General features: G+C 72.4%; 50 protein-coding genes (2 of these 50 running past the window's edge). 18 read left to right on the top strand and 32 right to left on the bottom strand.

The annotated features are described in order from the left end of the window. Positions 1-338: the 3' end of a ricin-type beta-trefoil lectin domain protein gene (locus tag Cs7R123_RS40270; RefSeq protein WP_244872056.1), read on the top strand. The gene continues 1,489 nt to the left of window position 1, outside the view; only the last 338 of its 1,827 coding nucleotides appear in the window; the start codon falls outside the window, past its left edge; the stop codon is at positions 336-338. Positions 339-428: 90 nt separating this feature from the next. Here Cs7R123_RS40270 and Cs7R123_RS21145 read toward each other — a convergent pair whose 3' ends face one another. After that, complete coding sequence (locus tag Cs7R123_RS21145) at positions 429-1,409, bottom strand: DUF5937 family protein (RefSeq protein ID WP_212829444.1); 981 nt, start codon at positions 1,407-1,409, stop codon at positions 429-431. A gap of 65 nt (positions 1,410-1,474) precedes the next feature. On the opposite strand from Cs7R123_RS21145, the gene Cs7R123_RS21140 reads away from it, so the two are divergent. Both Cs7R123_RS21140 and Cs7R123_RS21135 read left to right on the top strand, forming a co-directional pair. Then, the gene (locus tag Cs7R123_RS21140; protein WP_212829443.1) at positions 1,475-2,704 is read left to right on the top strand and encodes an MFS transporter; all 1,230 of its coding nucleotides are present in this window, start codon (positions 1,475-1,477) and stop codon (positions 2,702-2,704) included. A 115-nt stretch (positions 2,705-2,819) separates the two neighbouring features. Then, the gene (locus Cs7R123_RS21135) at positions 2,820-3,578 is read left to right on the top strand and encodes a class I SAM-dependent methyltransferase (RefSeq protein ID WP_212829442.1); all 759 of its coding nucleotides are present in this window, start codon (positions 2,820-2,822) and stop codon (positions 3,576-3,578) included. Here the strand turns inward: Cs7R123_RS21135 and Cs7R123_RS21130 are convergent. The 10 genes from Cs7R123_RS21130 to Cs7R123_RS21085 form a co-directional block, all read right to left on the bottom strand. Then, positions 3,575-4,630 carry an ABC transporter ATP-binding protein gene (locus Cs7R123_RS21130; protein ID WP_212829441.1) on the bottom strand — a complete coding sequence of 352 codons (1,056 nt, stop codon included), beginning with the start codon at positions 4,628-4,630 and terminating at the stop codon, positions 3,575-3,577. The two genes, Cs7R123_RS21135 and Cs7R123_RS21130, sit on opposite strands and share 4 nt — an antisense overlap. Positions 4,631-4,632: 2 nt before the next feature. After that, positions 4,633-5,454, bottom strand: coding sequence for an ABC transporter permease (locus Cs7R123_RS21125; protein WP_212829440.1), 822 nt, complete (start codon positions 5,452-5,454; stop codon positions 4,633-4,635). Beyond that, entirely contained in the window at positions 5,442-6,371 is a 930-nt protein-coding gene (locus tag Cs7R123_RS21120) for an ABC transporter permease subunit (protein ID WP_244872055.1), read from the bottom strand. Before Cs7R123_RS21120 ends, Cs7R123_RS21125 begins: the two co-directional genes overlap by 13 nt. 4 nt (positions 6,372-6,375) lie before the next feature. Then, positions 6,376-7,539, bottom strand: coding sequence for an ABC transporter substrate-binding protein (locus Cs7R123_RS21115; protein WP_212829439.1), 1,164 nt, complete (start codon positions 7,537-7,539; stop codon positions 6,376-6,378). Positions 7,540-7,723: 184 nt separating this feature from the next. Beyond that, positions 7,724-8,929 carry a NarK/NasA family nitrate transporter gene (locus Cs7R123_RS21110; RefSeq protein ID WP_244872054.1) on the bottom strand — a complete coding sequence of 402 codons (1,206 nt, stop codon included), beginning with the start codon at positions 8,927-8,929 and terminating at the stop codon, positions 7,724-7,726. Then, the gene (locus tag Cs7R123_RS21105) at positions 8,926-9,228 is read right to left on the bottom strand and encodes a hypothetical protein (RefSeq protein ID WP_212829438.1); all 303 of its coding nucleotides are present in this window, start codon (positions 9,226-9,228) and stop codon (positions 8,926-8,928) included. The genes Cs7R123_RS21110 and Cs7R123_RS21105 overlap by 4 nt, the downstream gene beginning before the upstream one ends. Then, the gene (locus Cs7R123_RS21100; RefSeq protein ID WP_212829437.1) at positions 9,225-9,746 is read right to left on the bottom strand and encodes a ubiquinol-cytochrome c reductase iron-sulfur subunit; all 522 of its coding nucleotides are present in this window, start codon (positions 9,744-9,746) and stop codon (positions 9,225-9,227) included. Before Cs7R123_RS21100 ends, Cs7R123_RS21105 begins: the two co-directional genes overlap by 4 nt. Beyond that, the gene (locus Cs7R123_RS21095) at positions 9,743-10,390 is read right to left on the bottom strand and encodes a 4Fe-4S dicluster domain-containing protein (RefSeq protein ID WP_212829436.1); all 648 of its coding nucleotides are present in this window, start codon (positions 10,388-10,390) and stop codon (positions 9,743-9,745) included. The genes Cs7R123_RS21100 and Cs7R123_RS21095 overlap by 4 nt, the downstream gene beginning before the upstream one ends. Next, the gene (locus Cs7R123_RS21090) at positions 10,390-12,675 is read right to left on the bottom strand and encodes a molybdopterin oxidoreductase family protein (RefSeq protein ID WP_212829435.1); all 2,286 of its coding nucleotides are present in this window, start codon (positions 12,673-12,675) and stop codon (positions 10,390-10,392) included. The genes Cs7R123_RS21095 and Cs7R123_RS21090 overlap by 1 nt, the downstream gene beginning before the upstream one ends. Further along, complete coding sequence (locus Cs7R123_RS21085) at positions 12,676-13,677, bottom strand: hypothetical protein (RefSeq protein ID WP_212829434.1); 1,002 nt, start codon at positions 13,675-13,677, stop codon at positions 12,676-12,678. It abuts the gene before it with no gap. Positions 13,678-13,824: 147 nt separating this feature from the next. On the opposite strand from Cs7R123_RS21085, the gene Cs7R123_RS21080 reads away from it, so the two are divergent. Then, positions 13,825-15,948 carry a diguanylate cyclase gene (locus Cs7R123_RS21080; RefSeq protein ID WP_212829433.1) on the top strand — a complete coding sequence of 708 codons (2,124 nt, stop codon included), beginning with the start codon at positions 13,825-13,827 and terminating at the stop codon, positions 15,946-15,948. 169 nt (positions 15,949-16,117) lie between these two features. On the opposite strand, the gene Cs7R123_RS21075 is transcribed toward Cs7R123_RS21080, so the two are convergent. Then, on the bottom strand, positions 16,118-17,530 hold the full coding sequence (locus Cs7R123_RS21075) for a hypothetical protein (RefSeq protein ID WP_212829432.1): 1,413 nt from the start codon (positions 17,528-17,530) through the stop codon (positions 16,118-16,120). Positions 17,531-17,898: 368 nt separating this feature from the next. On the opposite strand from Cs7R123_RS21075, the gene Cs7R123_RS21070 reads away from it, so the two are divergent. Next, entirely contained in the window at positions 17,899-18,693 is a 795-nt protein-coding gene (locus Cs7R123_RS21070; RefSeq protein ID WP_212829431.1) for a hypothetical protein, read from the top strand. A gap of 43 nt (positions 18,694-18,736) precedes the next feature. On the opposite strand, the gene Cs7R123_RS21065 is transcribed toward Cs7R123_RS21070, so the two are convergent. The 6 genes from Cs7R123_RS21065 to Cs7R123_RS21040 all read right to left on the bottom strand — a co-directional run bounded on the left by Cs7R123_RS21065 (position 18,737) and on the right by Cs7R123_RS21040 (position 24,789). Further along, positions 18,737-19,297, bottom strand: coding sequence for a GerMN domain-containing protein (locus tag Cs7R123_RS21065; RefSeq protein ID WP_212829430.1), 561 nt, complete (start codon positions 19,295-19,297; stop codon positions 18,737-18,739). Continuing rightward, entirely contained in the window at positions 19,294-20,622 is a 1,329-nt protein-coding gene (locus Cs7R123_RS21060) for a HAMP domain-containing sensor histidine kinase (RefSeq protein WP_212834382.1), read from the bottom strand. Before Cs7R123_RS21060 ends, Cs7R123_RS21065 begins: the two co-directional genes overlap by 4 nt. A 41-nt stretch (positions 20,623-20,663) precedes the next feature. Beyond that, entirely contained in the window at positions 20,664-21,341 is a 678-nt protein-coding gene (locus Cs7R123_RS21055; protein ID WP_212829429.1) for a response regulator transcription factor, read from the bottom strand. A gap of 398 nt (positions 21,342-21,739) precedes the next feature. After that, positions 21,740-22,048 (bottom strand): hypothetical protein, encoded by a 309-nt coding sequence (locus tag Cs7R123_RS21050; protein WP_212829428.1) that lies wholly within the window; start codon positions 22,046-22,048, stop codon positions 21,740-21,742. Further along, positions 22,045-22,362, bottom strand: coding sequence for a peptidyl-tRNA hydrolase (locus Cs7R123_RS21045; protein ID WP_212829427.1), 318 nt, complete (start codon positions 22,360-22,362; stop codon positions 22,045-22,047). The genes Cs7R123_RS21050 and Cs7R123_RS21045 overlap by 4 nt, the downstream gene beginning before the upstream one ends. Before the next feature lie 126 nt (positions 22,363-22,488). Next, positions 22,489-24,789 (bottom strand): isoamylase, encoded by a 2,301-nt coding sequence (locus Cs7R123_RS21040; RefSeq protein WP_212829426.1) that lies wholly within the window; start codon positions 24,787-24,789, stop codon positions 22,489-22,491. Between the two features lie 158 nt (positions 24,790-24,947). On the opposite strand from Cs7R123_RS21040, the gene Cs7R123_RS21035 reads away from it, so the two are divergent. Further along, positions 24,948-25,598, top strand: coding sequence for a dienelactone hydrolase family protein (locus Cs7R123_RS21035; RefSeq protein WP_244872053.1), 651 nt, complete (start codon positions 24,948-24,950; stop codon positions 25,596-25,598). Here Cs7R123_RS21035 and Cs7R123_RS21030 read toward each other — a convergent pair. Beyond that, positions 25,582-26,535 carry a GAF domain-containing protein gene (locus tag Cs7R123_RS21030; RefSeq protein ID WP_212829425.1) on the bottom strand — a complete coding sequence of 318 codons (954 nt, stop codon included), beginning with the start codon at positions 26,533-26,535 and terminating at the stop codon, positions 25,582-25,584. The genes Cs7R123_RS21035 and Cs7R123_RS21030 overlap by 17 nt on opposite strands. A 98-nt stretch (positions 26,536-26,633) precedes the next feature. On the opposite strand from Cs7R123_RS21030, the gene Cs7R123_RS21025 reads away from it, so the two are divergent. Next, entirely contained in the window at positions 26,634-27,461 is an 828-nt protein-coding gene (locus Cs7R123_RS21025) for an MOSC domain-containing protein (protein ID WP_212829424.1), read from the top strand. 42 nt (positions 27,462-27,503) lie between these two features. Here the strand turns inward: Cs7R123_RS21025 and Cs7R123_RS21020 are convergent, their stop codons facing one another. Then, positions 27,504-27,710: an RNA-binding S4 domain-containing protein gene (locus Cs7R123_RS21020; RefSeq protein ID WP_212829423.1), complete on the bottom strand. Its 207-nt coding sequence runs from the start codon at positions 27,708-27,710 to the stop codon at positions 27,504-27,506. Positions 27,711-27,724: 14 nt separating this feature from the next. After that, complete coding sequence (locus Cs7R123_RS21015) at positions 27,725-28,834, bottom strand: M20 family metallopeptidase (RefSeq protein ID WP_244872052.1); 1,110 nt, start codon at positions 28,832-28,834, stop codon at positions 27,725-27,727. A gap of 77 nt (positions 28,835-28,911) precedes the next feature. On the opposite strand from Cs7R123_RS21015, the gene Cs7R123_RS21010 reads away from it, so the two are divergent. Beyond that, positions 28,912-29,997, top strand: a complete 1,086-nt coding sequence (locus tag Cs7R123_RS21010; RefSeq protein ID WP_212829422.1) for a winged helix DNA-binding domain-containing protein — start codon at positions 28,912-28,914, stop codon at positions 29,995-29,997. Between the two features lie 3 nt (positions 29,998-30,000). On the opposite strand, the gene Cs7R123_RS21005 is transcribed toward Cs7R123_RS21010, so the two are convergent. After that, on the bottom strand, positions 30,001-31,044 hold the full coding sequence (locus tag Cs7R123_RS21005; RefSeq protein WP_212829421.1) for a hypothetical protein: 1,044 nt from the start codon (positions 31,042-31,044) through the stop codon (positions 30,001-30,003). A 99-nt stretch (positions 31,045-31,143) separates the two neighbouring features. Between Cs7R123_RS21005 and Cs7R123_RS21000 the strand changes: the two genes are divergently transcribed. Then, positions 31,144-32,238 carry a calcium:proton antiporter gene (locus tag Cs7R123_RS21000; protein WP_212829420.1) on the top strand — a complete coding sequence of 365 codons (1,095 nt, stop codon included), beginning with the start codon at positions 31,144-31,146 and terminating at the stop codon, positions 32,236-32,238. Positions 32,239-32,365: 127 nt separating this feature from the next. Further along, the gene (locus Cs7R123_RS20995) at positions 32,366-33,715 is read left to right on the top strand and encodes a hypothetical protein (protein ID WP_212829419.1); all 1,350 of its coding nucleotides are present in this window, start codon (positions 32,366-32,368) and stop codon (positions 33,713-33,715) included. Positions 33,716-33,754: 39 nt separating this feature from the next. On the opposite strand, the gene Cs7R123_RS20990 is transcribed toward Cs7R123_RS20995, so the two are convergent. The 4 genes from Cs7R123_RS20990 to Cs7R123_RS20975 form a co-directional block, all read right to left on the bottom strand. Then, positions 33,755-34,318, bottom strand: coding sequence for a GNAT family N-acetyltransferase (locus Cs7R123_RS20990; RefSeq protein ID WP_212829418.1), 564 nt, complete (start codon positions 34,316-34,318; stop codon positions 33,755-33,757). Between the two features lie 9 nt (positions 34,319-34,327). Then, on the bottom strand, positions 34,328-35,509 hold the full coding sequence (locus Cs7R123_RS20985; protein ID WP_212829417.1) for a pyridoxal phosphate-dependent aminotransferase: 1,182 nt from the start codon (positions 35,507-35,509) through the stop codon (positions 34,328-34,330). Between the two features lie 43 nt (positions 35,510-35,552). Then, positions 35,553-36,788 carry an MFS transporter gene (locus Cs7R123_RS20980; protein WP_212829416.1) on the bottom strand — a complete coding sequence of 412 codons (1,236 nt, stop codon included), beginning with the start codon at positions 36,786-36,788 and terminating at the stop codon, positions 35,553-35,555. A gap of 140 nt (positions 36,789-36,928) precedes the next feature. After that, a complete protein-coding gene (locus tag Cs7R123_RS20975) occupies positions 36,929-39,526 on the bottom strand; it encodes a M4 family metallopeptidase (RefSeq protein WP_212829415.1) in 2,598 nt (865 codons plus the stop codon). 290 nt (positions 39,527-39,816) lie between these two features. Here Cs7R123_RS20975 and Cs7R123_RS20970 point away from each other — a divergent pair, with 290 nt between their 5' ends. The 3 genes from Cs7R123_RS20970 to Cs7R123_RS20960 are packed head-to-tail and all read left to right on the top strand — an operon-like array spanning position 39,817 to position 42,198. After that, positions 39,817-40,404, top strand: a complete 588-nt coding sequence (locus Cs7R123_RS20970) for a helix-turn-helix domain-containing protein (protein WP_244872051.1) — start codon at positions 39,817-39,819, stop codon at positions 40,402-40,404. Next, entirely contained in the window at positions 40,401-41,654 is a 1,254-nt protein-coding gene (locus tag Cs7R123_RS20965) for an MFS transporter (protein WP_212829414.1), read from the top strand. The genes Cs7R123_RS20970 and Cs7R123_RS20965 overlap by 4 nt, the downstream gene beginning before the upstream one ends. 16 nt (positions 41,655-41,670) lie before the next feature. Next, a complete protein-coding gene (locus tag Cs7R123_RS20960) occupies positions 41,671-42,198 on the top strand; it encodes a DUF4126 family protein (protein ID WP_212829413.1) in 528 nt (175 codons plus the stop codon). A gap of 4 nt (positions 42,199-42,202) precedes the next feature. Here the strand turns inward: Cs7R123_RS20960 and Cs7R123_RS20955 are convergent, their stop codons facing one another. Then, positions 42,203-43,297, bottom strand: a complete 1,095-nt coding sequence (locus tag Cs7R123_RS20955) for a DUF3103 family protein (protein WP_244872050.1) — start codon at positions 43,295-43,297, stop codon at positions 42,203-42,205. Positions 43,298-43,572: 275 nt separating this feature from the next. Here Cs7R123_RS20955 and Cs7R123_RS20950 point away from each other — a divergent pair, with 275 nt between their 5' ends. The 3 genes from Cs7R123_RS20950 to Cs7R123_RS20940 all read left to right on the top strand — a co-directional run bounded on the left by Cs7R123_RS20950 (position 43,573) and on the right by Cs7R123_RS20940 (position 46,704). Next, positions 43,573-44,847, top strand: coding sequence for an ABC transporter substrate-binding protein (locus Cs7R123_RS20950; protein ID WP_212829411.1), 1,275 nt, complete (start codon positions 43,573-43,575; stop codon positions 44,845-44,847). A gap of 76 nt (positions 44,848-44,923) precedes the next feature. Next, positions 44,924-45,820, top strand: coding sequence for a carbohydrate ABC transporter permease (locus Cs7R123_RS20945; RefSeq protein ID WP_212829410.1), 897 nt, complete (start codon positions 44,924-44,926; stop codon positions 45,818-45,820). Next, positions 45,817-46,704, top strand: coding sequence for a carbohydrate ABC transporter permease (locus Cs7R123_RS20940; RefSeq protein WP_212829409.1), 888 nt, complete (start codon positions 45,817-45,819; stop codon positions 46,702-46,704). Before Cs7R123_RS20945 ends, Cs7R123_RS20940 begins: the two co-directional genes overlap by 4 nt. A gap of 115 nt (positions 46,705-46,819) precedes the next feature. Here Cs7R123_RS20940 and Cs7R123_RS20935 read toward each other — a convergent pair whose 3' ends face one another. From Cs7R123_RS20935 to Cs7R123_RS20925, 3 genes are all read right to left on the bottom strand, one after another. Then, positions 46,820-49,132: an Hsp70 family protein gene (locus Cs7R123_RS20935; RefSeq protein ID WP_212829408.1), complete on the bottom strand. Its 2,313-nt coding sequence runs from the start codon at positions 49,130-49,132 to the stop codon at positions 46,820-46,822. After that, entirely contained in the window at positions 49,129-49,455 is a 327-nt protein-coding gene (locus tag Cs7R123_RS20930) for a hypothetical protein (RefSeq protein ID WP_212829407.1), read from the bottom strand. The genes Cs7R123_RS20935 and Cs7R123_RS20930 overlap by 4 nt, the downstream gene beginning before the upstream one ends. A 92-nt stretch (positions 49,456-49,547) precedes the next feature. Next, positions 49,548-49,793: a hypothetical protein gene (locus Cs7R123_RS20925; protein WP_212829406.1), complete on the bottom strand. Its 246-nt coding sequence runs from the start codon at positions 49,791-49,793 to the stop codon at positions 49,548-49,550. Positions 49,794-50,004: 211 nt separating this feature from the next. Here Cs7R123_RS20925 and Cs7R123_RS20920 point away from each other — a divergent pair, with 211 nt between their 5' ends. Next, positions 50,005-51,411 (top strand): aminopeptidase P family protein, encoded by a 1,407-nt coding sequence (locus tag Cs7R123_RS20920; RefSeq protein ID WP_212829405.1) that lies wholly within the window; start codon positions 50,005-50,007, stop codon positions 51,409-51,411. 80 nt (positions 51,412-51,491) lie between these two features. On the opposite strand, the gene Cs7R123_RS20915 is transcribed toward Cs7R123_RS20920, so the two are convergent. Next, positions 51,492-55,055, bottom strand: a complete 3,564-nt coding sequence (locus Cs7R123_RS20915) for a choice-of-anchor D domain-containing protein (protein WP_212829404.1) — start codon at positions 55,053-55,055, stop codon at positions 51,492-51,494. A gap of 318 nt (positions 55,056-55,373) precedes the next feature. Here Cs7R123_RS20915 and Cs7R123_RS20910 point away from each other — a divergent pair, with 318 nt between their 5' ends. Continuing rightward, positions 55,374-56,246: an ATP-grasp domain-containing protein gene (locus Cs7R123_RS20910; protein ID WP_244872049.1), complete on the top strand. Its 873-nt coding sequence runs from the start codon at positions 55,374-55,376 to the stop codon at positions 56,244-56,246. A gap of 48 nt (positions 56,247-56,294) precedes the next feature. On the opposite strand, the gene Cs7R123_RS20905 is transcribed toward Cs7R123_RS20910, so the two are convergent. Beyond that, on the bottom strand, positions 56,295-56,511 hold the 3' end of the coding sequence (locus tag Cs7R123_RS20905) for a LacI family DNA-binding transcriptional regulator (protein ID WP_212829403.1). 839 nt of this gene lie beyond the right edge of the window; 217 of the gene's 1,056 nt are visible here — the last part of the coding sequence; the start codon falls outside the window, past its right edge; the stop codon is at positions 56,295-56,297.

The following is a 56,511-nucleotide window of genomic DNA, read 5'->3' as shown; positions in this document are numbered from 1 at the left end:
CCGGCGGCAACCAGGCCAACGGCACCCGCCCGGCCCTGTGGGACTGCAACGGCGGCGCCAACCAGAGCTGGACCTACACCACAACCGACCAGCTGACCGTGTACGGCACCAGGTGCCTGGACGCCGCCGCCAACGGCACCGCCGACGGCACCGCCGTGCAGCTCTACGACTGCAACGGCTCGTCCGCCCAGCAGTGGCGGGTGCGCTCCGACGGCACCGTGGTCGGCGTCGGCTCCGGCAAGTGCCTGGACGCCTACGGCCACGGCACCGCGAACGGCTCCCAGCTGGTGCTGTGGACCTGCAACGGCGCGGCCAACCAGAAGTGGTCACGCAGCTAGAAGATCGACAAAGTTGCCGGGCAGTCGGGCGTATCGCCAGGCCGGATACGCCCGACTGCCCGGCAACTTGCGCAGGGGTCACGGGGGGGGTCACAGCGAGGCGGTGGCCACGAGCGCGTCGCCGAGCGGGGTGCGGCGGTACAGCACCGACCGCCCCGACCGGGCCCGGTCCAGCAGCCCCGCCCGCAGCAGCACCGCCAGGTGGTCGCCGACCGCCCCCGGTGCGGCGCCCAGCGTCCGGGCCAGCTGGGTCGTGCTCGCGGGCTCGTCCAGCGCCTCCAGCAGCCGCGCCCGAGCCCGGCCGACCAGCGCCGCCAGCGCCTCGGCGGGCGGCGGGGCGGGCTCCCACAGCGCGCCGACCCCGCGCGCGGCATAGATGATCGTCGCGGGCCACGGCGGCTCCGAGTACGCGGCCACGCCAGGCCACACGAACACCGACGGCACCAGCAGCAGCCCGGCCCCGTCGACGGTCACCGTGCCCACCGCCAGCCGGGGGATCTCGATGCCGCCGTCGCGCCACCGCACGTGCGGCAGGCCCTCGAACGCCGCCGCCCAGCCGCCCCGCCCCAGCCCGGCGGTGCGGTGCAGCACGTCGCGCTCGCAGATCACCCGTAGCCGGGGCCAGTCGGCGGCCAGCAGCGCGTGCCAGGCCCGCTCCAGCCCGGCGGCCAGCAGCGCGCAGACGTCGGGGTCGCGCAGCACCGCCAGCGCCCCGGCGTCGGTGCACGGCCGCCGGGCCAGGCAGGTGTCGATCTCGCGGCGGGCCAGCGCGAGCGGGGTGGCGCGGACGGCGGCGAGGTCGTCGGCGATGGTCTGGGTCAGGCCCGCCGGGGGAGGGGCGAGGAAGTCCGGGCCGTGGCGGGGGGAGTGCAGCGCCAGCGCCGCCCGGATCGCCGGGTCGGCGGCCAGCGGCCGGTACGCCGTACGCAGCCGGCCGGCCCACGCCTCGGGCAGGTGCTTGTGCCGCGACTGCCCGGCCAGGATCCGCACCAGGCTGTCGAGCTCGAACAGCGGCGACAGCGCGAACCGGCTGTGCAGCAGGTCGGCGGCGGTGACCTCGAACCTCAGCATCGCCCGACCTTACGTCCCTGCCCGAAACCTTCGACACCCGCGCACCGGGCGGCCAGGCTCGGCACATGATCGACACCACCAGGGCCACCTACCGCGACGTGCTGCGCGAACCGGTGTTCCGCACCCTGTTCCTCACCCGGACCCTGGGCACCGCCGCCAGCTCGCTGCGCATCCTGGCCCTGTCCGTGCTGGTCTTCGACCGCACCGGGTCGCCGATCCTCACCGCGCTCACCTTCGCCATCGGCTTCGTCCCGCAGGTCGTCGGCGGCACCCTGCTCGGCGCCGCCGCCGACCGGATCCCGCCCCGTCCGCTGATCGCCACCGGGTTCCTGCTCGACGCCGCAGCCGCCGCCGCGCTGGCTCTGCTGGCCGCGACGCTGCCCGTCGGTGCCAGCCTCGGCCTGCTCGCGGTCGCGGCGGTGTTCGCGCCGGTCTTCAACGGCGCCTCGGCCCGACTGGTCGCCGAGGCGCTGACCGGCGACGCGTACGTGCTGGGCCGCTCGCTGTCCAGCGTCGCCTCCGGCGGCGCGCAGCTGCTCGGGCTGGCCTTCGGCGGCGCCGTCGTCGCCGCGGCCGGACCCCGCTGGGCGCTGCTGACGGCGGCGGGCACCGCCGTCGCCGCCGCGGTCTGGGTGCGGCTGGGCCTGCCCGCGCTGGCCGCCCGGCCGACCGGACGCGGCTCGGCTGTGCACCAGAGCTGGCACACCACCTGGCAACTGCTGCGCGACCGGCCCGTGCGGCGGCTGCTGCTGGTGCAGTGGCTGCCTCCGGCGTTCATCGCCGGCGCCGAGGCGCTGATCGTGCCGTACGCCGCCGACCGCGGCCACGGCACCGGCCTGGCCGGAGTCATCCTGGCCTGCGCCCCCGTCGGCATGGTCGCGGGCAACGTCGTCTACGGCCGCCTGGTCGCCCCGGCCGCCCGCGAGCGGCTGGTCGCCCCGGTCGTCGTCGGGCTGGGCGCGCCGCTGGCGCTGCTGGCCGCACCGGTTCCGGCGTACGCGGCGATGGCCGTGATGCTGCTGGCCGGGGCGGCGTTCTGCTACTCCCTCGGCGTGCAGCGGCCGTTCCTGGACGCGCTGTCGCCCGACGTACGCGGCCAGGCCTTCGCCCTTCAGTTCACCGGGCTGATGACCATGCAGGGCGTCGGCCCGCTCGTGCTGGGCGCGCTCGCCGAGCAGGTCTCGGTCGGGGCGGCGATGGCGGTGGCCGGTGCCGGGACCGCCGCGGTCGGCCTGTGGTGGTGGGCCGCCCCGGCCCGGGGCGCGGCCGTGCTGCCCGCCCGGGCCGTCTCGTGATCGCGGTGGTCAGCGGCGACCAACAGCACGGTGTGCTCGGCCAGCCGCACCGTGACGTCCGCCCCCGCGCCGAAAATCGGTGGCGCGAACCCGGCCCGGTCCGCAGGCTCGCCACATGACCAGTAGCGATCTGTGGACCGAAGAAGACGCAAGGCGATACGACGAGAATTCGGCCGACATGTTCTCGCCCGCCGTGCTCGACCCCACCGTGGACTTCCTCGCCCGGCTCGCGGGTCCAGGTCCGGCGCTGGAGTTCGCGATCGGCACGGGCCGGGTGGGGATCCCGCTCGCGGCCCGGGGCGTCCCGGTCACCGGCATCGAGCTGTCGCAGCCGATGGCCGACGAACTGCGGCGCAAGGCCTCCGCGGCGGACCTGCCGGTCGTCGTCGGTGACATGGCCACGACCACCGTGCCTGGCATGCCTGGCCGGTTCTCCCTCGTGTACCTGGTCTTCAACAGCATCGGCAACCTGCGTACCCAGGACGAGCAGGTGGAGTGCTTCCGCAACGCCGCCAGGCACCTGGCACCCGGCGGCCGCTTCGTCATCGAACTGTGGGTGCCGGGCATCCGGCGGTTCCCACCGGGCCAGGTGGCCGTGCCCTTCGACGTGACCGACCGGCACGTCGGCTTCGACACCTACGACATGGTCACCCAGCAGGGGACCTCGCACCACTACCGGCGATACCCGGACGGGAGCACGAGCTACGGCTACAGCAACTTCCGCTACATCTGGCCTGCCGAGTGCGACCTCATGGCGCGGCTGGCCGGGCTGGCGCTGGAGCAGCGCGTGGCGGGCTGGGACGGGGCGCCGTTCACCTCCGACAGCGGCAGCCACGTCTCGGTCTGGCGCAAGCCGCTCGACGCCGCCGACTAGGAGCGGGCGACGACCATCACCGCGTGCTCGGCCAGCCGCACCGTGACGTCCGCCCCCGCGCCCAGGGCGGCCGCGTCGCGGGTGGACAGGTCGGCCTTGACGCCGACCCCGTCGGGCAGGCGTACGAACAGCCGGGTGGTCGGGCCGAGGAACGACGCGGTGACCACCCGCGCCTGGCCGCCGACGGCCACCCGCACGTCCTCCGGGCGGATCAGCACGTCGACGTCCGGTCCCGCCGGGGCGGACCCGGCGACCGGCAGGCGCTGCCCCGCGACGTCGACGTGCCCGTCACCGGACAGCCGCCCCGGCACGCGGTTCATCGTGCCGACGAACTCGGCCACGAACGGCGTGGCCGGGCTGCGGTAGAGGTCCACGGGCGCGGCGCACTGCTCCAGCCTGCCGTCGCGCAGCACCGCGACCCGGTCGGCGATGGACAGCGCCTCCTCCTGGTCGTGGGTGACGAACACCGTCGTGATGCCCAGCTCCTTCTGCAACCGCGAGATCTCCTCGCGCAGCGCCACCCGGACCTGGGCGTCCAGCGCCGACAGCGGCTCGTCCAGCAGCAGCACCCGCGGCCGCAGCGCCAGCGCGCGGGCCAGCGCCACCCGCTGCTGCTGCCCGCCGGACAGCTGGTGCGGGAACCGGTCGCCCTGCACCGGCAGCCCCACCAGTGCCAGCAGCTCGTCGGCGCGGGCCCGGCGGTCGCGGGCCGCGACCTTGCGGATGCGCATGCCGAAGGCGACGTTGTCGCGGGCGCTGAGGTTCGGGAACAGGCTGTACGACTGGAACACCATGCCCGCGTCGCGCCGGTTGGCCGGCACCGCGACGATGTCGGCGCCGTCGACGAGCACCTGCCCGGAGTCGGGATGGTCGAACCCGGCGACCATCCGCAGCGCGGTGGTCTTGCCGCAGCCCGACGGGCCCAGCAGCGCCATCAGCTCGCCCGGCTCGACGGTGAGGTCGAGCCCGTCGAGCGCCACCGTGCTGCCGAAGCTGCGGCGCAGGGCGCGGAACTCCACCCGGGCCCCGGGATCGGTCGGTGACAGTGACATGGTCAGTCCTCGCTGGTGGTGGGCCGGGTGCCGGCGCTGGACAGGACGAGCAGGAGCAGCCAGGTGATCAGGAGGCTGAGCAGCGACACCGCCACCGACAGCCGGGCCTCGGCACCGCTGACCTTGACGATCCACGCCGGGAACGTCTCGAAGTTGAGGATGCGGGCGATGGTGTACTCGCCCAGCACCAGCGCCAGCGTCAGGAACGCGGCGCCCGCCAGCGAGCTGCGCAGGTTCGGCAGCAGCACCCGGGTGAGGACCTGCCACGACGAGGCGCCGCAGTTGCGGGCGGCCTCGGTCAGGGTGGCCACGTCGATGGCGCGCAGGCCGGAGTCCAGGGACCGGTAGACGAACGGCAGCGCGAGGATCGTGTACGCCAGCACCAGCGCGACCGGGAAGCGCTCGTCCTGCACCGCCAGGAACGTCTGGTAGAGCGGGGTGTGCGACAGCCGGTCGGGGCCGAACTGAAGGATCGAGCTGATCCCGGCCACGAACGCGATCGGCGGCACCACCAGCGGCAGCGTGCAGAGGACCTCCAGCACCGCGGCCAGCGGGCCGGGCCGCAGCCGCACCGCGACCATGGCGGGCAGCACCAGCACCAGCACCAGCACGATGGTCGCGGCCGCCAGCAGCGTGGACAGCAGCAGGCTGTCGGTGAACCCGGGCGCGGTCAGCACGTCGGCGTACGCCTGGGCGGTCAGGCCCTGGCCGGGGATGTCGACGGTGAACACGAACGAGGCGACCAGCGGCGCGACGAAGTACAGGGCGGCGACGCCGAGCACGAGGCCGTGCCAGGCGCGGGAGCGGCGGGTCAGCGCAGCCATCGGGCACTCCGGCGTTGCAGGGGCAGGTAGACCGCCATCACCAGGACCGCCACGGCGATCATGTCCAGGGCCAGGGCGGAGGCGACGCCCTCCTGCCCGACCAGGACGTTGCCGGACAGGGCGTCGGCGATCTGGAGCGTGACCAGCGGCAGGACGCTGCCGACCATGGCGGCGGCGGTGGCGTACGCGGCGAAGGCGGTGCCGAACAGCAGCACGAACCCGCCCAGCAGCGACGGCCACAGCACCGGCAGGCCGACGTGGCGCCAGTACTGCGCGCCGGTGGCGCCGCAGTTGGCGGCGGCCTCGCGCCACTGGGGCCGCAGCCCGTCCAGCGCCGGGGCGATGACCAGCACCATCAGCGGGATGAGGAAGTACAGGTAGACCACGCCCAGCCCGGTCGGGGTGTAGAGGTTCCACCCGGCGCCGGTCAGGTGCAGCGACTCGGTGACCACGCCGGAGATGCCCAGGGTGGCGATGAACGCGAACGCCAGCGGCACGCCGCCGAAGTTGGCCAGCACGCCGGAGGCGGTGACGACGAGATTGCGCAGGCCCGGCAGGCGGCTGGCGACCACGGCCTGGGCCAGCAGTGTGCCGAGCACGACGCCGATCGCGGCGGTGGTCAGGGACAGGCCGATGCTGCTGACCATGGCGTCGCGGTAGGCGCCCTGCACCGACCGGGTCAGGTTGCCGGTGGTGAACGCGGTCGCGCCGGTGGCCCGGTCGGTCGTGGTGAACGCGCCGACCAGGACGGCGAGCAGCGGCAGGCCGAAGAACACCGCGGCGAAGGCCAGCAGCGGTGCGGTGGCCAGGAGGTTCGCCGGGCGGTTCCGGCGGCGGGTACGGGCCGGCGCCCGGCCGGATGCCGCTGGGGCGGCACCCGGTCCGGACGTCGGCGCGATCGTGGCGGTGTCGGGCATCAGGTCAGCCGGCCAGGGCCTTGGCCCAGTTCGCGACGAGGGTCTCCTTGGCCTTGGTGTTCTGCGCCGGCGTCGGGAACGTCGGCTCGCCGTCCACCTTGGGCAGCGCCGCGACCAGGTCGGCCTTGGCCGAGCCGTCGGTGATCATCGCGGGCAGCAGCACCGGGCGGGCGAAACCCTTCAGCCACAGGTTGTGGCCCTCGGCGCTGTACAGGAACTCCTGCCACAGGCGCGCGGCGGCCGGGTGCGGCGCACCGATGTTGATCGCCTGCGAGTAGAAGTTGGCGTACTTGCCGTCGGTGGGGATGGCGACCTTCCAGTCGACGCCCTTGGCGGAGAACTCCTTGGCGTAGCCGGCGTTGAGGTAGTCCCAGTCCAGGCTGATCGGGGTCTCGCCCTTCTCGACCGTGGCCGGGGTGGACTCGACCGGGATGAAGTTGCCCGACTTGTGCAGCGCGGCGAAGAAGTCGATGCCGGGCTGGATGTCGTCGAACGAGCCGCCGTTGGCCAGCGACGCGGCGTAGACGGCGGCGACGGCGGAGCCGGACTTGGTCGGGTTGCCGTTGAGGGCGACCTTGCCCTTGTACTCGGGCTTCCTCAGGTCGGCGAACGTCTGCGGGCACACCGCGATGCGCTTGGCGTCGCAGCCGATCGAGACGTAGCCGCCGTAGTCGTTGAACCAGCGGGCCTGGGCGTCCTTCTGCGCGGCCGGGATCTTGTCCCACGCGGCCACCTTGTACGGCGCGAACAGGCCCTCGTCGGCGCCGCTGATCGCGAACGCGATGCCGAGGTCCAGCACGTCCGGGGCGCGGTCCTGGCCCTTGAGGGTCTTGATCGCGGCGATCTCGTCGGCGCTGGAGCCGTCGGGGTTGTCGCTGTTGACCTTGATGCCGTACTTCTCGCTGAACGTCTTGATGACCTCGCCGTAGTTGGCCCAGTCCGGCGGCAGCGTGATGACGTTGAGCTGGCCCTCCTTCTTGGCGGCGGCGATCAGGCCGTCCAGGCCGCCGAAGTCGGCCAGCGACGTCGCCTTGTCGGCGGCGACACCGGTCGAGGTCGCGGGCGGCTCCTCCTTGGCGCCGCAGGCCGCGGCGGCCAGGGCGGTGATGATCGAAAGGGTCAGCGCGGCGGCCAGGCGGCCGGGGCGGAAGGGTGTGGACGTGTTCATTGCTCGGTCTCCCAATACGGGGGTCGGCGGCAGACGCGCCCCAGTAGGCCCGATGACGGTGTCATCGGGCTGAACAGGGTGACATCAACCGGGTGCGCCGGACTGAACTTGGTGCCGCGAGTGCGGGCGGTGTGCCCCGACTCACGCCACCCGGCGGCGCGTGCCCCGTCGGACCGGGCTGCGGTCAGCGCCGGTCGCGGATCGACCAGGTGTAGATCAGCGCGGCCAGGGCCACCAGCGACAGCAGCAGCAGGCCGATGCCGTACTGGCCCATCGCCCCGTAGACCGCGCCCATGACCAGGGGCGGAACGAAGCCGCCCAGGCCGCCGACGGCACCGACGATGCCGGTGACCGCACCGATCTTCGGCCCCGGCACCACCTTCGCGACCAGCGCGAACACCGCGCCCGCCCCGGCGCCCAGCGCACCCGCCATGATCAGCAGGGCCATGGTCGCCCACGGGTACAGCGACGGGGTGAACGCCTGCCAGGCCGCCATCACCACCACCACGGCCAGGCACGCCGCCAGCACCCGGGCCGGTCCGATCCGGTCGGACAGCCAGCCGCCCGGCGGCCGCAGCACCACCGCGACCAGGGTGAACCCGGCCGCCTTCAGCGACGCGTCGCCCTGCTCCAGGCCGTACGCCGTCTGGAGGTAGGTGACCAGGTACACCGCGAAGGAGACGTAGCCGCCGAAGGTGACCGCGTACAGCAGGGCCAGCGGCCAGGTCAGCGGCTGCCGGGAGGCCTCGGTGAACCGCTGCGAGAACGGCTCGGCGGGCACGGTGCGCCCCGGCGGGTCGCGCAGCAGCAGCCAGGCCACCACGCCGTAGACGGCGAGCACGATCGCGGCCAGGTAGAACTGGGCGTTGGGGCCGATCTTGAGCATCGGCTTGGTCAGCAGCGCGGCGATCGCGGTGCCGCCCATGCCCATGCCGATGACACCCAGCGCCATGCCCCGCTTGGCGGGCGGGAACCAGCCGTTGCCGTGCGGGATCGCCGCCGCGAACGGGGTGCCGCCCAGACCTAGGAAGAACCCGGTGACCAGCAGCGCCGGGTACGAGTTCCCGGCGACCGTGAGCGCCAGCACCGGCAGGATGGTGAGCAGGGCGATCGCGGGCAGCACCTTGCGCGCCCCGAGCACGTCGGTCAGCGCCCCCACCGGGATGCGCCCGAGCGACCCGACCAGCACCGGCACCGCCACCAGGGCGGACTGCTGGAACGAGGTCAGCCCGAGGGCCTGCTTGTAGTGCGCCGACAACGGCGAGATCAGGCCCCACGCCCACGCGGTGAGCAGGAAGCCCAGCGCCGCCAGGATCAGGTTCAGATACGCCCCGTGCGGCACGAGCTGCCGCGCCTGGACCGGGGCATCGGTCCTGATCCGGGGGCTCACCGGTCGCGCCGATCGCCGATGCGCCACGCGACCAGCGCCACCAGGAACGACGCCGCGCTGAACACGGCTGTCCACCACGCGGTGCGGGTCTGGCCCATCATCCACGCGTTGAGCCCGACCCCGATCGCCCACAACTGTCCGACGAGGATGGACAGCACCAACGCCACCCGCCCCGACAGCATCGCCGAGCGTTCCGGATCGGTCTCCGCGCCCGCACCCGGCCCGGGGCCGGTGCTGCGCACGCGCGGGTCGCCGTACCCGCTGGTCGCCCTGATCAGCGGATAGCGTGAGTCGCTCATACCGGCTCCTGTCCTGATCGCAGCGTGCCGACGGCCCAGATGCCGTCGACGCGCTCCTCCAGCAGCACCCGCGGCAGCGGCCGCGGCGGCGGGCCGGCCGTGACCTGGCCGGTCCGTGGGTCGAACACGCCCTCGTGGCACGGGCAGTACAGCTCGCCCTGCTCGCCCCGGTCGGCCCGCCACAGCACCGCGCAGGCCAGGTGCGTGCACACCGACGAGTACGCGGCCAGGGTCCCGTCGGCCATCCGCAGCGCCACCGCCCGGTCCTCCTCACCCGGGTACGAGAACACCACCGACTGGCCCGGTTCCAGCCGCTCGGCGACCAGCTTCGCCGGGGCGGTGCCGTCGCCGTGCCGGTGGAACAGCCCCGCCGCCACCGCGACGTTGCCGGCCGCCAGGCCGCCGGAGACCGTCACGGCCAGGCGCAGGTAGTCGCGGCGGCTGGTCAGCGAGTCGGCGGCGATGCGCTCGCGCAGGTGCGCCACGGTCTCGGCCGGTGCCTGCTCGTCGAGGCTCACAGGGGGTCTCCCAGCACGTTGTCGGCGGAGGTGGGCACGGACCCGAACGGCTGCGGGCCCCGCGTCGGCTCGGCGGCCTGCCCGACACCGCCGGGGACGGGCGCACCGCCCCGGCCGAGCGGGACCACCACGGCGACGCCGGTGCTCAGCAGGGTGCCGCCGAAGTCGAAGGTGCTGGCCACGTCCACGTTCGGGCGCTCGGCCCGCAGCTCCTCGACGGTGCCGTAGAAGATCGACCCGGTCGGGCAGACGGTGGCGCACATCGGGGCCAGGCCGTACGAGGTGCGGTCGTAGCACAGGTTGCACTTGTACTGGAGCTTCGCCTTCAGGTCGATCTTCGGCACGCCCATCGGGCAGGCGTTGACGCAGTTGCCGCAGCCGATGCAGCGGCTCTTGTCCGCGTCGTGCACGACCCCGTCCGGGGTGACCAGGATGGCCTCGGCCGGGCACACCTGCGCGCACGGGGCGACGGGGTCCTCGCAGTGCATGCACACCGTCGGCATCGACGCCACGCTGTGCCCGGCGTCGAGGTAGTCCAGGTGGATCATCGACTTGCCCCGGTGCGAGTCGCACTCCCGGCACGCCGACACGCACGCCTGGCAGCCGATGCAGCGGCCCGGGTCGATGATGATGGTGCGTCCCATCATGGCTGCGACGTGCCCCTTCCCTGTGACGACGTGGGCGGCCGCTGGTCGCCGCGCGAGACCTGGGTCTCGGCGTACGACTCGTGGCCCGGCGGCACCGGCGGCGCGGGCACCGGTGTGACGTGCGCGGCGGGCTGGATCCGGCACGCGCACACCTTGTACTCGGGGATCTTCGAGCGCGGGTCGAGCGCGTCGATGGTCAGCTCGTTGGCGGCCACCGGGTACGGCCAGTGGTAGGGCACGAACACCGTGTCGGGCCGGATCGCGTCGGTGACCAGCGCCGGGAACGTCGCCGCGCCCCGCCGCGTGACCACGGTGACCGGGTCGCCGGAGGCGTAGCCGTGCGACGGGTGCACCTCGACCCACGGGCGCGGCGTCTGCTCGACCAGCCCGCCCAGCCGCCGGGTCTGATTGCCCGACAGGAAGTGCGCCACGGTCCGCCCCGTGGTCAGCGTCATCGGATACTCGTCGTCGTACGGGTCGGCCGGCGGGTGCCACCGCACCGCCTGCATGTGGACCTTCCCGTCGGCGTGCCAGGTCCTGCCGTCCTCGAACAGGCGGGGCGTGCCCGGATGGTCCACCGACGGACACGGCCAGCTGATCCCGCCGGTCTCGTCGAGCCGGGCGTAGGTGATGCCGTAGTAGTCGTTGACCGTGCCCCGCGACGCGATCCGCAGCTCCTCGAACACCCGCTCGGAGCTGTCGAAGGCGAACTTGTCGCCGACGCCGAGGCGGCGGGCGAGCTCGCACATCACCCACGTGTCCGTGCGTACCCCCGGCAGGGGCTCCTGGGCCTTGCGGTGGCGGATCACGCGCGCCTCGGCGTTGGCCATCACGCCGTCGTCCTCGGCCCATGTGGTCACCGGCAGCACCAGGTGCGCGTTGGCGGCCGTCTCGGACAGGAAGAAGTCGCACTGGGCGTGGAAGTCCAGCGCGTCGTACCCGGCCTTGACCACGGCGTAATTCGGCAGCGACACGAACGGGTTGTTGCAGACGCCCAGCAGGCCGCGGATCTCGCCGCGGCCCATCTGGTGCACCATCTCCATCATCGAGGTGCCCGCCTGCGGCAGGTCCGCCTCGTCGATGCCCCAGATCCGCGCCACCTGCGCCCGGTGCACCGGGTCGCTGATGGACCGGCCGCCGGGCAGCATGTCGGACTTCTGGCCGTGCTCGCGGCCGCCCTGCCCGTTGCCCTGCCCGGTGATGGTGCCGTAGCCGGCGCCGGGCCTGCCGAGGTTGCCGGTGGCCGTGCACAGGTTGATCACGGTCAGGCAGTTCTCCACGCCCTGGGTGTGGTGCTCGATGCCGCGCGCGTGCCAGGCCATCGCCTTGGGCGCGGTGGCGAACATCCGGGCCACGGCGGTGACCTGCTCGGCCGGGACGCCGCAGATCTCGGCGGCGCGCGAGGGCGGGTACTCGGCCGCGGCGGCCAGGACCTCTTCCCAGCCGGTGGTGTGCGCCGCGACGTACGCCTCGTCGGCCAGGCCCTCCTGGACCACCGTGTGCAGCACCGCGTTGAAGAACGCCGCGTCGGTGCCGGGCCGCAGCGCCACATGGATGTCGGCGGTACGGGCGATGCTGGTCTCGCGCGGATCCACCACGATCAGCTTCGCGCCCCGGTCCCGGGCACCCCACAGGTACTGCGTCATCACCGGGAAGCACTCGCCCACGTTCGACCCGGCGATGAGCAGGCAGTCGGTGAGCAGGATGTCGGCGAACGGGTTGGCGGCCCGGTCGATGCCGAACGACAGCTTGTTGGCCCCGGCCGCGCTGACCATGCACAGCCGCCCGTTGTAGTCCACGTGCCGGGTCCGCAGCGCCACCCGGGCGAACTTGCCGACCAGGTAAGTCTTCTCGGTGAACAGACTCGCCCCGCCCAGCATCCCGAACGCGTCGCGACCGTACGCGGCCTGGATGCGCTGGATCTGCTCGGCGGCGTGGTCCAGCGCCTGCTCCCACGACACCGGCCGCAGGTCGTCGGTGCGGGTGCGCCGCAGCAGCGGCGCGGTCAGCCGGTCCGGGTGGTTGACCTGCTGGTATGCGTTGAGCCCCTTCGGGCACAGCCGCATCCGGTTGATGTCGTGGTCACGGGGTTCGACCCCGAACACCTTGCCGTCGTGCACGCGCAGGTACATGCCGCACTGCACGCCGCAGAAGCAGCAGTGCGTGGCGACCAGCGTCTCCTCGCCCCGGATCGCGCGCCACCGGTCGGCGGGCACCCCGCCCGCGTCGCGGAAGCGCGACGTGCCCGGCGGGGTGATGCTCGGGTCCAGCGGGATCGTCACTCAGAAGCCTCGTTTCACGTCGGCGCGGTAGGCCTGGCCACGTTGCAGCCGCTTGCACCGGGGGCAGGTCAGCGCCATCGCGTCGAAGCGCAGGTCCAGGTCGCGCATGGTGGCCCGCAGGTTGTCGACGTACTCGGTGGTGTCGATCGGCTCGCCGCAGATCCGGCACGCCTGGACCTGCCCGGCCCCGGTGTACTTGAACAGCTGCATGCCGACCGCGGCCGGGCGCTGCACGATGTGGAAGAACTTGCCGAACGGCAGGTACAGCAACGTCAGCACCACCGCGGCCATGTGCAGCACGGCGAGGAACTCGTAGCCGCCGCCGTGCAGCAGCACGCTGGAGAACGTCAGCAGCAGCCCGGTCACCGAGATGACGATCAGCGCCAGCAGCGGCACGAAGTCGTAGCCGAAGCGCTGGCCGGTGCTCGCCTCCCGGTCGCGCATGCGCCGGACCAGGAAGTACGTCGCTCCGGCGATCACCAGCACCGCGGCGATGTCCAGGCCGTGGAACATCAGCCAGCCCAGGACCGACAGCGCGTCGAAGCGCAGCACCCCGAAGCCCGAGACGTTCATCGTGTACGCCGGTCCGGATCCGGTGCGCGAGGTGAACGTGAACCAGCCCCAGACCAGCGGGAACGTGATCGCCGCGGCGAGCAGGCAGCCCCAGAACAGCAGCTGGTGCGCCGCCCAGCGGGCCCGTGACCGCGCCCCGAGGAACTTCTGGAACCCCAGGTAGGTGGCGATCATCCGGGGCAGCGCGGTCGGGGCCTTGCGCATGTTCCGCCACGACAGCGCCGTGCCCCAGCCCTTGCGGAACAGCCGGCTCGCGCCGGGGGACGAGATCCACACGGTGTACCGGTAGGCGATGCCGAAGGCGAGGAAGACGCTGGCCACGGCGTACGGGACCAGGGCGGAGTCGAAGTTGCGCAGGCCGCGGCTGCCCGCGTAGATCGCCGCGCACAGCACCAGCGCCGTGACGATGCCGGCGACCACGGGTTTCATACCCGGATCGTATTAAAACAGCATTCTTCGGACAGCTGGTTTGTCCATCTGGCGCTCGGCGATCTCGGCCCGCCGCCCGCCCACCAGCACCGACATATTGTGACACACTGATAAAAGAGGGATTTTCTGCGCAGCGGTCAGGAGGTCATGACGTCCGACGAGGAGGCGACCCCGTCGAGGCGCGTCGCCGTCGACCGGGTGGAACTGGGCACCGCCCTGGCGGGCGTGGCCTGGCTCGTGCTGTACGCCGTCCTGCTGGTCGTGACCCGGCACTCGCCCGACCTGTCCCGCTTCGTCGGCGAGGTCCTCTACCTGACCCCGATCGCGGCAGCGTCGGTGCTCAGCGTCTGGGCGGCCCGCCGGACCCACCGCCGGGTCCGCACCGCATGGCGGCTGCTGGCCGCCTCCAACTTCCTGTGGCTGGCGGGCGAGTCGATCTGGGCCTTCTATACGTACACCACGCCGGGCGGCGCCCCGGTGCCGTCGATCGCGGACGCGGTCTACCTGATGTCGTACGCGATGGCGCTGCCCGCCATCGTCATCGGCCTCGGGCTCGTGCTGGTGGGCCGCGCCCAGGGGCTCATCGACGCGGTCCTGGTCGCGGCGGGCGCCGCCGCCATCGGCTGGCAGCTGGTGATCGGGCCGCTGCTGCCCAGCGACTGGAACGCCGCCACCCTGGTCACCTTCATCTATCCGGTGCTGTCGGTCAGCATCGTCAGCATCCTGGTGGCGGTGCTGCTCAGCGGCAGCCGCAACATCCCCATCTCGATGATCCTGGTGGGCGCCGGGTACGGCATCTCCGCCGTCACCGACGCCTCCTACGCCTACATCACCGTCGTGCGCCAGTACGCCAGCTCCAGCTGGGTGAACCTGGGCTGGCAGGCCGAGGCCGTGCTGCTGTGCCTGGCGGCCGTGGTGGCCGCGCGCCGCCGCGAGACCGACAAGCCCGGGGCCATCGACCCCGACATCACGCTGCTGCCCGCGGTGGTGGCGGTGCTCGCCGTCGGCGGGCTCGCCGCCGCCGACCTCATCCTCGTCGGCCGGCTCAGCGAGGTCACCCTCGCGGTGTCCGCGATCCTGCTGCTGGGGCTGCTGGTGCGCCAGGTCGTCGCAGCCCGCGACCGCACCCGGCTGAACCAGCAGCTGCGCACCGCCGCCGTCACCGACCCGCTCACCGGCCTGCACAACCGGCGCTTCTTCCAGGAGATGATCGTCCTGGAGGCCGAGCGCGCCGTCCGCCGCCGCAGCCCGCTCAGCCTCGTCCTGGTCGACATCGACCATTTCAAGGCGGTCAACGACACCTACGGCCACTCCGTCGGCGACCTGGCGCTGACCGACGTCGCGCAGCGGCTCCGCCGTGCCGTCCGGGCCAGCGACCTGGTCTGCCGCTACGGCGGGGAGGAGTTCGTGTGCCTGCTGCCCGGCACCGACGCCGCAGGCGCGGCCGAGCTGGCCGGGCGGCTGCGGGCGGCGGTCAGCAGCGCCCCGGTGCTCCTGCGCAGCGGCGACGGCGTGGAACTCACCGCCTCCGTCGGTGTGGCCACCGCCGACCCGGGCACGCAGATCGACATCGACGCGCTGGTCAACGCCGCCGACGCGGCCGTGTACCGGGCCAAGGACCTCGGCCGCGACCAGGTCGTGGCCTCCGCCTGGCAGTCCCAGCCCGCCGCCGACGGCGACCTGGCGCTGCCGCCCGCGCTGGTATGGATGTCCGACCGGGTCGAACGGGCTCTCGGCGACGGCAGCCCCGGCCCGGCCGTGTCCCGCTGGGCGCGCCAGACCGCCGAACGCCTCGGGCTCGACGAGACGGCCCAGCGCAACGCCGCCGCCGCCGCCCGCGTACGCGACATCGGCCGCATCCTCGACCTCGGGTCGGCCGCGCAGGCCCCGCCCGACGGCGACGCCGACGGCCGCGGCGCCCGGTGCGGCGCCCGGCTGCTCGTGAAGCTGGCCGACCGTCCCGACCTGGCGCAGCTCGTCGCCGCCCGGTACGAGTGGTTCGACGGCAGCGGCGGTCCGGCCGGCTGCGGCGGCGCCGACATCCCGATCGAGTCGCGGATCATCGCAGTCTGCGACGCCTGGGCGCGCATTCTGGCCGCGGGTCCGGCGCCGGACGGCCCTGTCGCGGCGGAGTCGCGGCGGGAGCTGCTGCGCTGTCGGGGCACCCGGTTCGATCCGGCGGTCGTCGACGCGTTCGTCGCGCTCGTGGACGAGGGAGTGGTCGGCCGCCCGACCGCATCCCAGGGCTCGCCGACGACTCCGCCGCCGTGACCGATTCCCACCCCGCCTTTCACGGCGACCGGTTCCCACCCCCGCCTTTCATAGACGTTGGCCTATCTCATCTAGTTTGATCTACGCCCAGTCGATGAGATAGGCCAACGTCTATCGAAAAGGGGGTGGGTGGCGCGTTGCGTGGTGGGGGAGCGTTGCGTGGTGGTGGTCAGATCCGTACGAAGGCGATCATGGCCATGCCCGTCGCGGCCTGTAGCGCTGTCGCCGCCGCGACCACCGCGATCGGCCACAGCCGTGCCGTACGGGCGCACAGCCACGCCGCCGGGAGCTGCCACAGCACCGCCAGGAAGATCCACAGCCGGACCGTCTCGCCCCGGTTGACGCCCAGCAGGTCGAGCACGACCAGCACGGTCGCGGCCGACACCGCCAGCACGGCCCCGGCCCGCCACAGCCCGCGCCGGGCCGCGTCGGCGACCGCCGCCGCCACCAGCAGCACCGTCGGCAGCCCGGCGGCGATGGCGAAGTCCCACAGGTTGCGCACCACCCACACCTGGTACGGGCGGTGGCCGTCGTCGTTGAAACCGCGCGCGTCGGCGAGCACGTACGCGAAGTTGGCCGCCAGGTCGTAGCCGACCAGCACCCGCAGCAGGCCGTAGCAGGCCAGGAAGCCGCAGGCGGCCAGGCCCGCCAGCGCGGCGGCCCCGGCCCAGGACAGCCGCCCGGTGCCGCGCGCCCACGCGGTCAGTGCTGCGAACACCAGGCCCAGGGCCAGCGGCAGCGGTTCGAAGAACATCGTGGCGTACAGGACGGCGCCCATGGCGGCGGCCCAGCCCCAGTGGGGGCGGCGCAGGTAGCGGACGAGCAGCCACAGCGCGAGCAGGATCGGCACCGGCGAGACGGTGTTGAGGATCGGCAGGAAGAACAGCCGTCCCGGCACCAGGATCGACAGGGCCAGGGCGTACAGGGCGGTGCGGGGGTCGAGCAGGTCGGCGGCGATGAGGTAGACCAGCAGGCAGGACAGGGTCGACGCGGCGACGGTCAGCACGCCCATGGTGGTGGGGGAGTCGGTCAGCGCCGTCAGCACCTGGTAGAACACGGTCTTGCCGGCCATGTTGGTGCGGGCGTGGGAGTCCAGCCCGGCACCGATGCCGACATGCCCGGACAGGAACTCCCACACGCTGTAGCGCCGCGCGGGTTCCAGGAAGCCGTTGGCCCGGGTGCTGGTCACCAGGTCGGGCAGGGCCACGTCGTCGCTGCGGCGCATCAGCAGTTGCAGCGGCACGGCGACGGCCAGCCAGCCGGTGACGACGACGGCCCGGTGCCGCTCGTACCAGCGGTGCGACAGCCACAGCCCCAGCACCACGACGATCGCGGTGAGCAGGAACGGCCACAGGACGTCCAGGCCGAAGGTGCGGACGTAGTGGTAGCGGTAGTGCCCGGCCCTGGACCCGACCGGCACCCGGTGCGCCATCATCCCCACGCTGACCAGCACCCCGGCCACGGCGGCGAGCGCGGCCGCCCACCGCAGCAGCCCGGCGGGCCGCACCCGGCGCCGCCGGCGCGCGGCCGCCTGTGGTGCCTGCCCGGCCCGTGGTCGTAGCGGCGCAGCGGTATCGATCATCGCCGTGTCTCCTTGCGGCTCCTGCCCCGACGTGGGCAGCGATGTGGCGCCCGGAGCAGCGCCGGCCCGGCTCCGGCGTCGGCGGAGGTCACGGCCGCCGGGGCGCTGCTCGCACGGGCGGCCGGACCGGCCGGGGACGCAGCAGGCAAGGAAGCGGCCCCGACCGGTTGCCGTACCGGCCGTACGGACGGCTCAACGGCGGCCCGGCACACCGGGCGTGGCCCAGAATATGACATTCCAGTGACAAAAGGCGTTTACCCGGATAATCAGCAACGACCTCGGCGCGGCCGGTGCGACAGTGTCCTGCGCCGGGTCGCAGCCGCGTCCGCACCGGACACGGCCCCACCCGCTGACATATGGGAGCAGCAATGGAGACAGGAACCGACATCCGGCTGCCGCGTGCCGACCGGCTGGCCAAGCGGCTGCTGATCACGGTGGCGGTGCTGCACGTGCTGAGCCTGGGCAGCAACGCCGTCTACCACGGACTCGGCCTGCACGAGCCGTTCCCGCGGTTCGCCTGGTTCACGATCTTCTTCAACGTGGACAAGGAGCGGAACCTGCCCACCTGGTTCTCCTCGGCGGTGCTGATGCTGGGCGCCTGGGTGCTGTGGCAGGTCGGCACCCAGGTCAAGGCCGCCGGGCAGCGCTACGTCCGGCACTGGCGGATGCTGAGCCTCGTCTTCGCCGCGCTGTCGCTGGACGAGGTCTCCCAGGCGCACGAGGTGGCCAGCCACTCCGGCGTGCTCAAACTCGGCTCGGCGTCGTACCTGTCCTGGATGGTGTTCGCCGCCCCGCTGGTGCTGGCGTTCGCCGTGTCCTACCTGCGCTTCCTCGCTCACCTGCCCGCCCGCACCCGCTGGCTGATCGTCGCCGCGGGCTGCGTCTACGTCGGCGGCGCGATGGGCATGGAGGTCGTCGGCGCCTTCATCGGCCGCCACACCGACAGCGGCGAACTGCACGGCGGCATCCCCTACCTGCACTACCTGCTGGCCGCCTCGGCCGAGGAACTGCTGGAGATGACCGGCGCCGTGCTGCTCGTCTACGCCGTCGCCGACCACCTTCAGCGGCTGCGCACCGCCGGGCCGGAGCTCGACGCCGGTGCTGCCGCCACCCCGGTCCAGCTCAGCCGCGGTCGGCGGGCCAGTGTGGGCGTCACCCGCTGACCACCGCGTCCGCGGCCGGTCCGGGCACCCCCCGGACCGGCCGTCACCAGGTCAGCAGGCTGGTGTAGTCGGCGCAGGTGAGCGGGGTGTCGGTCAGCGCCCCGTCGGCGCGGGGCACCCCCACCGGGTGCCCTTCGCGCGTGAACGCCACCCGCCGGATTCCCGGGCGCGCGGTCAGCGTGCACACCACCTGCGCGAACGCGAGCACGTCGTCGTTGCGGCCGGTGTCCTCCCGGGTGCTGGACAGATCCACCACCGCGGTCGTGGACGTGACGTCGACCTTGCCGATGATGTGCGTGCCCAGCAGGGCGCTGGTGAACCCGAAGTCCTCCTCGGACTCGGTCGGCCCGGCCATCAGGTCGTCGACCAGCTGCTGCACCGACGGCGCCGCCGACAGCCTGCGTTCGACCCGGATCAGCGAACCGTTGTTGACCAGGTAGAGGTGTTCGCTGGCCGGGCCGGAGGTGCGGGTCACGGGCTCGGTCACCGACTGCGGGCCGTCGGGTGGCGCGAGCGGCCGCGCGGTGTCCTCGGTGGGCACCCCGCAGGCGGCGGCGGTCAGCGCGAGCCCGCACAGGCAGGCCGCGGCGTACAGGCGGATCATCGCTGCTCCCCGGGTAGCTCGACGCGGAACCGCGCCCCGCCGCCGGGGCGCTCGTGCACGCTGACGCGGCCGCCGTGCGCGGCGACGTGCTGGGCGACCAGGGCCAGGCCCAGCCCCGTGCCGTCGCTGCCGCCCCGGGCACCGGCCGACCGGCCGCGCACGAACCGGCCGAAGATCGTGTCCCGATCGGCCGGGCACACACCCGGTCCGGCGTCGTCGACCTCCAGCACCCGCGCCTCGCGCTGGTGGACGATCCGCAGCGCCACCGCGCCGCCGCCGTGGGCCAGCGCGTTGTCGAGCAGGTTCGCCAGCACCTGCGTGAACCGGCGCCGGTCCACCTGCCAGTGCGTCTGCGCACCGGGCTCGACGGCGACCAGGTCCGCGGGCAGCCCGCGCGCGCGGCACACCTGCCGGGCCAGCGCACCCATGTCGACCGGCGCCAGGTCCGGCGGCTGGTCACCGCGGGCGAGTTCCAGCAGGTCGGTGACCAGCGCCTGGAAGCGGCCGACCTCGTCGGTGAGCAGCCCGACCGCGGTGGCGGTGCGCTCGTCCAGCGCCGACCGGCGGTTGTGCAGCACACTGGCGGCCGCGGCGATGGTCTGGAGCGGGGAGCGCAGCTCGTGGCTGACGTCGGCGGCGAACCGCCGGTCGCGCTCGACCCGCTGCGCCAGCTGCTCGACCATCTGGTTGAACGACGCGGTCAGCCGCGCCAACTCGGGCTCGGTGTCCGGGTCGAGCCGTGCGGTGAAGTCCCCGGCGGCGATCTCGCGCGCGGCGTCGGCGACGGTGGCCAGCGGCCGCAGCACCCGGCGCGCGGCGTACCAGCCGAGCAGGGCGCCCGCTCCGGTGGTGGCGGTGGCGACCAGGGTGAGGATCAGGGCCAGGACCTGTAGCGAGCGGTCCAGGTCCTGGGTGAAGTCGATCTCGTACAGCGTGATCGCGGGCCCCGCTGGCACCGCCACGACCAGCGCCGTCCGCCCGCCGATCCGGGTGAGCTGCACCCCGCCGTGGCCGTGCTCGGCCAGGGTGACCAGGCCCGCCGGGATGCTCGCGGTCAGGCCGGCGTCGACGGTGCGCGAATAGAAGCGGCCGTCGCGGCGGATCAGCACCCGCCGGTTGCCGCCGGTGTCCAGCGACCGCAGCACCTGGAGCACCCCGGGGTCGTCACCGTCGACCGCCGCCTGCACGATGCCGACGTCGACCATCGCGGTACGCACCGCGCCGTCCTCCCGCTGCGCCAGCAGGAACCACCGCGTGAGCTGGTACGACCCGACCCCCACCGCCGCCGACACCAGCAGCGCGCCGACGGCGAACCCGCCGGTCACCTTCGTACGCAGGCTCGGGCGCCGCAGCCCGACCGGCCGCCTCACCGGGACAGCTTGTAGCCCAGGCCCCGGACCGTGACGATGCGGCGCGGGGCGCCCGGATCATCCTCGATCTTCTGGCGCAGGCGGGCGACGTGCACGTCGACCAGGCGCTCGTCGCCGAAGTCGTACTCCCACACCCGTTCCAGCAGCTGCTGGCGGCTGAGCACGTGCCCGGCGTTGGCGGCCAGCTCGCACAGCAGCCGCAGCTCGGTGCGGGTCAGCGCCAGCGGCAGCCCTCGCCGCGTCACCTCGCCCGCGGCGGGGCGCAGGTGCAGGTCGCCGAAGACCAGCGCCTGCTCGACCCGGGGGGCGGGTAGTCCGGCGCGGCGGCGCAGGGCCCGCAGCCGGGCCGACAGCTCCGGGGTGGCGACCGGTTTGACCAGGTAGTCGTCGGCCCCGGCCTCCAGCGCGGCGACGATGTCGCCGGTGTCCTGCCGGGCGCTGACCACCACGATCGGCACGTCGTCGTCGCGGCGCAGCCTGCGGATGCACTCGATGCCGTCCAGGCCGGGCAGCATCAGGTCGACCAGCACCGTGTCGGCGGGCTCGCGGCGCTGCCGGGCCAGGCCGTCCTCGGCGGTGGCCGCGGCGCGTACCGCGTAGCCCTCGTCCTCCAGCGCCATCGCCAGCGCCAGCCGGATGCGGTCGTCGTCCTCGATCACCAGCACTGCTGCCACCGCCGCATCATGGCGCACTCCACCAGCCCGACCCCCACGCCAGGCCGAAACCTCCCCCAACTGTCACCAAAACGTCACGAAAGCCGCCAAGGCCGCCCCTCTTCGCGGCTGGTCCGGTTGGTGATCGCCGTTTCCGGCCGTTTTCTTGCCGTGGAAGGCGCCCTTTGACCGAAAGCAGCGATCTTCGGCCGGAAGCCGCGCTGGTGCCACCGCGGTCGGGTTGGCGGGTGGTGGTGCTCCAGGCGGGAGTCGAACCCGCTACCGTCCGCTTTAGAGGCGGCTGCTCTGCCGTTGAGCTGCTGGAGCGTACGAGGACGGGCGGGCGTCCGCCCGTCCTCTCAGACCGCTGCGGGACGCTGACCCCCGTCGAATCGTCAGCGTACCGAAATGATCTCGGTTCAGCCGACCGGGTCGTCGATCCGGTCGCGCAGCTGCTCGTTCGCGATCGCCGCCTTCGCGGTCCGGAACTCGTCGGCCGTCAGCGACCGGCCGAGCCCGTCCAGCGTGCGCAGGACGAACCGCTGCGTCGTGACGCGGCGGTTGAGGGCGTCCAGGGCACGCGCCTGCCGCCACACCTTGCGTTGCAGCCATCGCGTGACCTGGGGGAGCCCCTCCCGCTCAAGCTGGGCGCGCAGCGCGTCGCGCGTGTCGGCCGCCTCGGCGTAGCGGGCGTAGATGTCCTTGCCCGTGGTCTCGGTCATTGTCATTTCACCTCCTCTCGCGTCCGCAGAGCGAGTGGGAGGTGGGAGACGTGCCGCCAGGCGGCCGGCTCCAGCGCGACGGCGGTCAGGCCGCCGTCGAGATCGGGTTCACGGAACGCGACGGCGCGCAGGCCGCCGGTGGCGACACGGTCGGCCAGCCGGTGCAGCGACGGTTCGTCGGGCACGGCGAGCAGCACGAGCACGTTGGAGGAGTGATGCCAACCTGCGACGACGTCAGGATGGGCCAGCGCGAAGTCGAGCGCGGCATGGGTCGCCTGGCAGGCCTGGGTGCCGACGGGAAGGTCGGACCGGGTGACCACGTAGAGGCGGGAAACCTAGCGGTGCGGCATGGCACGAAAGATAGCCCATGGCGTCCACTCCCGCCACCCCGCGGCCCCTCGTGGTCGGACACGGCCGTCGAGACCGTGTCCGACCACGAGCGGAACTCACTTCGCGATCAGCAGCAGCACCGCCCGGCCGTGCAGGACGTACGCCGTCCCGGCCCCGCCGAGCAGCGCCTCGGTGCCCGGCGTCGCCACCTGGCCCGAGCCCTCGGCCCAGGTCGAGGTGTCGGTGACCCGGTACCAGCTCTTGCCCGCCGGGGGTGCGGGCAGCGTGAAGGTCACGTCCCCGGACCAGCCGTTGTACGCGGTGTAGAGCGCCGCGGCCGAGTCGCCGAACTCGGTGCCGTCGATCCGCCAGGCCAGCGCGTGGTTGTTGGCGTCGCCCCAGTACGCCCCGTCCGGCGCCGTCCCGCCCGGGGTGAACCACTCCAGCTGCCCCAGCCCGTTGCCGTTGCCGTCGGACGCGGCGTAGAAGTTCGCCGGGCGCAGCGCCGGATGCGCCTTGCGGAAGGCGGTCATCCGGGACGTGAACGTCTGGAAGTTCGACTCGTCGGTGGTCAGCGACCAGTCCAGCCAGTTCGCGCTGGAGTCGAGGTTGTACGGGTTGTTGTTGCAGTTGACCGACCGCAGGGTCTCGTCGCCGCCGGTGAACATCGGCACCCCGCCCGACAGCAGCACCAGCGCCATCCCGTTGCGGGCGGCCTTGCGCTGGTCGGCGGCGACGCCGCCCTGGTCCCAGGAGATGTTGTCGTCGCTGCCGCCGTCGGACGGCCCGTACGGCCAGGCCTGGCTGTTGTTCTTGGCGTTGCAGGAGTAGAGGTCCTTGAGGGTGAACCCGTCGTGGACCACCATGAAGTCGATCGAGTGGAAGGGCTTGCGGCCGTCGTCGCCGTACAGGTCGGACGAGCCGGCGAACCGGGTGGCCAGGTCGCTCGGGGTGACCGGGTCGACGCCCATCTTGTTCTGGGCGCGCCGGAGGGTGTCGCGGTAGATGCCGTTCCACTCGGCCCACCCGGCCGGGAAGTTGCCGACCTGGTACGTCCCGGCGCCCAGCGCCCACGGCTCGGCGATCCAGTCCACGCCGGAGCCGCCGCCCGCGGGCCGGGCGGGCATCTCCGCCGTGAGCCGGTTGAGCGCGGTGTTCGGGTCGGTGCGGCTGTAGCTGAAGCAGCCGTGCTGGCAGGTGTTGCCCAGCACCGGGGCCAGGTCGAACCGGAACCCGTCCACCCCGAGGGTGTTCTTCCAGTACGCGACCGAGTCGACGATGAGGTCCTGCGCGACGGGGTTGCGGGTGTTGTAGTTGTGGAACAGGCCGGTGTTGTCCATGGACCCCTGCATGTCGCTGGTCAGCGAGTAGTAGGTCGGGTTGTCCAGGCCGCGCCAGGAGAAGATGTTGTACGTGTTCTTGTCGGTGATCGGGCCGCCCTCGGCGGTGTGGTTGTAGACGACGTCGATGTACACCTTGATCCCGGCGTCGTGGTACGCCTTGACCATGGCCTTGAACTCCTTCGTCGGGCCGCCCGCGCTCTTGTCGGAGGAGTAGCGGCGGTCCGGGGCGAAGTAGTTCTCGGTCATGTAGCCCCAGTAGTTGTCGCCGCTGGTGCTGGTCGGGTTGGTGTCGTTGGCGTCGTTCTGGGTCTCCTGCACCGGCAGGAACTCCACCGCGGTCACCCCGAGCGTGGCCAGCGCCGCGGCCTTGAGTCCGGCACCCTTGTACGTGCCCCGGTAGGCGGCCGTGATCGAGGTGTCGGACCTGGTCAGGCCGCGCAGGTGCACCTCGTACACGATGTCGTCCTTGAAGGCGCGGGTCGGCTTGGTGCCGATGCTCGTGCTGTCGGCGGCCAGCACGATGCCCTTGGGCGCGACCGTGCCCGTGTCGACGGCGCGCTTGGCCGGGCCGGAGGAGTAGTCCGAGGCGACGCCGTCGGGCAGCACGGTGTCGTGGCTGACCTCGCGGGCGTACGGGTCCAGCAGCAGCTTGTTGGGGTTGAACCGGTTGCCGGCGGCGTCCACGTCGGCCGCGAACCCCACCGTCGACCCCTTGGTCCAGCTCGCGCTGTAGGGCCAGTTCGGACCCCAGGCGCGGTAGCCGTAGTAGACGGTGCCGGTGACGCCCGCGGCCTGTAGCGCGGCGGTGCCGACGGTGGCGGCCCAGACGTCGCCGGTGCCCTTGGTCAGCACGTAGCTCGCCTTCTCCTGCGCGCCCGTGGCGGCGGCGTAGACGTAAACGGCGATGCGGGTCGCGCGGGAGGAGTAGACGCGGAAGGTGACGTTGGACGCGGAGGCGTCGTAGCGGCCGCCCAGGGCCTGGGTGTCGATGCCGGCCTGGGCTGCGGGGGCGGTGAGGGTGAGTCCGGCGGCGACCAGTACGGCCGCCAGGGCCGCCCTCCAGAAGCTGCGCATGGGGATTCCTTCCCGGAACGTGCGCACGGGGACGAAGCGTCTGCAAGTTCTTGCAGGAGTTGACTCAGATTACGAGCAAGTTTCAAGCACGTAAAGGGGTGGCCGACCGTCCGCGGCAACCGGACCCGAACCCGCAGCTCGCGGCGCACGATGGAATCGTGAACGCGCCGACCAGCACCGACCTGACCCTGCCGGTGACCGGCCACAGCCTGCCCGGCACCCTGGCCGTCCCCGAGCAGGCAGCCGGCCTGGTCGTGTTCGCCCACGGCAGCGGAAGCGGCCGCAGCAGCCCCCGCAACCGCTACGTCGCCGGGCTGCTGCACCACGCGGGCCTGGCCACCCTCCTGTTCGACCTGCTCACCGAGGACGAGGAGGCCGACCGCGGCAACGTCTTCGACATTGAGCTGCTCGCGGGACGACTGTCCGAGGTGCTCACCTGGCGGCGTACCCGGCCCGACGTCGCCGACCTGGCACTGGGCCTGTTCGGCGCCAGCACCGGCGCGGCCGCCGCGCTGTGGGCCGCCGCCGACGACGATCTGGGCGTACACGCCGTCGTCAGCCGCGGCGGCCGCCCGGACCTGGCCGCCACCCGCCTGCCCGGCGTACGCGCGGCCACCCTGCTGATCGTCGGCGGCCTGGACACCGCCGTGCTCGCCCTCAACGCGGACGCCGCGGAACAGCTGGGCGGCGAGCACGCGCTCGCGGTGGTGCCCGGCGCCACCCACCTGTTCGAGGAGCCCGGCACCCTGCACCAGGCGGGCGAGCTGGCCCGCGACTGGCTGCTGCGGCACCTCAGTCCCACCGGCTGACGCCGCTCGCCCCGTGGCGCGCCGGCTGCGGCCGCCCGACCGGGGCGCCGTCGTACTCCAGAGCCAGTCCGGCCTGCGCGGCGAACGCGCCGACCATCTCCTGGTCGATCGGCTCGAACGGCTCGGTGCTCTTGCGGCGGGCCACGGTCAGCGCCCCGAAGGCGCGCCGCGCGCCCAGGACCGGCGCGACCAGTACGCAGCCCACCTCGGCGCCGCCGACGTGCGCGGTGATGACCGGGTGCTCGCGCGGGTCGGTCTGGAACGCCCGGCCGAGCAGGATCGCCCGGTGCGCGAACGACTCCTCCAGCGGCGCCGACAACTGCTCGAACGGCGCCAGCACGCCCATCGCCACCACCAGCCGCACGTGCCGCCCCCGGCGGCTGAGCAGCGACAGCCCGGCGCCGTCGGCTCCGCTGGCGCGCCAGGTGTGGTAGACCAGCTCGCGCAGCAGCGCGGGGGTGTGCACCCCGGACAGCGCCCGGGTGGTCACCCCGATCATCGCCTCCTGCCAGGCATGGCGGCGGCGCACCTGCTCGAACAGGGCGGCGTTGTCGATCGCCACCGCCGCGGTGGCGGCCAGGGTCGCGGCCATCCGCCCGTCCTGCTCGGTGAACGCGGCCTGCTCGGGGTGACCGAACAGGTCCAGCTGGCCCAGCACGTGACCGCCGAGCACGATGGGCACGCTCAGCAGCGGCCAGCGCGCCGTGGCGCCGTCAGCTGCGGGCGGCTCGTCGCGCGGCGACCGGATCACGCGCGCCGGCTGTCCTTCCTGGGCCACCATCAGCGCGGCGCACTCGGCGCCGACCAGGTCGCGCGCCGCGTCCACCAGGTGGTGCAGCACCTGCTCCAGATCGACGCCCCGGGCCACCTCCAGGTTCGCCCGCAGCAGCACCTGAGCCCGATCCATCACGTCCGCTTCGGTCGACGGGTCATCCATGTGATCCAGCCCCAGTATGCCCCTTATGCGGAGGTCGATCGCACTGCTCCGGCCGTAGGGTGCCCACCGGTGGCCTGATCCGGCTACGCTCGGCGACCATGCGGTTGGCGAGCATCCATCTGTACCCGGTCAAGTCGCTGGGCGGCGTCGACGTCCCCGAGGCGGCCGTCGAGCCGTGGGGGCTGCGCGGCGACCGCCGCTGGCTCGCGCTGAACCCGGACGGCACCTACCTGACGGCCCGCACCGCACCCCGCATGCTCGGCATCACCGCCGTGCCGCGACCCGACGGCGGCCTGGACCTCACCGGACTCGACGGCACCGTCCTGCACGTCGACCCGCCGCACGGCGGGCAGCCCGCACCCACGTCGATGACGCGGCTGGACCGGGTGCGGCTGGCCGGCGCCGACGCGCACGGATGGCTGTCGGCGCAGCTCGGGCAGCCGCTGCGGCTGGGCTGGCTGGACGACCCGGGCCGCCGGTCGGTCGCCCTCGACCACGGCGGGCAGCCGGGCGACCTGCTCAACCTGTCCGACGCCGGGCCGGTGCTGCTGGCCAGCACCGCCTCGCTGCGGCTGCTCAACGACTGGATCGCGCAGGGCGCGGTCGAGCGCGGCGAGGACCTGCCCGAACCGCTGCCGATGGCCCGCTTCCGGCCCAGCGTGGTCGTGGACGGGGCCGTCGAGCCGTTCGCCGAGGACGGCTGGCAGCGGGTGCGCATCGGCGACACCCTGTTCCGGTTCGCCGAGCAGTGCGACCGGTGCGCGCTGACGCTCATCGACACCACGACGTTCACCAGCGGGCGCGAACCGATCCGCACCCTGGCCCGCCACCGGGCCCGGGACGGCAAGACCTGGTTCGCGGTCCGGCTCGTCCCGGTCGGCGGGCCGTCGCTGATCCGCGTCGGCGACCCGGTGACCGTCGACTGAACCGGTGCCGGTCCGCCGCCGGTCCGCCGCCGAGCCTGCGGCTCAGGCGACGCGGACCTGCTGGCCGTCGATGCCGACGACGTCGCCGCGGAACAGCTGGCGGCCGCGCCGGGTGTCCACCTCGCCGTTGACGGTGACGTCGCCCGCGGTCACCCGCAGCTTCGCCTCGCCGCCGGTGTCGATCATCCCGGCCAGCTTCAGGAACTGGCCGAGCCGGATCATGTCGTCGCTGATCGTCACATCTCTCACGAGATCATTCTGACCTACACCGCGAGCAGGAACTCCCGCAGTGCCCGGTAGTAGGGCTCGATGGTGGTGACGTCGACGTACTCGTGCGGGCCGTGCAGGCCGCCGCCGCCGATCCCGAAGATCACCGCCGGGATGCCGCGCTGGGAGTAGTACCGGCCGTCGGCCGCGCCATGCTTGCGCAGGAACCCGGCCGCGAACCCCTGCGCCTGCGCTGCGGCCTGCAGCGCCAGCACCTCGGGCAGGGTCCGGTCGGCCCAGTGCGGCGCGTCGGCCTGCGCGACGTCGATGTCGACCCCCGGCCCGCACACGTCCAGCAGGTACGCCCCGACCTGCGCCGGGGTGCGCCCGTCGAACCCGGCCGCACCGGGCGGGAACCGGATGTCCAGCCACGCCGTCGCGGTCGCGGGCACCTGGTTGAACGCCCGGTTGTCGGTCTCCACCCGGGCCACGTTCACCGTGGTCACCCACGCCTCGCTGGTCGGCAGCGGATATGCCGCGAGCAGCTTCTCCACCGCCCGCATCACGGTCACCAGGGCGTTGTCGCCCTGCCACGGGTAGGCGCTGTGCCCGGTGCGGCCGGTGGCCGACAGCCGCACCTGCGCGATGCCCTTGGAATCGGTGACCAGCTCCAGGCCGCTCTGCTCGCCGATGACCACGAACTGCCCGGTCACACCCTGTGCGAGCTGGTGCCCGGTGCCGTCGCGGCCACCCACCTCCTCATCGGTGACCAGCTGCAACGCGATCGGGTACGGCAGCGCCGGGGCCAGCTCGGCGAAGACCAGCGCCTGCGCCAGCGCGGCCACCTTCATGTCGTGCGTGCCGCGCCCGTACAGCCGGTCGCCGTCGCGGCGGGCGGTGAACTGGTGCGGCTCGGCCGGAACCACGTCGACGTGTCCGTTGAGGATGACCCGGAAGTCCGGCCGGCCGGCGCCGGTGTCGCGGTAGACCAGGGCGCTGGGCTTGCTCCCCGAGCTGAACCGCTCCACGGTGAACCCGGGCCCCACCCGGGCCAGGACCTCCGCAAGCACCAGGTCGAGGGCGCGGTGCAGCTCCTCGGGACGGTCGGCGGTCGACGGGACGGCGATCAGGCGCGCGGCCGTACCCAGGAAGGTCTCCAGCTCCACGGACCCATCCTGGCAGTGCGCCGCGCGCCGTGCCAGCGCTGCGGGGGTTGTCGGGCGGTGCCGATAGCATCCGGCTGGTGGACGCCCGCAGCCTCGCCTTCTGGCGCATGCGCAACCTCGGCCTGCTAGACCAGCCCGCGGTCGGTGCCGCCGCGATCGTCGGCGGCCTGGTCGCCGTGCAGTCGCAGGATTTCGGCCCGGCCAAGTGGTCGCTGGGCGACCGCGACCCCGCCGCCACCGATGCGCAGCTCGACGCGGCGTTCGCGCACGGGGACTTCCTGCGCACCCACGTCCTGCGGCCGACCTGGCACTTCGTCTCGCCCGACGACATCGCGTGGCTGCTGGCGCTGACCGGGCCGCGCGTGCACCAGCTCATCGCGTACTACTACCGCCAGCAGGGCCTCGACGACGCCGTCCTGTCCCGGGGCGACGACGTGCTGGTCCAGGCGCTGTCGGGCGGGCGGCAGCTGACCCGCAAGGAGCTCGTGCCGCACCTGGCGGCCGCCGGGCTGCCCACGGGCACGCTCGCCGTCACCCACCTGGCCATGCACGCCGAGCTCGAAGGGCTGATCTGCAGCGGCGCGCTGAACGGCAGGCAGCAGACCTACGGGCTGGTGGCCGACCGGGCCCCGCACGCGCGGGAGCTGGACCCCGACGCGGCGCTTGCGGAGCTGACGCTGCGCTACTTCACCAGCCACGGCCCGGCCACGGTGAAGGACTTCCGCTGGTGGTCCAGCCTCACCCTGGCCGACATCCGGCGCGGCCTGGACCTGGTCGGCGACCGGCTGCACAGCCTGACCGCCGACGGGCTGACGTACTGGTTCGCCGGGGCGCCGCCCGCCGCGCCGCCGGACGGGCCGGTGGTGCACCTGCTCCAGGGCTACGACGAATACCTGGTGGGCTACAGCGAGAGCAAGTTCCTGCTGGACCTGGCCCGGCGCGGCGGGTCGCGGCTGGACCGGCCCGCCGCCAACGGGGTGCTGCTGGTCGACGGCCAGTTCACCGGCCACTGGCGCCGTACGGTGAGCCGCCAGGGCGTGCTGTTCGACCTGGAGGTTTACGAGACGCTCACGCCCCCGCAGGAGGCCGCGCTGTCGGCGACGGCCGACCGGCACGGCCGGTTCCTCGGCCTGCCCGCGCGGGTCAGCGTCGCGCCGCGCTGACCGTCAGCGGGCGACCGCGCCCGAGTCGCGGTCGCCGGCCAGCTTCCCGACGTCGACCGCCTCGAAGTCGGAGCCCTGCAGGTCCTTCAGCGCGCGCAGCGCGTCGTTGGACCAGCGTTCGTCCGGGGCGCCCGACAGGTACCAGGGCGAGCCGTTGTCGGCGACGATGACGCCGTACGTCTTCATCGCCTCGGCGACGATCCGGGCCTGCTTCGGGAACTTCGACACGTCCACGCCCGCCTTCAGGCGCAGCCGCAGCCCCATCGGCGGCAGGGACGCGTCCGAGCGGTCGGAGGCGGCGTGCCGGGCGGGCCACAGGTACGTGTCGCGCGAGCGCGGCACGGTGATGCGCAGCGCGTGGTCGATGCGGCCCTTGGCGATCTCGTCGTAGCGCACCAGCCCGGCGAAGACCGACAGCCCGGCCGCGTCGGCGGAGGTCCACCCGGCCGGGCGCAGCCGGTTCGAGCGCAGGTCGAAGATCGCGCCGGAGCCCGCGCGCCAGCCGGAGCCGTTCGGGTAGGCGGCGTACAGCTCGTACACCTTGCAGGCGGCCGGGTCGTAGAGGATGACGTGGCGGTCGCCGTCGCTGCCGCGCCCGCCCTCGACCTTGGCGTCGGCGGGGACCGGGTACGGGCCCTTGTCGCTCTCACCGGCGTACTCGAAGGTGACCTTCACCTTGGCCTGGCCGGGCTTGACGGTGGTGACCGGGATGCCGATCGGGGCGCCCTCCCACAGGCCGGAGCCGAAGTCGGGGTGCATGTGCGCGTCGGCGCCGATGCTGCGCACGTACGCCGCCGAGGAGGCGTGCACGGGCAGCTTCGACACGTCCAGGCGCCACACATTGTCGGCGGGGAACACCCCGCACGCGGCCGCGGCCGCCGCCGGGCTGGGGGAGGCGGCGGGGCTGGCCACGGCGCTGGCCGCGGCGGCCGACGCGGACGGGGCGGCGACGAACGTCGGCTGCGGATCCGGGGCGGTCCCGCAGGCGCCGAGCAGGGCGGTGGTGATCAGCGCCGCGGCGGTGAGGGCGATCGGGCGGTGGGGCACCCGCGCAATGTAGTGCAACCGGGACGGCCCGGCAGCGGGACCGCCCTGCCGTATCCGGTATCACCCATACAAGCCGTTTCGTCCACGTAGCCTCGATACATGGTCAAACTCGCCAGGTCGGTGCCGTGGTACCTGGTGATCCCGCCGATCACGGCGCTGGTGCTGCTCGGCACCTGGCACCGCGAACTCGGCGTCTTCGCCCTGGTCGTCGTCGCGGCCGCCCTGATCGCCGCCGTCCTCACCGCGGTGCACCACGCCGAGGTCGTCGCGCACCGGGTCGGCGAGCCGTTCGGCACGCTGATCCTCGCGGTCGCGGTCACGGTCATCGAGGTCGGACTGATCATCATGCTGATGACCTCGGCGGGGGAGGGGCCGTCCAGCCTGGCCCGCGACACGGTCTTCTCCGCCATCATGATCGTCTGCAACGGCGTGATGGGCCTGTGCCTGCTGCTCGGGGCGCTGCGCCACGGCGAGGTCGAGTTCCGGGTCGAGGGCGTCACCGCCGCGGTGGCCACGCTCAGCGCGGTGGCGACCCTGGCGCTGGTGCTGCCGACCTTCACCACCAGCAGCCCGGGGCCGACGTTCACCGGGGTGCAGCTGGCCTTCGACGGCATCGCGTCGCTGGTGCTGTACGGCTCGTTCGTGTTCATCCAGACCGGTCGGCACCGCCAGTACTTCCTGCCCCTGGAACCCGGCAGCCGGGTCGAGTCCGACGGCGAGCACGGTCCCGGGCCGACGACCCGCGCCACCGCGATCAGCCTCGGCCTGCTGTTCCTGTGCCTGGTCGTCGTCGTCGGCCTGGCCAAGTCCGCGGCCCCGGCCATCGAGCACGCCGTCGTGGCCGCGGGCGCCCCGCGCGCCGTCGTGGGCGTCGCGATCGCGCTGCTCGTGCTGGCCCCGGAGACCGTCGCGGCGGTGCGCGCCGCCCGCCGCAACGAGATCCAGACCAGCTTCAACCTGGCGCTGGGCTCGGCACTGGCCAGCATCGGCCTCACCATCCCGGTGCTCGCGCTCGCCTCCATCTGGCTGCAGAACACCCTCGTGCTCGGCCTGAGCCCGAAGGACATGGTCCTGCTGGCGCTCACCATCGTGGTCACCACCCTGACCGTCGCGCCGGGCCGCGCCACCCTGATGCAGGGCGCGGTGCACCTGACCCTGTTCGGCGTGTTCCTGTTCCTGTCCCTGGTCCCCTGACCGGTCGCCGGCCAACGGTCATCCACTGTTTCCTTGTACGTAAACCAGCAGCTCAGGGCATGGGAAGCCGCTGTCCGATCAAGGACAGACGCGGGCCGGTCGGATCGAGCGGTGTCACGCTCCCGGCGTGTTGAAGCGATCACTTCCGTGCGGCGTGCTCGCCGTGGTCCTGGTCCTCACCGCCGCGTGCGGCGGCTCCTCGGACGACGGCTCCGCCGCGGCGCCCGGACCCGCCGCCTCGTCCGGCCCGGCCGGGATGGCCGGCACGTTCGACAACGTGACCTACGGCCCGAACGCGGTGGTCGTCGACGCCGGCGCCGTGGCGTCCGGGCTGCGCGCCGAGGACGGCAAGGTGTTCCGGTTCGCCGCCGGGACCAAGGGCATCGACAAGCTCGCCCCCGGCAAGACCGTCCTGTTCGGCGGCAAGGCGGTCCGCAAGGTGGCCGCCGTGCGCACCGAGGGCGACCAGGTCGTGGTCGAGACGGCCGACACCACCCTCAACGAGCTCGTCGACACCGGCACCGTCGGCTGGACCGTCCCGGTGGCCTGGGCGGGCCTGTCGGAGAAGGACTACAAGGCGGTCCGGCTCAGCGACGGCACCACCACCCGCGTCGCCGACGTCTCGCTGGTCCGGCAGGCAGGCGACGGGCCCTCGGTCACCAACAAGTGGACGATCGGGGGCGTCGAGGTGACCCTGAAACTCACCCCGAAGGCGACCAGGCTCGACGTGGAACTGGAAGCCTCCCGGGCCAACGCCAAGGTCACCGCGTCGGGCTGGGTCAGCAACTTCACCAACGAGACCCGGATGGAGTTCGACCACGGCGCGGGCAGGTCCATCACCAGCAACATCCGCAAACTGTCGGCCGAGATGGAGGTGACCTGGGCGGCCGTCGGGCGCAGCGGCACCGGCCTGGACACCGACATCGCCCGGCTCAGCTTCCCCTTCGAGGCGCCGATCCCGTTCGTGGTGGGCGGCATCCCGTTCACGCTGAAGGTCAAGTCGGCGATCCGGATCGTGCCCGCGCTGCGCGAGAACTCCTCCAGCGGCGGCTCGTTCAAGGTGACCTACGACGCCGACCAGGGCTTCGCCAAGTCCGGCAGCCCGCTGCTGACCGGCACGTCGGACCTGCGCACCGCCGAGGCGGTGCTCGGCGCCAAGGAGACCGTGACCGCGGGCTACCTGCCGGTCGGGTTCGGCTGGGGCTGGGAGTTCCCGCGCCTGGAACTGGCCACGCTCGGCATCGGCACCTTCGCGTTCATCACCCTCGACACGTACGTGGCGGGGGAGTTCACCCCCGGCACGACGCTGACCGCCGACATCCCGCCCTGCCAGCGCGCGTCGGCGACGCTGCACGCCATCGCGGGATACAAGCTGGAGCTGCTCGGGTTCGCGACGCTCAAGGACCAGACCACGCTCTGGGAGAAGAAGATCGAGAAGTTCAAGGACGACGAGCCCTGCACGCTCACCGGCAAGTGAACGTCGCGGGCCGGACCCCGCCCGGGGTCCGGCCCGCGCTCACGGCCGCGCGTGCCACCGGTCGGCGGTGATGCGCCACAGCACGTGGCGGCGCAGCGGGCTGCCCTCGGGCACGCTCGGGTGGTCGAAGTCCTCGGCCGGGTCGTGGGTCAGCCCCAGCCGCGCCATGACCGCCTGCGAGCGCAGGTTGGTCGTGCTGGTGAACGACACGACCTCGGCGAGCCCCAGGTCGTCGAAGGCGAACCCGAGCACGCGGCGGGCGGCCTCGGTCGCGTACCCGTGACCCCAGTACGGCCGCGCCAGCCGCCACCCGATCTCCACCGCCGGGAGGAAGGGCGCCTCGAAACGCGGCACGGACAGGCCCGTGAACCCGATGAACCGCCCGGTGTCGGCGACCTCCACCGCCCACAGCCCGAAACCGCGCTCCTCGAACCCGGCCTCGATCCGCTCGACCAGCGCATCACTGTCGGCCGGGCTCATCGTCGCCGGGAAATGCGCCATGACCTCCGGGTCGGCGTTCAGGGCGGCGAACGGCGCCAGGTCGGCCGCCTGCCAGCGGCGTAGCAGCAGGCGGTCGGTCGTCAGCAGCGGCGAGCGGTCCATCGGTCGATCCTAGGCCTTGCGCAGCCGGGCGATGGCCTCGTCGAGCACCTCGGGCCGCTTGCAGAACGCGAACCGCACCAGGTGCCGCCCGGCCGCCACGTCGTCGTAGAACACCTGCGACGGCACCGCGACCACGCCGTAGCGCTCCGGCATGGACAGGCAGAACTCCTCCCCGTCGGTGCCGCCCACCGAGCGGATGTCGGCGTTGACGAAGTAGGTGCCCTCCGAGCGCAGCACCGTGAACCCGGCCTCGGCCAGCCCCGCCCGCAACTGGTCGCGGCGGGCCTGCATCCCGGCGGTGAACCCGGTGAAGTAGTCGTCGCCCAGCCCCAGCGCCACCGCGACGGCGGGCTGGAACGGCCCCGCGTTGACGTAGGTCAGGAACTGCTTGACCCGCAGCACCGCCGACACCAGCGGCGCCGGGCCGCTGGCCCAGCCGACCTTCCAGCCCGTGCACGAGAACGTCTTGCCCGCCGACGAGATGCGCAGCGTCCGCTCCCGCATCCCCGGCAGCGTCGCCAGCGGCGTGTGCGGCCCGGCCGCGTCGTCGAACACCAGGTGCTCGTACACCTCGTCGGTCACGGCGTACACGTCGTGCTCGCGGCACAGGTCGGCCAGCAGCCGCAGCTCGTCGGCGTCGAACACCTTGCCGGTCGGGTTGTGCGGGGAGTTGAGCAGCAGCAGCCGGGTGCGCGGCCCGAACGCCGCCCGCAGCTCGTCGGGGTCGAAGTGGAACCGGCCGTCGGCCCCCGGCCGCAGCGTCACCGGGCGGCGCACCGCCTGAGCCAGGGCGATACTCGCCGCGTACGAGTCGTAGAACGGCTCGAAGCACACCACCTCGTCGCCCGGCTCGCACAGCCCGAGGATCGCCGCCGCGATCGCCTCGGTGGCACCCGCCGTGACGACGACCTCGCCGTCCGGGTCGTAGTCCAGCCCCCAGAACCGGCGCTGGTGCGCGCTGACCGCCTGGCGCAGCACGGGCTGGCCGGGGCCGGGCGGGTACTGGTTGAACCCGCCGCGCAGCGCCGCCTCGGCGGCGGCCAGCATCTCGGCGGGCCCGTCGGTGTCGGGGAAGCCCTGGCCCAGGTTCACCGAACCGGTCCGCACCGCCAGCGCCGACATGGTGGCGAAGATGGTGGTGCCGAAGGGGCGCATCCGGGCGACCAGCGGGTCGCCGGCGGGGATCGTCATGTCACCATCTTCGCCGGTCCGCCCACCGCCGGGCCACCCGGGATCATGCGGTCGCGTCGTACGCCCACAGCTGCGGCACCGCCCGCACCAGCGCCGCGACCGTGACCACCGTCAGCGCCCCGCCGATCCCGACGGCCAGGCGCGCCCCGACGGCCGCCCCGCCGAGCCCGTGCACCAGATTGGCCAGCTGCGGCCCGCCCATCAGCACCACCGTCAGCGAACCCTGGATCCGGCCGCGCATCGCGTCGGGCGTGTACGCCTGCGAGATCGCGTTGCGGAACGTGCTCAGCGCGAAGTTGACCGCCCCGCCGCACAGCAGCGCCGCCAGCGCGAACGCCAGGCCCGGCGCGGCCGCGAGCGCGATCACGCAGCAGCCCCACGCCATCGCGGCCCCGGCCATGAGCGCCCCGTGGCGCCGCCTGCGGCTGTAGGAGCCCGACAGCAGCCCGGCTGCGAACACCCCGGCCGGGTACGCCGCGTACAGCAGCCCGAGCTGCCCGCCGCCGCCCGGCGGCCCGCCGAACGCGCGTTCGGCCAGTTCCGGGTAGAGCGCCGACGGCATCGCGAACACCATCGCGGCCAGGTCGACGGCGAGCACCGCGACCAGCACCCGCTGCCGGGCCAGGTAGCCGAACCCGTCGCCGAGGCGTCGCAGCACGCCGCGGCCGGTCGGTGCCGGCTCGGTCGGCGGCAGCGGCGGCAGCCCGGCCACCGCCCACAGCACCACGCCCAGTGCGAGCGTGTCCAGCAGGTACAGCGGGCCCAGGCCCAGCACCGGGATCAGTACCCCGGCCAGCAGCGGGCCTAGCACCGCCCCGGCGTAGCGGGTCAGCGCGCTGAGGCTGTTCGCGGCCACCAGCAGGTCCGCGGGCACGACCCGCGGCACCGCCGCGCCGATCGCGGTCAGGGTCGTGCCGTAACTCAGCCCCTGCACCGCGACCAGCGCGAGCATCAGCGGCACCGCATCCAGCCGCAGCGCGGTGTTCAGCCACAGCCCCAGGTAGACCAGGCCCAGCCCGGCATTGCCGATCAGCAGCAGCCGCCGCCGGTCCGTCGTGTCCGCCAGCGCCCCAGACCACAGCGCCGAGACGACCAGCGTGCCCAGCGACACCGCGGCGGCCAGCCCGACCGCAGCCGACGAGCCGGTCAGCGTGAACAGCTGGGTCGGGACCGCGACCAGGCTGAACGAGCCGCCGACCGCGGCCACCGCCGAGCCGGTCCACAGCCGCCGGAACGCCGGAATCCGCAGCGGCCTGCGGTCCACCAGGTAGCTCGGCATCGGCACAGGATGCCACGGCCGAGGCGTCGGCACCGACCGCGTGGGAGGCCCGTCAATTCCGGATGCCGCCGCCCGAAGCGGGGCGGAGCCCCCGGCGCTGGTGCGCCGGGGGCTCCTGGGGGTGGTGCCGGACGCCTACGTCAGAGCGTCAGCGTCCAGCTGTTGATGTAGCCGGTGTCGGCCGAGGCGGCGTCCTGGACCCGCAGGGTCCAGGTGCCGTTCTTGACCTCGGTGGACAGGTTGACCGTGTAGGTCGTGTCGATGTTGTCGGTCGACCCGCCCGCCCGGTTGGACAGCACGTAGGCGCTGCCGTCCGGCGCGATCAGGCTGACCACCAGGTCACCGATGTAGGTGTGCACGATGTGCACCTCGACCTGGGAGGTCGACGAGGCGTTGCCCGAGCAGCCCGCCAGCACGATGGTGCTGTTGACGGTGGTGTTGTCCGGGATCGTCACGTCGGTGCCGTTGGTGCCGGTGCACGTCGGGGCACCCCCGCCGCCGAGGCTCAGCGTCCAGGTGTCGATCGTGCCGGTGTCCGCCGAGGCGGCGTCCTGCACGCGCAGCTTCCAGGTGCCGTTGGCGGCCTCGCTGGACAGGTTGACCGTGTAGGTCTGGTTGATGTTGTCGGTGGCTCCGCCGGCCCGGTTGGACAGGTTGTAGACCGAGCCGTCCGGCGCCACCAGGTCGACGACCAGGTCACCGATGTAGGTGTGCAGGATGTGCACCTCGACCGTGCTGGTCGCGCTGGCGTTGCCCGCGCAGCCGTTGATGTTGATCGCCGACTCGACCGTGGTCAGGTCGAGGATCGCCACGTCGGTCGAGTTGGTGCCCGAGCAGCCGGGCGGGCCGTTGACCGTCAGGGTGTAGGTCGTGGTCCGGGTGCTGCCGGGGCCGGTGCCGGTGACGGTCACCACGTAGGTGCCCGGAACGGTGCTGGCCGAGGTGCCGATGGTCAGCGTGGAGGTGCCGCCGGCCGAGTTGATCGACGCCGGGCTGAACGACGCGGTCGCGCCGCTCGGCAGGCCGGTCGCGGTCAGCGCCACGGTCTGGGCCGCGCCGTTGGTCAGCGTCGCGGTGATGGTGCTGGTCACGGAGCTGCCGGGGCTGACCGAGCCCGACGCCGGGGCGGCGGCGAGCGAGAAGTCGTTGCCGGCGGGGCAGGACGCGTCGCTGCCCGCCACGTTGACGGCGGTCCAGGCGGCCTGGACGGTCTTGTACTCGGCGGAGCACAGGCCGTACAGGTCGGTGGCGGCCGACAGGGTGTAGGCGCGGGCGGTGTTGGCCGGGGTGGTGGTGTTCACGTACGACGTGTTCGAGGTGAAGTACACGTCCAGGGCGCGGTACCAGATCTTCTCGGCCTTGGTGTTGCCGATGCCGACCACGGCCGCGGCCGAACCGCAGACCGGGCTGGTGCCGTACGACGTGGCGCCGGTGCCGACGGCCAGGTCGAAGAAGAAGTGGTTGGCGACACCGGACGAGTAGTGCACGTCGACGTTCTTGGTGCTGGTGGACCAGCAGCCGTGCGACGAGCCGTCCAGGGTCGGGTTGTACATGTAGCGCAGCGGCGTGCCGTTGCCGTTGATGTCGATCTTCTCGCCGATGTCGTAGTCGCCCGGGTCGGACGGCGCGGCGGCGTAGAACTCGACCATGTTGCCGAAGATGTCCGAGGTGGCCTCGTTGAGGCCGCCGGACTCGCCGGAGTAGGTCAGGCCGCCCGAGACCAGGGCCTCGGTCACGCCGTGGCTCATCTCGTGGCCCGCGACGTCCAGCGACACCAGGGGCTTGGCGTTGCCCGTGCCGTCGCCGTAGGTCATCTGCGCGCCGTCCCAGAACGCGTTGACGTACGCGCTGCCGTAGTGGACGCGGCTGGGCACGCCCACGCCGGTGCCGAAGATGCCGTTGCGGCCGTGCACGTTCTTGTAGTAGTCGAACGTCTTGGCGGCGCCGAAGTGCGCGTCCACACCGGCCGACTGGCGGTTGGAGTTGTTGCCGGTGCCCCAGACGTTGTCGGCGTCGGTGAAGTTGGTGCAGGTCGACGTGCCGTTGTTCATGTCGCACGTGTTGCCGTTGCCGCGCACCGGGTCGATCATCGTGTAGGTCGAGCCCGACAGGGTCGTGTCGATCGACACGGCGCCGGTGTAGATGCCCGTGCCCGAGCCCGTGACCGTCTCGATCTCGTCGAACTGGCCGATGTAGGCGCCGGTCGTCGCGTCGCTGATCACGTGCAGCTTCGACGGGGTCTGCTTGTCGGGAGCCCAGCCGTGCAGCACGGTCTCCCAGGCCAGGCGGCCCTTGCCCGAGCTGGCGTCGACGAACAGCTCCGAGCCCACGGTCGCGGTGACCGTGCCGGAGAAGTGCGCCTTCGCGGTCTGCTGTGCCTTGGCCGAGGTCACCTTGGCGGTGGTGGACAGGCTCAGCGGGTTCACGAGACCGACCGAGCTGCCCTTGTAGGCACCGTCCTTGGCCGTGTGCACGACGAAGTCGCCGCCGTAGACACGCAGGCCCTGGTAGGTACGGGTGTAGCGAACGTGGGTGCCGCTCGCGTCGCTGATGGTGCGGTCGACGCTGTACTTGTCACCCGCGGCGGCGCGAACGTCGGACGGGTGCGCGGTGATGGCGGCCTGTGCCGCCGCCAGGCCGGTGGGTCCGACCGGTGCCGCGCTCGCCGAGTTCGCCGCCACCGACAGCAGACCGCCCACGAGTAGGGCGACGCTGCCGGCCGCTAGAGATCTTTTCACGAGTCCTCCCCGACTCCGTAGAAAAGTGTGGCTGTGGCCACTGAGAGCTATGTATATAGAAGTCGGCGAAACTTTGGAAGTATCTCTTCATAATCATGCGTCGATGAGTTTGTTTCGCGGATGCTGCTCGGGTGTGTCCGCCCAGTCCGACGCAAGCTGACTGACGGCTCAGTAGGTCGCCTCCCGCGTGTCCTGTCGGGTAGGCGACTGAGCCCGTACCACCCGGACGGGGGAGCGGGCCGCGCGCGGGCCGTATTGTAGAGACTTCTTTCTAAAGCTATCTTTAGAAAGTGTCCGAGAACCGCACCGTGCCGCTGACCGACCCCGTCGCCCTGCGCGCCTTCGCCCACCCGCTGCGCATGTCCCTGGTGGGGCTGCTGCGCCGCGAAGGTCCGCTCACGGCCACCCAGGCCGCCGAGCGGCTGGGGGAGAGCGTGCCGGGCTGCTCGTTCCACCTGCGCCAGCTCGCCAAGTACGGCCTGGTCGAGCGCGTGCCCGGCGCCGACGCCCGCGAGCGCCCGTGGCGCGCCACCGCCCTGTTCACCTCCTGGGGCACCGACAGCGCCGACCCCGAGGTGCGCGCCGCCGTCGACCACCTCGACGCCGTGGTCACCCGCCGCTTCTACGACCGGGCCATCGAATGGCTGCGCACCCGCGACCAGGAGCCGGCCGCCTGGCGCCGCGTCACCGGCCCCGGCGACGTCGTCCTGCACGTGACCCTCGACGAGTACACCGAGCTGGAGCGCCGCTTCAACGAGCTGGTCGAGCCCTACCTCGCCCGCCAGTCCGACCCGTCGGCCCGCCCCGAGGGCGCGCGGACGGTCAACATCCTCCAGTTCGTCCTGACCACCGACCGGCCGCAGGACCCTGCCCCATGACCATCACCGCCCCCGACCAGCGGCAGCGCCGTTCCTGGCTGCCCCCGCTGCTGCGCCAGACCCCGTTTCGCCGCTACTGGACCGGGCAGAGCGTCTCGCTGCTCGGCGACCAGATCAGCGAGCTGGCCGTGCCGCTGTTCGCGGTCCTGGTAGCCCAGGCCGGGCCCGCCGAGATGGGCTACCTGACTGCGGCGGCGCTCGTGCCGAACCTGCTGTTCTCGCTGCTGCTGGGCGCCTGGGCCGACCGGCGGCCGTACAAGCGGCGCCTCATGATCGCCGCAGACCTGGGCCGGGCCGCGGTGCTGCTGCTAGCCCCCGCGCTGTACCTGCTCGACGCCCTGTCGATGGGCGCCCTGTACGCCGTGGCGTTCGCCGTCGGCACGCTCAGCGTCGTGTTCGAGGTCTGCCGCACCACGCTGTTCGTGTCGCTGGTGCCCCAGCGGGACTACGTGGCGGCCAGCGCGCTGCTCAACGGGTCGCGCGCGTTCTCGTTCGTGGCCGGGTCCAGCCTCGCCGGCCTGCTGGTGAAGGTGCTCAGCGCCCCCGGGGCGCTGGTGCTGGACGCCGTGTCGTACCTGTTCTCCGCCGCCACCCTGGCCCGGGTCCGCCCGGCCGAGCCCGCCCCGTCGCGCACCCCCGGCCTGGGCCTGGGCGAGGGGCTGGCGTTCCTGTTCCGCTCGCCGGTGCTGCGCGCCTGCGTGCTCGCCGCCACCACGCTCAACCTGTTCAACTACATGTACTCGGCCCTGGTCGTCCTCTACGTGACCCGCCACCTGGGCCTGTCGCCGCAGCTGCTGGGCCTCGGGCTCGGCCTGGCCGCCGTCGGGGCGCTGCTGGGCGCGGCGGTGGCCGGGCGGCTGGCCGCCCGGTTCGGCGTCGGTCCCATGTACGTCCTGGGCTACATCCTTTTCCCGGCGCCGCTGGTGCTCATCCCGGCCGCGCACGGGCCGTACCCGGTGGTGCTGGCGCTGCTGTTCGGGGCCGAGTTCCTGTCCGGCGTCGGCCTCATGATCCTCGACACGGCAGGCGGCGCCATACAGGCCGGTGTCATCCCCGACGACCGGCGGGCCCGGGTCAGCGGGGCCCAGCGCACCCTGAACTACGGCATCCGGCCCCTCGGAGCCGTGCTCGGCGGCACCCTGGGCGCGCACCTGGGGGTGCCCGCCACCCTGTGGATCGCCACGATCGGCGCCCTGGCCGGCGTGCTGTGGCTGCTGGCGTCGCCGATCCCGCGTATGCGCAGCCTGTGACCCCTAACCTGGACTCATGGGTGCGATCTCCGCCGCACGGCCGCTGGCTCTGGGCGTGGCCACCGGGATGCGTTCGCAGCTGGGGCTGGCGGCGCTGGCCGTGGCGATGCGCAAGGGGCCCCGGGACGTGAACATGGTGGTCGGCAGGCAGGTGCTGGCCAGCCCGGTGCTCAAGCAGACCCTGATCGCCACCGCGGCCGGGGAGCTCGTCGCCGACAAGCTGCCGGCCACGCCCAGCCGCCTCAACCGCGGCCCGCTGCTGGCCCGCCTCGCGCTGGGCGGGGCCGCCGGAGCCGTGCTCGGCTACGCGGAGAAGCGGTCGGTCGTCGCGGCGGTGACCGGGGCGGCGCTGGGCGTGGCGGGCGCCGGCATCGGGGCGTACGGCGGCTACCACCTGCGGGCCGCGCTGGACAGGCACACCGACATCCCGGACCGGTACTGGGCGGTGGCCGAGGACGCCACCGCCATCGGCCTGGCCGCCTTCGCGGTCGCCACCGGCGCCCACACCGACGGCCAGGCCGAACCCGAGCCGGAAGAGGCTTAGGCGGTCACAGCGGCGCGACCCAGTACGGGCTGACCTCGATCCAGCCGTTGGCGGCGGCGCCGTTGAGGTGGCCGCTGCTGCCGGTGGTCAGGGTGTACCAGGAGTCGACGTAGTCGGGGTCGTCGGTCCACCACGAGGTCGGGATGGCGTTGATGATCGCGTTGACCAGCGGGATGTAGACGCCCTGGTCGGTGATGGTCAGCAGCGCGGTCGCGATGGCCTGGGCCAGCGACTGGTAGTTGGTGTCGCCGTCGTCCTCCATCATCACGACGTCGGCCAGGTTGTACTTGTACGCCGAGAAGTGCACCAGCAGCTGGTTGGGGTAGTACGTGGTGCCGTCATAGTCGAGGTAGGGCATCTGCACGATGTCGACCTTCGGGTGGCCGTCCAGGCCGAACCCGCCGACGATGCTGTAGATCTCGGCGGCGCCCTTGATCCACGGCTCCTCGTCGTCGGACAGGCGCACCGCGTTCACCTTGGTGGCCCAGTAGCCGCCGGACAGGGCCGCGGCCGGGCCGGCGGGGGCGACGCCGCGCTGGGCGAGGGCGTGGCGCACCAGGTCCAGCCCGGCCGGGACGGTCCTGGCGGAGTCCACCTCGACCACCAGCACGGGCTGCTGCGGGGCGCGGGCGGGGTCGAGCAGCACGGTGCGGCCGCTCGGGTCGTACGCGGTGATGGCGGTCGCGGTGTCGTCGGTCGGCGCGGTGGCGACCAGCGGGGCCTGGCCGCGGGCGAGCGCGGCGCGCATCTGCGGCAGGGCCAGGCGCAGCTGGGTGACCGCCCCGAGCGAGGCGGGCAGGCCCTTGGCGGCCAGCACGGCGCGGTCGGCCGCGGCGGCGTCGGCGTGCAGGCGCGCGACCCCGGCCAGCGTGACCGGCCCCGCCTGGACGGCGCTGGTGACGGCGGTGCGGGTGTCCCGGTCGGCCAGGGCCAGGGCGACCCGGTGGGCGAGGCCGTCCAAGGTGGCCGCGACGGTGGTCGGGGTGGTCTGCGGACCGGCGGCGGTGTCGGGGCGGGCGCCGGCGGGGGTCGGCAGGCTCAGGGCGAGCAGGGCGGCCGCGGCGACCGGGAGGATCCGGCGCGGTGCGATGAGTTGCACGGGTGGCTCCCTCGGGGGTGGGCGAGCGGACGCTCGTGGCGACGCGCTCATATATCTATATGGATGAGTAGTCTTAACCGGTTCGTCCCACCAAGGCAAGGTGTCGCTGTTTGCTGTCGTGTGAACAGAGGCCACCCGGTCGCGGTACGGGTTTGATCTCGGTTCTGCGGTGTCCGGAAACAAATCAGTAACCAGCATTGACACCCCGTGGACCTGCGGTAGAGGCTTGCTCCGCGCATGAGACAACGATGTCAAGTTCTCAGGATGGAGGAAGCATGCGTCTCTCGAGGCGTATGGCCGTCGCGGCCGTCGCATTCGGAACGCTGATGGCCACCGTGGCCTGCACCAGCACCGAAGACCCCGGCACCGGCACGGGCACCAAGGACGTCGAGGTGTTCACCTGGTGGGCGGACGGCGGTGAGAAGGCCGGTCTCGACGGTCTGGTCGCCGTGTTCGGCACCGACTGCAAGGACTTCAAGTTCGTCAACGGCGCCGTCGCCGGTGGCGCGGGCAGCAACGCCAAGCAGGTGCTGGCCTCCCGGCTGCAGCAGGGCACCCCGCCGGACACGTTCCAGGCCCACGCCGGTGCCGAGCTGTCGGACTACATCAACGACGACCAGGTCCAGGACCTGTCGGCGCAGTACACCGAGTGGGGTCTGACCAACGCCTTCCCGAAGGGCCTGATCGACAACCTCACCGTGGACGGCAAGATCTACTCCGTGCCGGCCAACATCCACCGCGCCAACGTGCTGTGGGGCAACAAGACCGTGCTGGCCAAGGCGGGCATCACCAAGGACGCGACCACCCTCGACGGGTTCTTCGCCGACCTGGACAAGCTGAAGGCCTCCGGTGTGGCCGCGCCGCTCGCGCTGGGCAAGGACTGGACGCAGCAGATGCTGTTCGAGGCCCTGCTCATCAGCAAGCTCGGCCCGGAGAAGTTCAACGCGCTGTGGAACGGCACGGGCGACTGGACCGGCGCCGACATGACGGCCGCGATCAACGACTACAAGAAGCTGCTCACGTACACCAACAAGGACCGTGACACCTTCGACTGGACCGACGCCGAGAAGATGCTGATGGACGGCAAGGCCGCCTACCAGCTGATGGGCGACTGGGAGGCCGCCGACCTCGACGCCAAGGGCTTCAAGGACTACAGCTACTCGGTGTTCCCGGGCAACGGCGCCGTGTTCCAGTGGCTGGCCGACTCGTTCGTGCTGCCCAAGGGCGCCAAGAACGCCGAGGGCACCAAGTGCTGGCTGAAGACCGTCGGCAGCGCGGCCGGTCAGGCCGAGTTCAACAAGAAGAAGGGCTCGATCCCGGCCCGCACCGACGTCCCAGCGGACGGCTTCCCGGCCTACCAGCAGGCGGCCATGAACGACTGGAAGACCGCCACCCAGGTCCCCAGCTGCCCGCACGGCTCGGCCTGCGCGCAGACCTGGCAGGGCGCGGTCGGCTCGGCCCAGGGCAAGTTCTCCACCGACGGTGACGTCGCGGCGCTGCAGGCGGCGCTCGCGTCGGCGGCCGCGGAGTTCGGCCCCAAGGCCAAGTAGTCGAGTACGTGATAGGAAGGGCACCTTCCCCGATACACGTTGGGAAGGTGCCCTTCCTCACCCCTAGGAGGTCGCGTTGCGCCACCGTAAGCGGACCTGGATCCCCGGTCTGCTGCTCATCTCCCCCTCACTGATCCTGCTGGCCGTCTTCGTGTACGGACTGATCGGCTGGACCGTCGACCTCTCGATGCAGGATCGCCACAACGCGCGACCGTCGAAGGGCTTCGTCGGCCTCGACAACTACGACAAGCTGTTCAACAACGACATCAACGACCGGTTCACGCACTCGCTGATGAACCTGCTGGTGTTCACCGTCGTCTTCATCGTCGGCACCATCGTGCTCGGCCTGCTCTGGTCGCTGCTGCTGGAGCGCGGCGCCCGCGCCGAGGGCTTCTTCCGCACCATCTACCTGTTCCCGATGGCGGTGTCGTTCGTCGCCTCGGGCGTGGTGTGGCGCTGGCTGATGAACCCCGGCCAGGGCGAGAACGCGGGCGGCATCAACGCCGTCTTCGAGGGCCTCGGGCTGCACTTCCTGGAAGGGCCCTGGTGGACCGACCCGGACTGGGGCATGGCGGCCATGGCGATGCCCGCCGTCTGGCAGCTGTCCGGGTATGTCATGGCGCTGTTCCTGGCCGGGTTCCGGGGCATCCCCGACGAGCTGCGCGAGGCCGCGGTCGTCGACGGGGCGACCACCTTCCAGCTCTACCGCCGGGTCCTGTTCCCGCAGCTCACCCCGACGATCCTGTCGGCGCTCATCGTCACCGGGCACATGTCGATGAAGATGTTCGACCTGATCATGTCGGTGTCCGGGGCGCAGTGGCTGACCGAGGTCCCGGCCGTGTACGTCTGGCAGACCCTGCTCACCCGCGACTATGCCAAGGCCGCCGCCATCTCGGTGTTCCTGCTGCTGGTCGTCGCGGTCGTGGTCGTGCCGTACCTGGTCCACGTCAACCGGTCGGAGAAGCGGTCATGACCACCCAGACCATGGCCGCCCCGACGACGGCCGCCCCGCCGGTGACGCCCCCGCCGGGAGCGGCGCGGCGGGTGCTGCCCAACGTGGTGCGCTACGCCCTGCTGCTGTTCTTCGTGCTGATCGTGCTGATGCCGCTGTACGTGCTGATCGTGACCAGCTTCAAGTCCGGCCGCGAGATCGGCGTCAACGGCCAATGGACCCTGCCCGAGACGTGGACCTTCGCCTCCTGGGAGAAGGCCTGGATCTCGCTCGGACCGTCGTTCGGGCGCACCTTCCAGTTGGCGATCCCCGTCGCGCTGCTGTCCTCGTTCATCGGGGCGGCCAACGGGTTCGTGCTGGCGCGCTGGCGGTTCCCGGGCGCAGACGTGGTGTTCACGCTGATCCTGTTCGGCATGTTCATCCCGTACCAGGCGGTCATGATCCCGCTGCGGGAGGTCGTCCTGTGGCTGGGCGTCGCCCCCGGCATCCCGACGCTGATCTTCGTGCACACCGTGTACGGCATCCCGATCTGCACGCTGATCTTCCGCAACTACTACGCGACCGTGGTGCCGGAGGAGCTGATCGAGGCGGGCATGATGGACGGCGCCGGCCTGCTGCGCACCTTCCGCTCGCTGATCCTGCCGATCTCGATCCCGGGCTTCGTGGTCACGGTCATCTGGCAGTTCACCTCGTCGTGGAACGACTACCTGTTCGCGATCTTCATGTCGAACACGCGCAACGGGCCGATCACCATCGCGCTGAACGCCCTGGCGGGGGCGCAGTCGCCGGACTACGCCGCGTCGATGGCGGGGGCGCTGATCACGTCGCTGCCCACGCTGGTGGTGTACATCCTGCTGGGGCGCTGGTTCATCGGCGGCCTGATGGCGGGCTCCGTCAAGAGCTGACAGAGCTGAGGAAGGGCACCTTCTCATCGCATTGCGCGGTATGAGGTGCCCTTCTCCACGTCCGCGCCGCACCCGGCGACCGGGCGACCGGCGCCGATCCGTCGCCACCGGAGCGTCAGGGTTTGCGGCGCTGGCGTTCGAGCTCCTGGCGTACGCTCTCGCGGACCCGCTTGCGCGACGCGACGAACTCGGCGCGGTCGGCCTCCCTGACCTCGACCCGGACCAGCGCGTTGGCATCGACGTCGATGATCACCTCGACATACCCGGTCCGGGAGCTGACCTCGCGGCGTTCGATCGGCTGCAGCTCACCGGCCAGCCGCTCGAACACCTCCACCACATGCGCCCGGCCAGGGCCGTCGGAGAGCTGGAAAGCCTCGCTGCGCTTGGTCGGGATCGTGGTCTGCGCCTCGACGAGTTTCTCATGGGCGCGGTGGCGGACCGGATCGACGGCGACGACCGCGAAGTCCTCGTCGTTGTCGGGATGGGCGGTCTTCGTGCAGCCGACCACGATGTCGTAGTGGAGCAGGTTCAGTATCAGCAGGTCGTTGACTTGCCCGGTGAGGATCCCGGCCTGCACCGCGCCACCGCGGACCACCGCGGTCTCCGGCGATCCGCCGACGACTCGGTCGAGACCTAGTTCGGCCAGGATCTCGCCGACGGTGAAGATCCGTCCGCCCTGGCCGGCCAGGAACACCACCGGTTTGTCTTCTCCGGGCAGGGTGTACCGCAGCGCTTCGCGGATCTTGGCGCGGATCCCGGCCGACATGTGCTGCGTCAGCAACCGGAACGTCGGCCGGTCGATGCCGATGCTGACGTCGCGGTAGCCCTGCTGCCCGTCGGGGAGGTCGGTCAGCAGCAGCGACGCCGCCTCCTGCCGCCCGAGTTCGCGCTTGGCCCGCTCGGCCTCCTGCCGGATCAGCGCCTCGATCTCCGGGGTCAGCTCGTTGTGATAGCCGTGGCGGCCGCGCAGCTGGTCCACGGCGTAGTCGAACAGTGCCTCGTCGAAGTCGAGGCCGCCGATGAACTGGCTGCCCACCGATGACTTGAGTTCGGCGACGCCGTGCTCGTACTCCAGCAGCGCGACGTCGAACGTGCCGCCGCCGAGGTCGACGACGAGGATCTGGTCGTCCTCGCCCGCGTCGGTGACGATTCCGGCGAGGTTGGGTTCGCCGACGAACCGGATGACCTCCCACTCCGCCAGCCGGAACGCCTCATGCAGCGCGGCGACCTGGGCCCGGTTGAAGTTGGCGGGATAGGAGGCGACACACCTTGTGACGGGGGCGCCGAGCGCCTCCTCGGCGTTGCGGCGCAGCGAGCGCAGGATCAGGCTGGCGACCAGCTCGGGACTGACCGAGCGGCCGTCGACGGCGTACCCCCGGTCGGAGCCCAGGCGCCGCTTGACGTGCCGGATCGTGGCCTCGGGCCGGAACCGCTCCGCCTCCACGGCCGCCGTGCCCACCAGGTAGTCCGAGCCGGGCAGGAAGTGCACCACCGACGGCACGACCAGGCGGTTGTCCGGGCCGGGCAGCACCACCGGCCTGCCCGCGTCGTCCAGGGCCGCGACCAGGGAGTACGACGTCCCGAAGTCCACCGCGACCACGGGTTTCGCCGACAGCCGCAGCAGCTGCGGGACCGGCCGGCTCCGGACCTCGGTGCCGAGCGGGGTCGCCGCCGTCCAGGCACCGCCGCGCGCCGGTGACACCAGTTGCAGATGCTGCACGCCCAGCGGCTCGACCCGCGAGAACGGCGTCTGGCGCGGCTTGCCGTGCGCGGCGGCCAGTTCGGGCACCCGCCGGGCCAGGTAGGTGTCCAGCTCGTGCACGGTGCGGCAGCGCCCGACGTCGCTGAGCGCCTCGCACAGCGCGGCCGAGAAGATCCCCGACTGCAACGCCTCGGCCTCGTACGACACGCGGCCGGGCTGGCACGAGCACAGTGACACCACCCCGGACGGGCACAGGGCCGCGATGTCGACCTGCCCGGCCCCGCCCGCCGACTTGCCGCCCTCGACGACGTTGCGGCAGGCGTCGAGCATCAGCACGGTGTGGGGCGCGTCGGCCCGCCCGAGGTGCTGCACGATCCGGTCGAACGGCAGCGCGGTGTCCTCCAGCTCCTCGGCGACGCAGTCCAGCGGCAGCAGGTACTGCGTGCCCGACCGGGACTGGATGCCGTGGCCGCTGAAGAAGAAGTAGAGGATGCCGTCCGGGGTCAGGTCCCGCGCCCGCACCAGCTGGCGCAGGATGTTCGACTTCGTCGGGCGCAGCCACGGGTCGCCGGCCTGGTCGTGCATCAGGACCAGCCGCTGCTCGGGCACGTCGCAGCCGTCCCGCAGCACCTGGGCCACGGCCTGGGCGTCGCGGGCGGCGAACCGCAGCGGCGCGATGTCGGGATCCTCGTACGACGAGCAGCCGACGACGATCGCGGTGTTCACGCGCGGCGCCGGAAGGTCAGCTTGATGCCGCCCCGGACCTCGCTGGACACCGACCCGATCATCCGGACCTCGCCGGTCGCCGACACGTCCAGCGACACCTCGAACGACTCCAGCTCGTAGCCGCCGCGGGCGGTCTCGGCGGCCGCGACGACCTGGCCGAGCTGGTCGCAGACCGCGGACAGGTTCCCGGCCAGCACCCCGGCGTCGAGCACGCCGACGTGGGCGGCGGCCTTGCGCGCGGCCGAGAAGACGCCCTTCTCGCCGTCCACGGGGGAACCTTCGACGGTGATGACCGAGAGCGTGCCGCCGGGCGTGGAGTCCATGCGGCGCAGTGTATTACGGCTGTCCGATCCGGAACGCCGCACGGTGCCCGGTCCGCCACGGTCGGTGAGGCGCGGCGGACCGGGGTCGGGTCTCAGCAGTTGACGATGACCATCGTCGTGTACGAGGTCTTCTTGCCCCACTGGAACGGCTCGCCGCAGTAGCCGTACGACCATCCGCCGACCACGGTCGTCTTGGCGGCGCTGGAGAAGTAGGTGAACGTGACGCTCTGGTTCGGGCCGGCCGGCGGGATGGCGGCGGCCGGGACGGCGGTGGTGACGGTGACCAGGGCGCAGGCGGCTGCGGTCAGCAGGGCGGCACGGCGGGCCATACGGCGCATGGGTGCTCCTCGAAGGGTGGCGGGGAGAGATCATTGATCGATCGATCCACATGAGTCTATTGAGGTGCTCGCCGACCGCGCAAGCCGCCCCTGGTCGGGCCACCTCCTTTCCTGGGACGCCGTAGGGGCAGTGCGGCCGGACACACCTGGGGTGTAAGGACCGTATGGCGATCCGGTAGTGTCTGCTCGTCTCGACGGCGAGGGAGCGGGTATGGCTGAGCAGAAGTTCCACACCGGCAGTCACGACCTGCCCGTGTCGGCGGCCCTGGAAGAGTTCATGCGCACCGGGTGGCTCGACTCCGAGCACCACGACCTGGCCGCGGCCGAGGTCGCCGCCTGGACCCCGGCCCGCCGCCGACGGCTGCACCAGGCGTTCCCCGGGCACCGCGTCGTCGTCCCGGCGGGCGGTTTCAAGTCCCGCTCCAACGACCAGGACTACCGCTTCCGGCCGCACTCGGCCTACGTGTGGCTGACCGGCGACCAGTCCAGCGACGGCGTGTTCGTGCTCGAACCCGACGGCGACAGCACCCTCTACCTGCGGCCGCGCTCGGCCCGCGACAACGGCGAGTTTTTCCGCGACCGCCGCTACGGCGAGCTGTGGGCCGGTCGCCGCGCCACGCTGGGGGAGAGCACCCGCCGCCTCGGCCTACCCACCCGGCACCTGGCCGAGCTGGCCGCCGCGCTCAAGCCCGACACCCCGACCCTGGTCCTGCGCGGTCTCGACGCCGACGTCGACGCCCTGGTGGCCCCGGCCACCGCCGACGCCGAGCTCAGGGCGGTGCTGGCCGAGCTGCGGCTGGTCAAGGACGCCTGGGAGATCGGGCAGCTGGAGCAGGCGGTGGCGATCACCACCCGCGGCTTCGAGGACGTGGTGCGGGCCCTGCCACAGGCCAAGGCCGCCTCCGAGCGCCTGCTCGAAGGCGTCTTCTGGCAGCGCGCCCGGCTGGAGGGCAACGACGTCGGCTACCACTCGATCGTCGCCGCGGGCGCCCACGCCGCCACGCTGCACTGGATCGACAACGACGGCCCCGTCCGCGACGGCGAGCTGCTGCTGCTCGACGCGGGGGTGGAGACCCGCGACCTGTACACCGCCGACATCACCCGGGTGCTGCCGGTCTCCGGCCGGTTCACCCCGCTGCAGCGCGACCTGTACGAGCTGTGCCGCGCCGCCAACGACGCCGCCCTGGCCGCGCTGGTGCCGGGCGCGGCGTACCGCGACTTCCACCGCGCCGCGATGCGGGTGTTCGCGTACGGCCTGGCCGACCTGGGCATCCTGCCGTGCTCGGCGGAGCAGGCGCTGGAGGAGGACAGCGGGCTCTACCGCCGGTGGACGCTGTGCGGGTCCGGCCACATGCTCGGGCTGGACGTGCACGACTGCGCCGCGGCCCGCGCCGACAACTACCTGGACGGGCGGCTGGCGCCGGGGCACGTGCTGACCGTCGAGCCGGGGATCTACTTCCAGCCTGACGACGCGCTGATCCCGGCGGAGCTGCGCGGATACGGCTTCCGGATCGAGGAGGACCTGCTCATCACCGATACCGGCTACCGGATGCTGTCCGACGGGCTGCCGCGTACGGCCGACGACGTCGAGTCCTGGATGCACCGCGTCGCGTCCTGAGGCGCGCGGCCCCTTTCTGCGGCGGATGTGAGGCGGGGCCGCCGGGAGTGATCCCGGCGGCCCCGCGTGTCAGTTCCGGGTCAGAAGTTCCAGACCTGGACGCTGGAGAGCTGGCCCGCGGGCCAGCCGGTGTTGGCCGTGATGTTCACCCGGAAGTAGCGCTGGGTGGTGGCGGTGAACGTGATGGTCACGGTGTTGCCGCCGGCCGGGTCGAACGTGTACGCCGCCGACGCCTTCAGGGTGCTGAAGTTGGTGCCGTCGGTGCTGCCCAGGATGGACAGCGTCTGGCTGCGCGAACCCCACGAGGCGGGCAGCTGGAGCACGACCTTGCTCGCCGACTGCGCCGAGCCGAGGTCGATCTGCACCCACTGCGGGAACGCGTTGTTGTTGCTCTCCCAGTAGGTGTTCTGGTCGGCGTCGGTGACGTTGCCGGAGCCGTACACCTGGGTGTGGCTGGACTCGCTGGTCGGCTTGCCCGCCGCCAGGTTGGTGGCGACCGCCCCGGCCCCGGTGCCCGTCAGCGCGACCGTGGTCGGGCTGTTGGTCGCGTTGCTGGTGACGGTGAGGGTGCCGGTGCGGGTGCCCGAGGCGGTCGGCCGGAAGCTGACGTTCACGGTGCAGGACGCCCCGGCGGCCAGCGAGCTGCCGCAGGTGTTGGTCTGCAGGTAGTCGCCGCTGACCGACACGGCCGAGATGGCCGCGGCGGCGTTGCCGGTGTTGGTCACCGTCACGGCCTGGGCGGCGCTGGTGGTGTTCAGCGCCTGGCTGGCGAAGGTGAGCGAGGACGGGTTGGTGCTCAGCGTCGCCGAGGTCGGCGGGTTGCCGCCGCTGGGGTAGACCTCCAGCTCCGACAGCTGCCCGGCGGGCCAGCCCGAGTTGGCGGTGATGTTGATCCGGACGTACTGCGCGCTGGTCGCCGTGAAGGTGATCGACGCGGTGTTGCCGCTGGCCGGGTTGAACGTGTACGTCCCCGACGCGACCGTGGTGAACGAGCTGCCGTTGGTGCTGGTCTGCACCGACAGCGTCTGCGTGCGGGTCGCCCACGCCGTGGCCGGCGGCAGCTTGAGGGTCACCTTGTTGATGCTGGTGGCGGCGCCGAGGTCGGTCTGCACCCACTGCGGGAACGCGTTGTTGACGCTCTCCCAGTACGTGTCGGCGTTGCCGTCGGTGACCAGGTTCGGGGTCTGCGTCCCGTTGACCTGGCTGCTGGCGGTGGCCGGGCGGCCCAGCGCGATGTTGGTGTTGGTGCCCACGCCGCTGCCGGACAGGCTGACGGTGGTGGGGCTGTTGTTGGCGTTGCTGGTGACGGTCAGCGTGCCGGTGCGGGCGCCCGACGCGGTCGGGGCGAACCGGACCGTGACGGTGCAGCTGGCGCCGACCGCGATGCTGCCGCAGGTGTTGGTCTGGCTGAAGTCGCCGGTGGCGCTCACCGCCGAGACGGTCGCGGAGGTGGTGCCGGTGTTGCTGACGGTGACCGTCTGGGTCGCCGACTGGCTGCCGACGGTGGTGGCCGGGAAGCTCAGCGCGGTCGGGTTGGCGTTCAGGATCGGACCGGGCGCGACACCGGTGCCCGACAGCGGCACGGTGCTGGTGACGCCCGCGGCGACCACGGTGAGGTTGCCGGTGCGGTTGCCCGCGGCGGCCGGCGTGAACGTGACGTTGACCGTGCAGGACGCGCCCGCGGCGATGCTGCTGCCGCAGTTGTTGCTCTGGCCGAAGTCACCCGAGACGGCGATCGAGCCGACGGCCGCCGCGGCGGTGCCGGTGTTGGTGACGGTCACGGCCTGTGCGGCGGTGGTGGTGCCGGTGGCGACCGAGCCGAAGCCCAGGGCGCTCGGGCTCACCGAGATCGCCGACCCGTTGTCGGGCAGGTAGGGCGGGAACGCCGGGTTGGTGATGTTGGTGCAGCCGGTGGATCCGAAGATGCCGGAGTTGCCGCCGCCGTCGGTGAGGGTGAACCCGACGCCGCAGTTGTAGACGGCGTTGGGGGCGCCGGTGCCGGTGGCGGTGCTGTTGGTGATCGTCGCCGAGCCGCCGACCTGCTCCTGGACCACCCAGGTGCCGGTGTTCTGGATCGTCGCGTTGTTGATCTTAACGTTGGTGATGTTCGAGCCCGAGACGAACTGGATCGCCTCGTACGGGCTCTGCTGGATCAGGATGTTGTCGACGTTGGTCAGGCCGGTCATCCCGCCGTCGCGGGCGTCGAACCACAGGGCGCCCACGCCGAAGTTCCAGTTCGGGTCGAGCGCCCCCGAGCGGATGATGGTGTTGCGCAGCACGTCGGTGCGGCCCAGCGTGGTCGAGGCGAACCGCTGCGCGACGTGGATGCCGCCGCCCTGGGTCAGGCCGGAGTCGATGACCCGGTTGTCGGTCACGAAGTTGTCGTGGCCGCCGTAGATCGCGATGCCGTTGGCCAGGATCGGGTACTGCACCGTGTTGTGGTCGAAGCTGTTGTTCGCGTCGGCGTTGCTCTCGGCCCACATGGCCAGGGCGTCGTCACCGGCGTTGCGCACGTCGCTGTTGGTGACCCTGGAGTTGGTGACGCCGTTGTGGAAGTTGATGCCGTCGGCGGTGTAGTTGCGCAGCCGCATGCCGCTGAACACCAGGTTGTCGAACGGGCCGTCCATCCACGCGCCGACCTTGGTGTGCTCGATCCACACCCGGTCCACGGTGGAGTTGCTCATCGCGCCGCCGATACCGTTGACCTGGTCGCCGTCGTTGCGCTCCTGCACGTTGCCGAAGATCGCGAAGTCGGCCAGGTGCACGTTGCTGCTCGGCGTCGGCGGGTAGTTGCCGTAGAAGCCGATCCGGTCACCGGTGGTGCGCGAGTGCCACATGCCCGCACCCTTGATGGTGATGTTGTTGACCGCGATGTGCCCGAGGATCTTGAAGGTGCCCTGCGGGATCCACACCGTGCCGCCCGCGCCCGCCGAGGCGATCGCGGAGTTCATCGCCGAGGTGGAGTCGGCGACACCGGTCGCGTCGGCGCCCTTGCTGGTGATCGAGACCGACCCGGCGGGCTGGGACAGCGGCCCGGCCACGTTCTCGAAGTCGGCGAAGTCGATCGTGTACGACGAGGCCGTCGAGTCCGAGTCGACCTGCAGCTTGAACTTCGTCCCCTGCGGGTACGTCGTGCCGAACAGCCGGTTGGCGTCGTCGTAGAAGTGGTGCGGGTTGCTGCCCGGGGAGTTGGTGAACGGGTAGCCGCCGTAGTACCAGCTGTAGGCGTTGGTCAGGGTGAAGTTCGTCTGCCGGGTCCCGTTGATGTACAGCGACAGCGGCGCCGTGTACACCGAGCCGCTGCCCGAGTCCGGGATGCTGTACCGGAACACGAACGAGTTCGTGGCCACCGGGGTGGTGAACTCGACATACTTGCCCGAGCCGGACAGCGTCACCGCCTTGCGGTAGGACGCCTCGGCGGCGAGCGTGTTGTAGGCGGCGGTCGGCCCGATGACCGAGCCGTTGGTGGTGGAGTTCTCGGCCTGCACCTGGACGTAGGGCAGGGTCGCGCCCACGCCGCCGGTCGCGGCCGCCAGCGCGGGCTGCGCCGACAGGGCCACGAGACCGGCCGCGACGAGCAGCCCGGTGGACAGGAGGGCTGCGGCGCGGATCGCCCGGCCGGGCCCCGAGGGGAGTCTGGACATCACAGCTCGCTCTCGACGGGCGCCGAGAGGCCGCCGTCGGGGGACGCGGGTGCAACGTCCCGGCAAGCGGGGCGCGGCATCCGCCGACGGGCGGTCGGCTCGGCGCGATGACGACCACACCGCCGCGCCGACCTGGGAGGACTAGGTACGGCCCGGACGATGGAGGTCTGGGTTCTGCCGCACCGGAGCGGTTGGGACGGTGCTGGATGGACCGTAACGCGCAAGACACACGGGCGCAATATCCGTACCGAATTCATGCATGGGCTTGCGTTGTTACGCGAAAGATCGCGACTTCCGGGCTGTGCCTAGGATGTGGCGGTGACGTCGTCCACATTGCTGCTGCCCGCCGATCCGCTGCACGAGCGCCGCGCCGACCCGCACTTCGCCCGGGAGGTCGCCGCCGCGCGTGAGCTGGGCCGCACGGTGGCGCTGGTCGACCACGACGCGCTGCTGGCCGGGGACGCGGCGGGCGCGGCGCGGCGGGTGCCGTCCGATGCCGGGGCGTGCTGGTACCGCGGCTGGATGATCCCCGCCGACCGCTACACCGACCTGGCGGCCGCGCTGGCCGAGCGCGGCGCGGCGCTGCGGGTGCCGCCGCAGGACTACCGGGCCGCGCACGAGCTGCCCGGCTGGTACGCCCACTTCGCCGCGGTGACGCCGGACAGCGTCTGGCTGCCGTGGACGCCGGGCCGGCCGCCGTCGCAGGAGGAGGTCGCGACGCTGGTCGCCCCGCTGGGCGGGGGAGCGGCGGTGGTCAAGGACTACGTCAAGTCCCGCAAGCACGAGTGGGATGAGGCGTGCTTCATCCCCGACCTGGCCGATACCGCGCATGCGCACCGGGTCGTGGCGCGGATGGTCGAGCTTCAGGACGACTTCCTCGCCGGAGGCGTGGTGGTGCGGCGCTTCGAGCCGTTCCAGCGGGTCGGCGACCGCGCCGTCGAGGCCCGCGTGTGGTGGGTCGGCGGCCGGGCTGTCCTGGTCAGCGCCCACCCGGACACGCCGGAGCTGGCCGCCGACCCGGACCTGGGCGCGATCGCGCCGCTGGTGGCCTCGTTCGGCCGCCCGTTCGTCACCACCGATGTCGCGCTGCGTGACGACGGCGTGTGGCGGGTGGTGGAGGTCGGCGACGGCCAGGTCAGCGATCTGCCCAGCGGCGCCGACCCGGCGACGATCCTGACAAATCTGACCTGACCGGTCGCGTATACGCGCTGGTAGAAGCCCCGGAACCGGTTCCGGGGCTCACGTGCGCGGCAGCGCCGGACGGCCCGTGGCGCGGCGGCTGCGCTGCCCCGGGATCCGGGCCACCTGCGGCGTCGTGCCCCGCACCACCAGCGACGTCGCCAGCCGCACCGGCTGCCGCGGCGCCGCCGCGCCGCCGATCAGGTCGAGCAGCAGCCGCGCCGCCGCACCGCCCAGCTCCGGCCACGGCACCCGCACCGTCGTCAGCGTCGGATGC

The sequence above is a fragment of the Catellatospora sp. TT07R-123 genome, assembly GCF_018327705.1.
GTDB lineage: Bacteria > Actinomycetota > Actinomycetes > Mycobacteriales > Micromonosporaceae > Catellatospora.
The sequence above is the reverse complement of the archived record's forward strand: the minus strand, read 5'-3'. Positions and strand labels throughout refer to the sequence as shown.

Excerpts from the sequence above, each read along its gene's own strand:
- Cs7R123_RS21145 (WP_212829444.1), bottom strand. The coding sequence starts at position 1,409 with ATGCTGAGGTTCGAGGTCACCGCCGCCGACCTGCTGCACAGCCGGTTC.
- Cs7R123_RS21140 (WP_212829443.1), top strand. The coding sequence starts at position 1,475 with ATGATCGACACCACCAGGGCCACCTACCGCGACGTGCTGCGCGAACCG.
- Cs7R123_RS21135 (WP_212829442.1), top strand. The coding sequence starts at position 2,820 with ATGACCAGTAGCGATCTGTGGACCGAAGAAGACGCAAGGCGATACGAC.
- Cs7R123_RS21130 (WP_212829441.1), bottom strand. The coding sequence starts at position 4,630 with ATGTCACTGTCACCGACCGATCCCGGGGCCCGGGTGGAGTTCCGCGCC.
- Cs7R123_RS21125 (WP_212829440.1), bottom strand. The coding sequence starts at position 5,454 with ATGGCTGCGCTGACCCGCCGCTCCCGCGCCTGGCACGGCCTCGTGCTC.
- Cs7R123_RS21120 (WP_244872055.1), bottom strand. The coding sequence starts at position 6,371 with ATGCCCGACACCGCCACGATCGCGCCGACGTCCGGACCGGGTGCCGCC.
- Cs7R123_RS21115 (WP_212829439.1), bottom strand. The coding sequence starts at position 7,539 with ATGAACACGTCCACACCCTTCCGCCCCGGCCGCCTGGCCGCCGCGCTG.
- Cs7R123_RS21105 (WP_212829438.1), bottom strand. The coding sequence starts at position 9,228 with ATGAGCGACTCACGCTATCCGCTGATCAGGGCGACCAGCGGGTACGGC.
- Cs7R123_RS21095 (WP_212829436.1), bottom strand. The coding sequence starts at position 10,390 with ATGGGACGCACCATCATCATCGACCCGGGCCGCTGCATCGGCTGCCAG.
- Cs7R123_RS21085 (WP_212829434.1), bottom strand. The coding sequence starts at position 13,677 with ATGAAACCCGTGGTCGCCGGCATCGTCACGGCGCTGGTGCTGTGCGCG.
- Cs7R123_RS21080 (WP_212829433.1), top strand. The coding sequence starts at position 13,825 with ATGACGTCCGACGAGGAGGCGACCCCGTCGAGGCGCGTCGCCGTCGAC.
- Cs7R123_RS21075 (WP_212829432.1), bottom strand. The coding sequence starts at position 17,530 with ATGATCGATACCGCTGCGCCGCTACGACCACGGGCCGGGCAGGCACCA.
- Cs7R123_RS21070 (WP_212829431.1), top strand. The coding sequence starts at position 17,899 with ATGGAGACAGGAACCGACATCCGGCTGCCGCGTGCCGACCGGCTGGCC.
- Cs7R123_RS21065 (WP_212829430.1), bottom strand. The coding sequence starts at position 19,297 with ATGATCCGCCTGTACGCCGCGGCCTGCCTGTGCGGGCTCGCGCTGACC.
- Cs7R123_RS21050 (WP_212829428.1), bottom strand. The coding sequence starts at position 22,048 with ATGACAATGACCGAGACCACGGGCAAGGACATCTACGCCCGCTACGCC.
- Cs7R123_RS21040 (WP_212829426.1), bottom strand. The coding sequence starts at position 24,789 with ATGCGCAGCTTCTGGAGGGCGGCCCTGGCGGCCGTACTGGTCGCCGCC.
- Cs7R123_RS21030 (WP_212829425.1), bottom strand. The coding sequence starts at position 26,535 with ATGGATGACCCGTCGACCGAAGCGGACGTGATGGATCGGGCTCAGGTG.
- Cs7R123_RS21025 (WP_212829424.1), top strand. The coding sequence starts at position 26,634 with ATGCGGTTGGCGAGCATCCATCTGTACCCGGTCAAGTCGCTGGGCGGC.
- Cs7R123_RS21000 (WP_212829420.1), top strand. The coding sequence starts at position 31,144 with ATGGTCAAACTCGCCAGGTCGGTGCCGTGGTACCTGGTGATCCCGCCG.
- Cs7R123_RS20990 (WP_212829418.1), bottom strand. The coding sequence starts at position 34,318 with ATGGACCGCTCGCCGCTGCTGACGACCGACCGCCTGCTGCTACGCCGC.
- Cs7R123_RS20985 (WP_212829417.1), bottom strand. The coding sequence starts at position 35,509 with ATGACGATCCCCGCCGGCGACCCGCTGGTCGCCCGGATGCGCCCCTTC.
- Cs7R123_RS20980 (WP_212829416.1), bottom strand. The coding sequence starts at position 36,788 with ATGCCGAGCTACCTGGTGGACCGCAGGCCGCTGCGGATTCCGGCGTTC.
- Cs7R123_RS20965 (WP_212829414.1), top strand. The coding sequence starts at position 40,401 with ATGACCATCACCGCCCCCGACCAGCGGCAGCGCCGTTCCTGGCTGCCC.
- Cs7R123_RS20960 (WP_212829413.1), top strand. The coding sequence starts at position 41,671 with ATGGGTGCGATCTCCGCCGCACGGCCGCTGGCTCTGGGCGTGGCCACC.
- Cs7R123_RS20950 (WP_212829411.1), top strand. The coding sequence starts at position 43,573 with ATGCGTCTCTCGAGGCGTATGGCCGTCGCGGCCGTCGCATTCGGAACG.
- Cs7R123_RS20940 (WP_212829409.1), top strand. The coding sequence starts at position 45,817 with ATGACCACCCAGACCATGGCCGCCCCGACGACGGCCGCCCCGCCGGTG.
- Cs7R123_RS20930 (WP_212829407.1), bottom strand. The coding sequence starts at position 49,455 with ATGGACTCCACGCCCGGCGGCACGCTCTCGGTCATCACCGTCGAAGGT.
- Cs7R123_RS20925 (WP_212829406.1), bottom strand. The coding sequence starts at position 49,793 with ATGCGCCGTATGGCCCGCCGTGCCGCCCTGCTGACCGCAGCCGCCTGC.
- Cs7R123_RS20920 (WP_212829405.1), top strand. The coding sequence starts at position 50,005 with ATGGCTGAGCAGAAGTTCCACACCGGCAGTCACGACCTGCCCGTGTCG.
- Cs7R123_RS20915 (WP_212829404.1), bottom strand. The coding sequence starts at position 55,055 with ATGTCCAGACTCCCCTCGGGGCCCGGCCGGGCGATCCGCGCCGCAGCC.